The following is a 56,645-nucleotide window of genomic DNA, read 5'->3' as shown; positions in this document are numbered from 1 at the left end:
CCCCGGCCGCCCGAGGCCACCGCGCTTGCCGAGCCGCAGCCGACGCCGGGTGCGGATTCTGGCCAGACCGAGGCATCCCCGGCCCCCGAGGGTGATGCCGCCGAGCCGGACGCAGACCTGCCGGAACAGCAGGCCGCGGTCACCGAACCGCAGGCTGCCGCTCCGAACCCGATTGCCGTCGAGGGCGAAGAAAACACTCAGCCGCGCAAGCGCGCGCGGATCGCGGCCTTGCCTCAGATCGGCGGACAACAGACTGCCTCGGCCTCTCCGACCATCGGGCAGCGTGTGGTCCCCCTGACCGAACGCGACGACCCGGCGGAAGACGTGGTTCAAGTCGCTGAAAAAGCACCCGCCGATCCCATCGACGCCTATGCCGCGCCGTTCGAAAACCCGGAAGGCAAACCGTTGATGTCGATCATCCTGATCGACGACGCGGGCGCATTCGGGGCCGAGGCGCTGCAGGATTTTCCCTATCCGCTGACATTCGCGGTCAGCCCGTCCGACCCCGAGGCCGCCGACAAGATGAAGCGGTATCGCGAGGCGGGGTTCGAGGTTCTGGCCATCGCCGACCTTCCCGCCGCGGCCAGCGCGCAGGATGCCGAGGTTTCGCTGTCGGTCTGGCTGGACATGCTGCCCGAAACGGTCGGGATCCTCGAAGGCGTGCAGACCGGCGTCCAGGGCAACCGCAAACTGGCCGACCAAGTGGCCGCGATTGCAGGCGGGACCGGGCGCGGGCTGGTCTTGCAGGACAACGGGTTGAACACGGCGTTCAAACTGGCTGTGCGCAACGGGATTCCGTCCAGCGTGGTGTTTCGCGACATCGACGGTGCCCGGCAGGACGCCGACGTGATGCGCAGGTTCCTGGACCAGGCCGCGTTCCGCGCCGGTCAGGAAGGCGCGGTGGTGATGCTGGGGCGTCTGCGGCCCGAGACCATCTCGGCACTGTTGTTGTGGGGCCTCGAAGATCGCAGCGGCAGGGTTGCGCTGGCGCCGATCTCGGCGGTCATGAAAAGCCAGATCCAGTAGGCCGGCCCTGTCGGATTGAAGAACGGGTGGCCGTCGCGCCACCGGTTTGCCGTTCAGCCGTTGCCCGAGCCGGTGAACCGGGCCGCATCCGCCGCAGCCCGCCGGATCGCGTTGGATTTGTGAACCGTCTCCATGTACTCGGCCTCGGGGTCGCTGTCATAGACGACACCGCCGCCGGCCTGGATGTACAGTTTCTTGTCCTTCACGATGGCCGTGCGCAGCGCGATGCACATGTCCATGTCGCCGCCGGCGCTGAAATAGCCGACCCCGCCGCCATAGATGCCGCGCTTTTCGGGCTCCAACTCGTCGATGATCTGCATCGCGCGCACCTTTGGCGCGCCTGAAACCGTGCCCGCCGGCATTCCGGCAAAAAAGGCGTCCAGCGCGTCCTTGTCCTCGGCCAGTTCACCGACCACGTTCGACACGATGTGCATCACGTGGCTGTAGCGCTCGATGATGAATTCCTCGGTCGGGCGCACAGTTCCGATTTTGGACACTCGCCCCGCATCGTTGCGGCCCAGATCCAGCAGCATCAGATGTTCGGCCAGTTCCTTCTGGTCGGCCAGCAGGTCCGCCTCGTTGGCCTTGTCCTCCTCGGGGGTGGCGCCGCGGGGGCGGGTGCCGGCGATCGGGCGGATCGTCACCTGGTTGCCGAAGACCCGCACCAGGATTTCCGGGCTGGCGCCCACCACCTGGAACCCGCCGAAATTGAAATAGAACATGAACGGTGACGGATTCGTGCGCCGCAGCGACCGGTACAGCGCAAAAGGCGGCAGCGGGAAATCCTGCGTCCAGCGCTGAGCGGGCACCACCTGAAAGATGTCGCCGGCACGGATGTATTCCTTGGCCTTTTCGACCGCCTCCATATAGCCAGACTTGGTGAAATTCGACACCGGCGGCGCGACCTCTTGCGCCTCGCCCAGGTCGCGGGTCTCGGCGGGCATGGCGCGTTCCAGATCGCGCACCGCGTCCATCACGCGCTCGGCCGCCTGCGCATAGGCCGCCTTGGCCGATTGCCCCTCGGTGACCCAGGCGGGCGAGACGATGGTGACCTCGCCCTTGACACCGTCCAGAACCGCCACGACCGAGGGCCGCAGCAGGATGGCGTCGGGCAGGCCCAGCGGGTCGGGGTTGACGTCGGGCAGGTACTCCACCAGCCGCACCATGTCATAACCCAGATAGCCGAACAGCCCCGCCGCCGCCTGCGGCAGGTCGTCGGGCAGCGCGATGCGGCTTTCCGCCAGCAGCGCGCGCAGATTGTCTATCGGGTTGCCGTCCTGAGCGGAAAAATCATCCTCGTCGAACCGGGCCGAGCGGTTCAGCTCGGATGTCTCGCCCCGGCAGCGCCAGATCAAGTCGGGCTTCATGCCGATGATCGAATAACGCCCGCGCACCTCGCCTCCGGTCACCGATTCCAGCACAAAGGCGTTTTTCTGCGCGCCCGTCAGCTTGAGCATCAGCGACACCGGCGTGTCCAGATCTGCGGCCAGACGGGTATAGACCACCTGGTTTTCACCCGCGTCATAGGCGCGGGTGAAGCTGTCGAAATCGGGGGTCAGAGCCATTTGTCGATCCGGTCAGAAATTGGCCTGGACGGCGTTCAGCGCGCGCTGGTCCAGCGTGGGCCGGGCGCGGGTCTGCGCGTCGCGCACATAGGCGTCAAAGATGTTCTGCGCCAGCGCCTGGTTCAGCTGCGCCGCGACCGCGTCTTTCATCTGGCGCTGCTCGTCGGTTTCCGCCGGGGGCAGCACCTCGTCCAGACGCACGATGAATACCGCGCCCTGACCGGGAATGACACGCAGTTCGCCCGGCTCCATCTCGAACACCTGGGTCATGAAATCGGCGGGCACGTCATCCAGGAACGCCGTGCGGGTCAGCGCGTTTTCCACCCGGAACGGCAAGCCCGTGGCGGTGAAGTCCCCGTCAACGGCCAAGCTTGTCACGACCGTATTGGCCTTTTCCAGCAAAGCCTTGCCGATTTCCTCCTGTTTCCATGCCTGGATCACGCGGTCGCGCGCTTGCGCCAGCGGTTCGGGGCGGGGCGGCAGTTCCTCGTCCAGACGCAGCGCAAAGACCGAGCCGTCCTCGAGAAAGCCAATCTCCGGGAAGTCGCCCTCGCCAACGGCCTGGGCCGCGCTGCGGAAGGCGTCATAGGCGGCAAGGCCCTCGTCGCTCTGGGTCGTCCAGTCGATCTGGCCCAGTTCCATCTCGGTTTCTGCGGCCAGTTCTTCCAGCGTCGCACCGCCGGCCAGCATGTCGTTGTATTCTTCGGCCTGCGACTCGATCACGCGGCGGGCGCGTTCGGCGGCCAGTTCCTCGCGCAGTTCGGGTTCGGCCTCGTCAAAGCTGACATTGTGCTCGGCCAGCGTGCCGTTCACGCGGAACAGCGCCGGGCCGAAGGCCGACGGCAGCGGGCCGACCACATCGCCGACCTCGGCGGCAAAGACGGCATCTGCCGCTTCGCCCAGATCGTCACGGGTCACATCGCCCAGATCGACATCGCTGAGCTCCAGCTCGCGCGCGCGCACCAGCTGTTCGAAATCGACGCCGCCGACCTCAAGCTGCGCCTTGGCTTCGGTCGCCTCGGCCTCGGACGGGTAGACCAGCCGTTCCACCAGGCGCCGCTCGGGCTGCTGGTATTGCTCCTTGCGCTGCTCGTAGAGGCGGCGCAGGGCGTCCTCGTCCACCTCGACCGTGTCCTGCAGCATCGCGGGCGACAGAACCGCATAGGTGATCTTTTTTGTGCGGGGCAGGGTGAAGCGGTCGGTGTTGGCGTCATAAAACGCCTGGATGTCCGCGTCGGTCGGCTCGGGCACCGGTGCGTCCAGCGCGTTCGCCGACAGGGTGGCCACGGTAAAGCTGCGGCGCGCCAGCACATAATCGGCCAGCGTGTCGGTCAGAATCGCGGGCATTTCGATGCCGTTCATTATGGCGCCTTGCACAAGGGTGCGAGCGGTTTCCTTGCGCAGGTCTTCCTCGAACTCGGCTTCGGTCATGCCGATCTGTTCCAACTGGAACCGATAGGCCTCGCGGTCGAACGATCCGTCTGCGCCCTGGAAGGCCTGAATGCGCAGGATCTCCTTTTGCAGGTTCTCGTCGCCGACCGAGATGCCCAGCTGCGCCACCTCGTTGTCCAGCGCGGCCAGGGCGACCAACCGCGACAGGGCGCGCTGATCCAGTCCCAGGTCGCGGGCCTGAGACATCTGCAGCGGCTGGCCCGTCTGCGCCTCGACCGCGCGAATTTCGCGCTGAAGCTCGCGGGCATAGGCATCGACGGTGATGACCTCGTCCCCCACCTGCGCGACCGTGCGCACGGTGCCGCTGAGGTTGACGGCGCCGAACCCGGCAAGCCCCAGCATCAACAGACCCATCAGGATCCAGACAAAGGTTTTGGAAAGGTTCTTCATGCCTGCGGCCATAGTGCCCTCTTGGATCTTGCGGCAGGGTTCTGCCGTCTGTGTTGCGGCCCTGAATACGACGCGGGGTGCCGGGGGGCAAGCTCAGAAGGACAGGGCCTGCAAGCGGTCGAACAATTGCTCGATTCCGGCGCGGTCCAGATTGGCAAAAGCAATGCGCACCTGGCGTTTCCCGGCGGGGTCGTGATCGGGCATGAACATCGTCCCCGGCAGCAGCAGTATACCGGCGTCACCGACCAATCTGCGCGCCAGTTCGTCCGACGGCATCTCGAACGGATGTTCGAGATAGGCGAAATAGGCCCCCAGACCCAGCAGCCGCCAGCCCTTGTCGGTCAGGCGGGGCATGTTCTGCGTGATTGCGGCGCGGCGGTCCAGAATTTCGGCGCGTTCGCCCGCCAGCCATTGTGACAGGTTCTGCATCCCCCACAGCGCCGCGAACTGGCCTATTTGGCCGGGGCAGATGGCGACGGTGTCGAGGAATTTCTCGACCTCGGCCAGCAGCTGCGCACCGGTGGCAATCGCGCCCACGCGGTGTCCGGTCAGGCGGTAGGCCTTCGAGAAGGAATAGAGATGCACCAGCGTCCGGTCCCAGTCGGGCTGCTGGAACAGTGCGTGCGGCGGGCCGTTGCGGCTGTCGAAATCACGATAGGTTTCATCGACCAGCAGGCGCAGGCCATGTTCTTGCGCGAGGTCATAGAAGGCACGGACCAGATCCGCCGGATATTCGACCCCACCCGGATTGTTGGGCGTGACCAACGCGATCGCGCGTGTGCGCTCGGTAATCAGCGCGCGCGCCCGTTCGGGATCGGGCAGCAAGTCCGACCCGGTCGGCAGATCAACCGCCCGAACGCCGGTCATATCCAGCCACATTTTGTGGTTGAAATACCACGGGGTTGGCAGGATGACTTCATCCCCCTGGCCGGTGATCGCCGAGATGACCGAGGCGAAGGCCTGATTGCAGCCCGAGGTGATGGCTGTCTGTTCCGGCCGAATCTCGGCAGCGTAGTGATCGCCGATCTCACGCGCGAGTTTCGCGCGCAGATCGGGGTTGCCCAATACCGGGCCGTAGAGATGTGCGGCATCCTGATTGATCGCGAAATCGGCCATCGCCTGCCGCAGCGCCAGCGGCGGCGGATCGACCGGCGCCGCCTGGCTGACGTTGATCAGCGGGCGATCATCGGTGAACGTGACCCCTTCAAGCCAACGCCGCGCCTCCATCACCGGAGGGGCGAAGGTGGCGGCGGTGCGGGTCAATGTCATCGGGGGTCCGGTCTTGCTGAATTGTGGTGAAACGGGCGATCAGTCGGTGCCGCGATAAGGCTCGACATATTGCAGGGCCATGTCCCAAGGGAAAAAGATCCAGGTGTCCTGACTGACTTCGGTGATGAAGGTATCGACCATCGGTCGGCCCTTGGGCTTGGCATAGACCGTGGCGAAATGGGCCTTGGGGTACATCTTGCGTACCAGTTCCAGCGTCTTGCCGCTGTCGACCAGGTCGTCGATGATCAGCACGCCTTCGCCATCGCCCATCAAATCGGCGTCCGGGGCCTTGAGCACCTCTGCCTCGCCACGCTCCTGATGGTGATAGGATTTGACGCTGATCGTATCGACGGTGCGGATGTCCAGCTCGCGGCTGACGATCATCGCCGGTGCCATGCCGCCGCGCGTGATCGCGACGACGGCGCGCCAGGCGCCCTCATCCGGACCCTGACCGTCCAGCCGCCAGGCCAACGCGCGCGAGTCGCGGTGGATCTGGTCCCAGCTGATGTGAAAGCCTTTTTCGTGGGGCAGGCGGTCCTTTGCGCTCATGGTCTTATCCCTTTTCCACATCCGGCGCATCGACGGCTTTCATGCCGACGATGTGATAGCCCGAATCCACATGCAGGTTCTCGCCGGTCACGCCGCTGCTGAGATCCGACAGCAGATACAGCGCCGATTTGCCCACGTCATCGATGGTCACGTTGCGACGCAGGGGCGAGTTGTATTCGTTCCACTTCATGATGTAGCGGAAATCGCCGATGCCGCTGGCGGCCAGGGTCTTGATCGGCCCGGCCGAGATCGCGTTGATGCGGATGTTGTCCTTGCCCAGGTCCTCGGCCAGATATTTCACCGACGCCTCGAGCGCGGCCTTGGCCACACCCATGACATTGTAATGCGGCATGACCTGCTCGGCGCCGTAATAGGTCAGGGTGATGGCGCTGCCGCCGTCGGTCATCAGCTTCTCGGCGCGTTGCATGACGGCCGTGAAGGAATAGACCGAGATGTCCATGGTCAGCTTGAAATTGGCGCGCGACGTGTCGACGTAGCGGCCGCGCAGCTCGTTCTTGTCCGAGAAGCCGATGGCATGGACGACGAAATCCAGCTTGCCCCATTTTTCCTTCAGCGCGTCGAACAAGGCATCGATCGAGTCCTCGTCGCTGACGTCGCAGGGCAACACGATTTCGCTGCCCAGTTGCGCGGCCAGCGGATCGACCCGTTTCTTCAGAGCGTCGCTCTGGTAGGAAAAGGCCAGTTCGGCGCCGGCGTCCGACAAGGCGCGGGCGATCCCCCATGCGATGGATTTGTCATTGGCCAGTCCCATGATGAGGCCGCGCTTGCCGGCCATCAACTGATTTGACATGTTCGGTTCTCCGCCTGTCGTCGCGTTGCGTTGCGTTGGTTTAGGCCATTGATTGCGCTGCATCAAGGCTATCTGTCCTTGTCCATGGCGGGTTCTCGCCCTAACGTCAGAGCCAATTCATTCCAGGGGATGGGCATGAGCGAGAGAAATGGCATTTTTGCCGGCGACGACCCGTTTGAAATCGCGCGTCGCTGGTTGGCCGAGGCCGAGAAGACGGAACCGAACGACCCGAACGCGATTGCGTTGGCGACCGTGGACCCGGACGGCATGCCCAATGCGCGGATGGTGTTGCTGAAGGAAATCGAGCCGGACGGTTTCGTGTTCTATACGAATTATCACAGCGCCAAGGCCCGCGAACTGGAAAGTGCGGGAAAGGCCGCTTTCGTGATGCACTGGAAATCGTTGCGGCGTCAGGTGCGGGTTCGTGGTACCATCATCAGGGAAGATGGAGCGAAGGCCGACGAATATTTCTCGTCGCGGTCACTGAAAAGCCGTTTGGGCGCATGGGCTTCGCGGCAGTCGGAGCCGCTGAGCAGCCGGACGGCCTTGATGGCCGAGGTGGCCAAGGTCACGGCAAGGCTGGGGTCCAATCCGCCGCGTCCCGAGTTCTGGGGCGGTTATCGGCTGATCCCGGTGGAAATTGAATTCTGGGCCGACGGGGCGTTTCGGCTGCATGACAGGTTTCAGTGGCGTCGCGAGAGTCCCGGTCAGAATTGGATAATCCAGAGGTTGAATCCGTGACATTCGCGCGACGTGAAATGCAACACTCGGAAATGACAGCGGTTTTTAACCTTGAACTTGTTAACGATATGCGGGATCTACGAGCCTCGGACCAGCAGCAATAATTCGTGATGGAAGCACCGTGTCAGACGACCAGAACACAATGTACCGCGTTCGCGGACACGTAAAATGGTTCGACCCCGCCAAGGGGTACGGGTTCGTCGTGTCTGACGAGGGTGGTCCAGATATCTTGCTGCATGTGAACGTGTTGCGAAATTTCGGTCAGAGTTCGGTCGCGGACGGTGCCGGAATTGAAATCATGACCCATCGCACCGACCGTGGCGTTCAGGCGGTCGAGGTGCTTGGCATCGACCCGCCCGAGCGGGCCGATTCGATGATGCTGGCTGATTTCGCCGAGATGGATCCCGCGCAGATCGCCCGGATGCCGCTGGAGCCCGCGCGCGTGAAATGGTTCGACAAGGCCAAGGGATTCGGCTTTGCCAATGTGTTCGGCCGGGACGAGGACGTGTTCCTGCATATCGAGGTTTTGCGCCGGTCGGGGTTTGCGGATCTGCAACCTGGCGAGGCGCTGGCCATGCGGGTCATTGACGGCAAGCGCGGCCGGATGGCCGTGCAGGTTCTGGCCTGGGAATCCGCACTGAAGAATTGAGAGGGAATGATACGGGCTCTGGTTCTTGCAGCTTTGACCTCTGTCTGGGCGCAGGCTGCCATGGCTGGCTGTCGCCCGGATCAGGTTTTTCTGCGCAACGAGGTGGCGCAGGTGCGGTTCGATGTCGAACTGGCCATCACGCCGCAGGACCGCGCGCGTGGGTTGATGTTCCGAGAGTCGCTGCCGCGTCAGGCCGGAATGCTGTTCGTGTTCGATCCGCCGCAGCCGGTGGCGTTCTGGATGAAGAATACCCTGATCCCGCTCGACATGATCTTTGTCGACCGCCGGGGCGTCGTTACCCGCGTGCATCGCGGTGCCATACCGGGTGATCTGACCCCGATCGACGGGGGCGATGCGGTTTTTGCGGTTCTGGAGATCAACGCGGGGCTGGCGGCGCGATACGGGATTGGCCCGGGCACGCAACTGCGTCACGAAATTTTTGCGGAAGGTCCTGCGATCTGGCCCTGTTAGGGGTTTTCAAATCAACAAGTCGCGGTTAGGAAGGCGCACGGTCCGGGGCGTGGCGCAGTCTGGTAGCGCACCTGTTTTGGGTACAGGGGGTCGTAGGTTCGAATCCTGCCGCCCCGACCACTTTCCACTTACAGCGGCATTCCACCGAAATACCGGTAGAGGGTCGTAAGCTCCTGATCCAGGGCCGCGCTTTCGATGGGAACCTTGACCGGTGCGCCCTCTTTCTGGGGGATCAGGAAGAACAGTTCGGCATCCACGCGATAGCCTGCCGTATTGCGTCGGGCGGACAACCGCCGGATGCCTTTGGGCAGGTCTTGCGTTGACCCGTCATAACTCAGAATCAGAAAGGCGGTGGTGTCGGGCGGCAGGGCGGAAAGGCATTCGAATTGCGTCGACTTCGTTTTGCGGAATTGCTCGCCGGGTCCGTCGCAACTGATCTCGAAGGTTTCGAGCAATTGCCGAGGATAGTCAGTGAACTGGGCGCTGCGCGAGGTCGGCTCCGGGGGCGACGATGTACACCCCCAAAGAAGGGGTGGTCCAAGAGCGAGAGCGATGAGTGCGTTTTTCACAACGGTTCCTGTCAACTCGTGGGCGCGAGATCCGCGAGCCCCAATGGCCTCGGATCCGTGATTCCCGATTCAGTATGGGGCAGAAGGGCTTGCTTGACCATTGTGCTGCAACCGCTCTGAAAAAAGGTGAAAAAACCGAATGCGCACCGGGCCTGCGGAAAAAACGGTCGCCCTGTGGATGAATCGGTTCCGGTGCGCGGGCGCCGTCCGGACGAGCGGGGTCAACCGAAAAGTTCTGTGTTTCGAGCAAAAAATCTCGTTGACCAACTATGGGTAGATACGCCAGATTGTATGGGCCGAAGCAATGGCCACTAAATCTGGTATGAAAAGCCAGTCAAAGGGCAACGGGCGAGGCTCGGAAGCAAACTCAAACTGACGTGTACCGTTCAGACGGGTTCACGCCGCTTTTGCGGCGCCGGGCCAATATGTCCAGAGGTTTCTTGCAGGCACGGCGGGCGGCACCCAGCCGATTGTGAATTGGGTGCCGGGGACATGAATTGCACTGTTTGATGATCTGGGGCTGCGGACATGAAGATTGAAAGAAAGTTTACGAAACCTGGGCAGGACGCTTATGCCGATCTGGACTTCGTGTCCGTCACTTCGGAAATCCGCAACCCCGACGGCACCATCGTGTTCCGGCTGGAAGGCATCGAGGTGCCCTCGACCTGGAGCCAGGTCGCCAGCGACGTGATCGCACAGAAATATTTCCGCAAGGCCGGCGTTCCCAGCAAACTGAAGAAAGTGCGCGAGAAGGACGTGCCCGAATTTCTGTGGCGCTCGGTTCCTGCCGAGGATGCCGAGTTCGGAGGGGAGACGTCCTCGAAGCAGGTGTTCGACCGTCTGGCCGGTGCTTGGGCCTACTGGGGCTGGAAGGGCGGCTATTTCTCGACCGAAGAGGACGCGCGCGCCTATTTCGACGAGATGCGCTATATGCTGGCGACCCAGCGCGCCGCGCCGAACAGCCCGCAGTGGTTCAACACCGGTCTGCACTGGGCCTACGGGATCGACGGCCCGGCCCAAGGTCACCACTATGTGGACTACAAGACCGGCAAGCTGACCAAGTCGAAATCGGCCTATGAACATCCGCAGCCGCACGCGTGTTTCATCCAGTCCGTCGACGACGACCTGGTGAACGAAGGCGGCATCATGGATCTGTGGGTGCGCGAGGCGCGCCTGTTCAAATACGGCTCGGGCACCGGGACCAATTTCAGCCATCTGCGTGCAGAAGGCGAGGCGCTGTCGGGTGGCGGCAAGTCCTCGGGGCTGATGGGCTTTCTCAAGATCGGCGACCGCGCCGCTGGCGCGATCAAATCAGGCGGGACAACCCGTCGGGCAGCAAAGATGGTGATCGTCGATGCAGATCACCCTGACATCGAGCAATTCATCGAATGGAAGGTGATCGAAGAGCAGAAGGTGGCCTCGATCGTTGCCGGATCGAAGATGCACGAGAAGATGCTGAACGGCATTTTCGAGGCCATCCGCGCCTGGGACGGTGCGCAGGCGGATGCCTATGATCCCAAGAAGAACGACGCGCTGAAAACGGCGATCCGCGAGGCGAAAAAGGTCGCGATCCCCGAGACTTACATCAAGCGCGTGCTGGATTATGCCAAGCAGGGCCACGACAGCATCGAGTTCCCGACCTATGACACCGACTGGGATTCCGAGGCCTACAACTCGGTCTCGGGCCAGAACTCGAACAACTCGATCCGTGTGACCAACGCCTTCCTGAAGGCGGTCGAAAAGGATGCCGACTGGGAACTGATCAACCGCACCGACGGCAAGGTGGCCAAGGTGGTCAAGGCGCGCGACCTGTGGGAAAAGGTTGGCCATGCGGCCTGGGCCTGCGCCGATCCGGGCATTCAATTCCACGACACGGTCAACGAATGGCACACTTGCCCCGAAGACGGCGAGATTCGCGGCTCGAACCCGTGCTCGGAATACATGTTCCTGGATGACACGGCCTGCAACCTGGCGTCGATGAACCTGCTGACCTTCCTGAAGGATGGCGAGTTCCAGGCGGCCGATTACATGCACGCGGCCCGTCTGTGGACGCTGACGCTGGAAATCTCGGTGATGATGGCGCAGTTCCCGTCGAAAGAGATCGCGCAACTGTCCTATGATTTCCGCACGCTGGGTCTGGGCTATGCCAACATCGGCGGGCTGCTGATGAACATGGGCTATGGCTACGACTCGGACGAGGGTCGCGCGATCTGTGGTGCCCTGACCGCGATCATGACCGGCGTTGCTTACGCCACCTCGGCCGAGATCGCCGGAGAGCTGGGGCCGTTCGCGGGCTATGAGCGCAACGCCGAGCATATGCTGCGGGTTATTCGCAACCACCGTCGCGCCGCGCAGGGCGTGACCGAAGGGTACGAGAAACTCTCGGTCAAGCCGGTGCCGCTGGATCACGCCAACTGCCCCGACAAGCGCCTGGTCGATCTGGCCATGAGCGCCTGGGACGAAGCGCTGAGCCTGGGCGAGAAGAACGGCTATCGCAACGCGCAGGCCACGGTGATCGCGCCGACCGGCACGATCGGTCTGGTGATGGACTGCGACACCACCGGGATCGAGCCCGATTTTGCGCTGGTCAAGTTCAAGAAACTGGCCGGAGGCGGCTATTTCAAGATCATCAACCGCTCGGTTCCGGCCGCGCTGGAAAAGCTGGGCTATTCCTCGGCCCAGATCGAAGAGATCGTGTCCTACGCGGTGGGGCATGGCACCTTGGGCAACGCGCCGGGGATCAACCACACCTCGCTGACCGGTCACGGGTTCGGCCCGAACGAGCTGGCGAAGATCGACGCCGCGCTGGAAAGCGCGTTCGACATCCGGTTCGTCTTCAACCAGTGGACGCTGGGCGAGGATTTCTGCACCGGTGTTCTGGGCATCCCGGCCAGCAAGCTGAACGATCCGACCTTTGACATGCTGCGCCATCTGGGCTTCAGCAAGGCGGATATCGAGGCGGCCAACGACCATGTCTGCGGCACCATGACCCTGGAAGGGGCCCCGCATCTGAAGCCCGAGCACTATGCGATCTTCGACTGCGCCAACCCCTGCGGCAAGAAGGGCAAGCGGTTCCTGGGGGTCGACAGCCACATCAAGATGATGGCGGCGGCGCAAAGCTTCATCTCGGGGGCGATCAGCAAGACGATCAACATGCCCAACGACGCCACCATCGAAGATTGCCAGAAGGCCTACGAGCTGTCCTGGAGCCTGGGCGTCAAGGCCAACGCGCTGTATCGCGACGGATCCAAACTCAGCCAGCCGCTGGCGGCGGCGCTGGTCGAGGATGACGATGAGGCGGCGGAAATCCTGGAAAGCGGATCGGCGCGGGAAAAGGCCGTGACCTTGGCCGAAAAGGTCATTGAGAAGGTCGTGGTCAAGGAGGTCATCCGCAGCCACCGCGAAAAGCTGCCGCATCGCCGCAAGGGGTACACTCAGAAGGCGATCGTGGGCGGCCACAAGGTCTATCTGCGCACCGGCGAGTTCGAGGATGGCAAACTGGGCGAGATCTTCATCGACATGCACAAGGAAGGCGCCGGCTTCCGCGCGATGATGAACAACTTTGCCATCGCGGTCTCGGTCGGCCTGCAATACGGGGTGCCGCTGGAAGAGTTCGTTGACGCCTTCACCTTCACCAAGTTCGAACCGGCCGGGATGGTGCAGGGCAACGACTCGATCAAGAACGCCACGTCGATCCTCGACTACATCTTCCGCGAGCTGGCGGTGTCGTATCTGGATCGCACCGACCTGGCCCATGTGAAGCCGCAAGGCGCAACTTTCGACGATCTGGGCCGTGGCGAGGAAGAAGGCGTGTCGAACGTCGCCGAAGTCAGCGACAGCGCGGCGTCGAAATCGCTGGAGGTGCTGAAACAGATCAGCTCGACCGGCTATCTGCGCAAGCGGCTTCCGCAGGATCTGGTGGTGTTCAACGGCGGGCAGGCGGCCGCGACCGGCATGTCCGAGGCCTCCGTCACCTTCGAGACCAAAAGCGAGACCACCGTCGTTGCCGAGACGGCCTCCGGGATGGATGCCCGGACCAAGGCCAAGATGCAGGGTTACGAGGGCGATCCCTGCGGGGAATGCGGGAACTACACGCTGGTGCGCAACGGCACCTGCATGAAATGCAACACCTGCGGCGCAACCAGCGGGTGTAGCTGAGCCAAACGCCCCGGCAGCCCGGGGCGCAGGGGCCGGACGCTGCCGATACGGTGCCGGTCCCGACGAATACGGAGACAGGCCGCAAGGCTTACCATCTGGCCTTTCTCCGCCCGGCCGACATGCCCGTGTCGGCCAGGAACAGGGTGGGGCGGAATATTTGCTCCTTCCCACTCTTTCACGGGGCGGGTGCGCTCGTCCCATGTGCAGTCCAGGCCGCAGGCAAAAAACACCGGGCGGTCAATGAGAATGAGCCTGGACGGCAAAACTGACAGGGGGCTTCGGCCCCCTTTCTTTTTGGGCGGCGTTCTGCCGGATCGGGCCGCCCGCATGAGGGGAGTCATGCCGCAACGCCCCGGCGGAATTTTGCACGGCAAAAGATCGCGCGGCCGCGTACGCAAAAGGGGCGGGGATCGGCGCGAATCGGGCCGTTCGGCACGGCGGCGATGACAGGGGCCGGGCAAGGGTGTTTGGTGCCGGTGTCCGGACAGACTACCGCACACCCCTTACCTGGAGATCAAACGATGAAACCTCGCAATCTGGCCCTTCTGGCCACCGTGACCTTGAGCGTTCCGGAATTTGCCCTGGCCCAAGGCAGTGCCGATGCCAACGTCGACGGCGTTCTGACCATCGAAGAGGTGCAGGCCGTTCTGCCTGACATGGATGCAGACACGTTTTCGGCGATGGATGCAAATGGTGACGGCGCGCTGGATCAGGCCGAAATCGCCGTCGCGCAGGAGGCAGGGTTGCTTCCCCCAAGCAACGGCTGACACCTGTCGGCGGAGGACGGCCCGGGGAAAACCCGGGCCGTTTTTCAATGTGTTAAGCGGGCAAGTGAATGTTGAACCTGCTGCGGATCCGGGCATCCAGTGCCGGGTCGAACCGGGCGGGCGACGGCTGGCCCAAAATCTCTTCCTTGCGGGCGGTCGCCCTGGCAATCAGGTCCGGTTTGCCCAGTTCGGCCCATTCCTTGGGCGAGGTCCGATCCCCCAGCGTGGGATAGACATAGTCGGCCTGCATCCGGCCGAGCGTGGCATCGGTGCCCAGATAATGGCCCGGCCCGCCCAGACAGACCTCGGCAATCTGGTCGACGGCCAGGGTGTCGTCATTCACCTCGATCCCGCGGACGCAGCGCAGGGCCTGTCCGATCAGGTCGTCGCCCAGAATCAGGCTCTCGAAACAGAAGCCCAGCAACGAGGCGTGCATTCCCGCAGCCTCGTACACCATGTTCAACCCCGACAGCCCGGCCATGATGTTCGAACACATCTGCTCCCACCCGGCCTGCATGTCGGGCAGTTTGGCATCCGAGGCGCCGGCCGCGGCACCGCCCGGCATGTCGTAGAACTTGTGCATCTGGGCGCAGCCCGCGCTCAGCAGCGCCTGCTCGCCCGAGCCGACCGACATCGCGCCCGTGCGCAGGTCCAGGCCAAAGGGCCAGGTGCCAATAACCGCCGGAGCACCGGGACTTACGGCATTGACATAAACCAGCCCGGCCAGGCATTCGGCGGTGGCCTGAACGATCGCGCCCGCGATGGTCGAAGGCGCGGTTGCCCCCGCCATGCCGGCCGACAGCAGCAGCACCGGCATGCCGGCCTTGATGCATTCCTCCATCACCTGGCAGCTTTCGGTGGCGAATTTCATCGGCGGCACGACGAAACAGTTCGAATTCGACACGAAAGGCCGTTCGCGCCACTTGTCCTCGCCGCCGGCGATCATGTGCAGCATCTCCATCGCCGGCGCCACATAGCTGGGGTCGGTGAAGGACGTACCGATATGTTTGTAGGTGCCGGAACAGCAGGCATAGATCGTGTTCAGGTCCATTTCGCGGTTGTCGGCGATGTCTCGGCAGACCATGGGCCGCTGCACGAAATGGATGTTGTCCAACTGCTCGCAGATCCGGGCCGCGTCGTGCAGGTCCTGCACGGTCGAGTCGCGATAGTTGCGGCCCTGGGCATCGACCATGCTGACCGCGGCCCCGGCGGTGCCGTAGTGCACGCGGTTGCCCGAAAGTTCGAGATCGGTCTTGCCGTCGCGGCTGTAGAGCGTCACCGAGCGGTTGGCGCGGGCGATCGTGTCCTCGACCAGCGCGCGGGGAAAGCGGATGCGCCCGTCGTCGCCAAGCGCGCAACCGGCGCTCACAAGATAGTCGATGCCGCTGGGCGGTGCGTCGGCCAGGCCGATGGTTTCCAGCGCGTCCAGCGCGGCGGCGTGAATACGCTCCATGTCCTGCTGGCCGAGCGGTTCGTACGTGCCGCCCTCAAGCCCGGGGCGGACGGGGCGGAGATGTTCGGGCAAGGCTGCGGCACGGGCGGCACGACGGGCGGCGCGGCCGCCGCTGCGGGGCGTTGAGCGTGAGTGATCGTTCATCGTGAGGTTTCCAAGTTGTCTGTCAGGTCAAAGGTGAATACTTCGGCCCGTCACGGCCGCCCTCGGGCCGCGCGTCCCCGATCGGCACCGATGGTGCGGCTGATCAGGCAGATCTTCCAGACATCGTTTGGCATGTAGTCCTCAACTCCTGCGGCGAATGGTGTCAGGGTCCGAACAAGCAATCTGTCCTGTTTGCGACCGATGTCGTTTTTGGCCCTGGAAAATCCGCATTGCGATGAAGTCGCCCATAAATCCTCACGCAGTGGGCGAAATATGTTATGCTTCCATTACTTATTGTTAAGATTTGCGTGACCTGAATTGATCTGAGGGCGCCAAGGCACATGTTTGATTGAGGTACACAGCACCGCACCTGTTGCAATCGCACAGGGTGCCGAACGAAAACCGGAGGCTTGCATGAAACTGATCCGCGCCTTGCTGTCGGTCCTGCTGATTCCAGCGGCGCAGGTGGCGTTGGCCGAGGATTGGACCGGTGCTTACGCCGGGTTCACCTTCGGTTATACCGACGCGGACGGCCCCGGCGGCAGCGGAGACAATTAGGGCAGCATCGGTGCGAATATCGGATACGATCTGGATCTGGGCAGTTTCGTCGTCGGCGGCGAGTTCGAATATGATCGGCTGAATCTCGACCTGGGCGCCTCGGAGGGCAGTTTGGACAGCGTGTCCCGCGTGAAACTGCGCGGCGGGTACGAGTTCGGGCCCGCTTTGGGCTATGTCGTGGTGGGTGCCGCGCGGGCGAATACTTCGGGCGACAGCGACACGGCCGCCGTCTACGGGATCGGCTTCGCCTATCCTCTGGGCGATCGGCTGATCATCAGTGGCGAAGCGATGCGGCAGAATTTCAACGATGTCACGCGGTCGCGCGGAGACCTGGATACCAACACCTTCAATCTGCGCACGACCTTCCGCTTCTGAACGCAACCCGTCTGCGGTCACTCCGCCGCTGTCTGACCCGCCAGCCGGGCGGCGAAATCGCACAGGGTCTGAAGGGCCGCGGCGAACCGGTCATCATCAATGGTCATGGCCACGCGCACATGCCCTGCGGCGGCCTGGCCGAAGCTTTCTCCGGGCATGACCGCGATAGCGTGGGTGTCCAGCAGCGCATTGGCGAAATCTTCGCCGCTTTGCCCCGTCGCGCGGATGTCCAGCATCAGATACATCGCGCCTTGGGCCGGGATCAGGCCAACGGTGTTCTGTCGGGCCAGATCCTGCATCGCCAGAGCGCGGCGGCGGCGGAAGGGGGCCGCGGCCTCTTGCTCCAGTTCGTCCCCCGCAGTCAGCGCAAAGCTGGCGGCGTCCTGAATGAAACCCGGAACCCCGTAGGTGGTGTGCGTGGCGAGGTTGATGAGATGTTCGATGGCCTCTTCGGGGCCAACGATCCAACCACAGCGCGACCCGGTCATGGCGTGGGACTTCGACATCGAGCCCACGACCAGGGTGCGATCGGCCATACCGGGCAGGGCGCGGGGCGACAGGTGTGCGCCGTCCCAGACCTGCGTGTCATAGACCTCGTCCGAGATCAGCCAGAGGTTCCGCTCGCGGCACAGATCGGCGATCTCGGTCAGGGTTTCGCGGGAATAGACGACCCCGGTCGGGTTGTTCGGCGTGTTGATCAGCAATGATGCGGCACCCTCGGCCTGTTCCGCGATCCGAGCCGCGTCGGGCTGAAAGGCGTCCTCGGCCCGGGTCTGAACCGCGCGCGATCGCGCCGGCCCCGCGGATCGTGCCGGGATAGGTCGCGTAGAACGGGTCGAGATAGAGGCCCACATCGCCCGGGTCGCACGCTGCCATATGCGCGGCGAACAGCGCGGCCTGTCCGCCCGGGGTGATCAACACGTTGTGGCGCGTGGTGGGAACGCCCGTCCGGGTCTGCACCCGCGCGGCCACGGTATCGCGCAGCAGATCGGTGCCCGGAACCATGGCGTATCCGGTATGGCCCGCGCGCGCCGACCGGTCCATCTCGGACAGGATCGAGGGGTGGGTGCGGATGTCATGCTCGCCGATGGTCAGCTCGGTCACGGCCTGGCCTTCGGCGATCATGCGGCGCGCGCGATAGAACACATCCCACCCGTCCGAACCGCCTCCGGTCAGATGCGTGATGCGGTGCGAAAGTTTCATGGCGCGCCTCCGTTGCAGCAAGTCCGCCGAATGGGTCAGAGCCGCGGTGATTTGTCAATCAGCTTCCCCGGTAGGCAACAGAAGTCTTGGCGTGCGGGGCCGGGCGTGCTATGGGATGGGCCATGAACCGGAAGACCTGCATCATTATCTGCTGCATTCCCTGCTGAACTTTCACGCGGGCCGGTTTCTTTCGTTTTCTTCCCTGAGACAAGTTGCTAAGCCCGCGTCAACGCGCACGCTATTGCTGTATCCAGGAGCCAGACGCATGACGACGATCAAACTGCACAACACGCGGACCCGGACGAAGGAAGATTTCGTTCCGATCGATCCCGACAACGTGCGGATGTATGTCTGCGGACCCACCGTGTATGACCGGGCGCATCTGGGAAATGCGCGGCCCGTGGTGGTGTTTGACGTGCTTTATCGCCTGCTGCGCCATGTCTACGGGCCCGAGCATGTGACCTATGTGCGCAACTTCACCGACGTCGATGACAAGATCAACGCGACGGCCCTGGCGCGCAAGCAGGCCGGGGCCGAAGGAACGCTCGAGCAGTTGGTGCAGGAGCGGTCGGACGAGACGATCGGCTGGTACCTGCATGACATGGGCGCGCTGGGGGCGCTGGAGCCCGACCAGATGCCGCGGGCCACGCGGTACATTGACCAGATGATCGCCATGATCGAGGACCTGATCGCCAAGGGTCACGCCTATGAGGCCGAGGGGCATGTTCTGTTCGCGGTGGACAGCTGGCGCGACGAGTATGGCAAGCTGTCTGGCCGGTCGGTCGATGACATGATCGCAGGCGCGCGGGTCGAGGTGGCGCCCTACAAGAAGAACCCGATGGATTTCGTGCTGTGGAAGCCCTCGGACGATGAACTGCCCGGGTGGGAGTCGCCCTGGGGTCGGGGGCGTCCGGGCTGGCATATCGAATGCTCGGCTATGAGCTATGAGTTGCTGGGCGAGAGTTTCGACATCCATGGCGGCGGCAATGACCTGATGTTCCCGCACCACGAAAACGAGATCGCCCAGAGCAAATGCGCCCATCCGCACGGCGAATTCGCGCGCTATTGGCTGCATAACGAGATGCTGCAGGTCGAAGGCAAGAAGATGTCCAAATCGCTGGGCAATTTCTTCACCGTGCATGACCTGCTGGATCAGGGCGTACCGGGAGAGGTGATCCGGTTCGTCTTTTTGCAGACCCACTATCGCAAGCCGATGGACTGGACCGAGAAAAAGGCGCGCGAGGCCGAGGCCACGTTGCGCAAGTGGCGGGCGCTGACTGCGGGCATCGAACCCGCAGCCAGCGCGGCGCCCGCGGTGATCGAGGCGCTTGCCGATGACCTCAACACGGCGGGCGCCCTGGCCGAGCTGCATCGTCTGGCCTCGGACGGCGACGCCGCGACCTTGCTGGCCAGTGCGCGGGTCCTTGGCCTGTTGGAGCCTGACATGGGGGCCTGGGCCGAAACCGACGGCGTGGATCTGTCGGCCCATGCCGACCGGCTGTCCCGTGTTCGGGCCGAGGCGATGCAGACCAAGGATTTCTCGGAAGTGGATCGGTTGAAGGCCGCCTATCTGGCGGCCGGTCTGGAAGTTCGGATGAGCAAGGACGGGGTCGAATTGGTGCCCGGCGCGGGTTTTGACGCCAGCAGGCTGGAGGGCGTGGAATGAGCAAGGAGCGCCTGTACCTCTATGACACCACGCTGCGGGACGGGCAGCAGACGCAGGGCGTTCAGTTCTCGACCGCCGAAAAGGTCCAGATCGCGCAGGCGCTGGATGCTTTGGGGGTGGATTATATCGAAGGCGGCTGGCCCGGCGCGAACCCCACCGACAGCGCGTTTTTTGACGCCGCGCCCAAGACGCGCGCCTGCCTGACCGCCTTTGGCATGACCAAGCGGGCCGGACGCTCGGCCGAGAATGACGACGTGCTGGCCGCCGTCATGAACGCCGGCACGCGGGCGGTCTGTCTGGTGGGTAAGTCGCATGACTATCACGTGACCGACGCGCTGGGGATCTCGCTGGAGGAGAATGTCGAGAACGTCCGCGCCTCGGTCGCGCATATCGTGGCGCAGGGGCGCGAGGCGCTGTTCGATGCCGAGCATTTCTTTGACGGCTACAAGGACAACCCCGCCTATGCCATGCAGGTCTGTCAGGCGGCGCTGGAGGCCGGTGCCCGCTGGGTGGTGTTGTGCGACACCAATGGCGGCGCGCTGCCGGCCGAAGTTGGGCGGATCGTGTCCGAGCTGATCGCGGCGGGTTTTCCCGGCGACCGGCTGGGCATTCACACCCACAACGACACCGAAAATGCCGTGGCCTGTTCCTTGGCGGCCGTGGATGCCGGCGCGCGCCAGATTCAAGGCACGCTGAACGGGCTGGGTGAGCGCTGCGGCAACGCAAACCTGACCGCGCTGATCCCGACGCTGCTGTTGAAGGAGCCCTATGCCTCGGCCTTCGAGATCGGGGTCAGCCGCGACGCGCTGACCGGTCTGACCCGCATCAGCCGCATGCTGGACGACATCCTGAACCGGGTGCCCAGCAAACAGGCGGCCTATGTCGGCGCCTCGGCCTTTGCGCACAAGGCGGGGCTGCATGCCAGCGCGATCCTCAAGGACCCTTCGACCTATGAACATGTCGATCCGGCCACCGTGGGCAATGCGCGGATCATTCCGATGTCGAACCAGGCGGGCCAGTCGAACCTGCGCAAACGCCTGACCGAGGCCGGGTTGCAGGTCGAGCCGGGCGACCCGGCGCTGGGGCGCATCCTGGAGCGGATCAAGGCGCGCGAGGCCGAGGGGTATTCCTATGACACAGCGCAGGCCAGTTTCGAGCTGCTGGCCCGCGATGAACTGGGCCAGTTGCCGCAATTCTTCGAGGTCAAGCGCTACAAGGTCACGGTCGAGCGGCGCAAGAACAAGTACAACCAGATGGTCAGTCTGTCCGAGGCGGTCGTCGTGGTGAAGGTGGACGGCGAGAAGAAGCTGTCGGTCAGCGAGTCGCTGGACGAGAGCGGCAGCGACCGTGGCCCGGTGAACGCGCTGGCCAAGGCGCTGGCCAAGGATCTTGGGCAATACTCGCCCATTCTGGACGATATGCACCTGGTGGACTTCAAGGTGCGCATCACCCAGGGCGGGACCGAAGCCGTGACCCGAGTCATCATCGACAGCGAAGACGGGCAGGGGCGGCGCTGGTCCACGGTGGGGGTCAGCGCGAACATCGTCGATGCCTCGTTCGAGGCGCTGCTGGAGGCGATCCAGTGGAAGCTGGTGCGCGACTGCAGCCCGCAATTGGTGGTGGCCGAGTGAGCGTACCCTTCGACGACGACGTCAAGGCCTGCGCGGCGCTGGTCCACCGGGCCGACCCCGATCGGTTCATGGCCGCGATGGCCGCGCCCGTGCAGGCGCGGGCCGTGCTGTTTCCCATCTATGCGATGAATGTCGAGGTCGCCCGCGCGCCGTGGGTCACCCAAGAGCCGATGATCGCGGAAATGCGCCTGCAATGGTGGCGCGACGCGCTGCAGGAGATCGCCGAAGGGCCGACGGTGCGGCGGCACGAGGTGGTCACGCCCCTGTCGCGCGTCCTGTCCCCGCATCTGGCGGCGATGCTGGATGAATTCGTGGCCGTAAGGCGTTGGGATATTTACCGGGATCCGTTCGAGGACGAGGAGCACTTCGAGGCCTATCTGACGCACAGCGCCGGGTCGCTGATGGTCGCCTCGGCGCAAGCCCTGGGTGCCGCCGACGAAATGGTTCTGCGCGACTTTGGCTATGCGGTCGGTGTGGCGAACTGGTTCCGCGCCATCCCCGAGCTTGAAGCCCGCGGGCGCATTCCCCTGTTGGACGGGACGCCGGACGGGGTGCGCCAGCTTGCCAAGCGGGCGCTGGACCGGATGGCCGCGGCGCGAGCACGGCGCGCCGAGGTTTCGGATCGGGCACGCCCGGCGCTTGTGGCTGGGTGGCAGGCCGAATGGGTGTTGCGCCGCGTGGTCGCCGACCCGACAGCGGTCAGCCAGGGCGCCTTGAAACAAAGCGAGTTTCGTCGGCGGGCGTCCCTGATCTGGACCGCGACCACCGGTCGGTGGTGATCAGGCCGCGTCTGCCGCGTCGGGTCTGAGCACCAGCCACAGCAGCGCCCCGCCCGCAAGGGTCAGCAACGGCACCATCGCCAGGTTGACGGCGGTCCATCCCTCGACCGGGGATCCGCCCGAACAGTTCATCAGCCCGCCCGAGGCCAGTGAGGCCAATGTCACGCCTCCGAACACCAGCAGGTCGTTCAGGCCCTGCACGCGGCCGCGTTCATGCACCTCGTGCTGTGCGGCCAGCATGCTGGTGGCGCCGATGAAGCCGAAGTTCCACCCGACGCCAAGCAGCACGAGGGCCAGAAAGAAGTTCTCGATCTCAACGCCCTGCAGCGCAACGACACCCGCGCCGCCCAAAATCGCGAGGCCGATGGCGACCATCTTCTCGGCCCCGAACCGGGCGATCAGGTGACCGGTAAAGAAACTGGGAACATACATCGCCAGAACGTGGCTGGTGACCACATCCGCCGCATCACCTTCGGAGAAGCCACAGCCGACAACCGCCAGCGGCGTCGAGGTCATCACAAGGTTCATCAGCGCGTAGGAGACCATGGCACAGATGATGGCCACGGCGATGCGCGGAGTTTTCAGCAGTTCAAGTCGCGAGCGGCCTTTGGGGGCATCCTGTGACGGACGGTCGGGTGTCGGAATGTCCAGAAACAGGAACAGGACCGAACCGATGACGTTCACCGCGATCACCGCGAAATAGGTGCCCAGGAATGGAATGACATAGGCCTGCGAGGTCAGCTTGACGATCTGCGGCCCGATGATGGCGGCAGCCAGACCGCCGGCCATGACGTAGGAAATCGCCTTGGGCCGGAACGCGTCCGACGCTGTATCGGCGGCGGCAAAGCGATAGAAGCCATGCGCGCTCATGTAGATGCCGGTCAGCAGGCTGCCGACAAGAAAGACGGGGAACGACCCCAGGTACAGGCCATAGGCGCCCACGGCTCCGCCCACCGCACCGGCGGTTGCGCCGACCAGAAACCCGGCGCGGCGGCCCCAGCGCTGCATGATGGCCGAGACCGGCGTGGCCGCCAGCATCGACCCCAGAACGATCAGCGAAATCGGCAGTGTGGCGAGGCAGGCGTTGCTGGCCAGCGACTGGCCCGCCAATCCGCCGACGATGAAGATCATCGGCATCTGTGCGCCCAGAATCGCCTGCGCCGCCACCAGAACGGCAACGTTGCGCTTGGCGCGGGTATCGTCGGGGGCGGTGCTGGTCATCGTCATGCGCAAATGGGTATCGGCGAACCGGCGGACATACAAGCGGGTTGCATATGCGACAAAGCAGCCTAACCTGCGCCCCGAACCGCCACCCGGAGCCGCCATGACCGTTGGTCGAATTATCGAGACACCAGAATGCGTTGCGGAAGGGGCCGCGTGGCTGTCTGACGCCTGTCCGCGCATGGCGCACGCGATCGAACTGACCCGCCCGTTGCCCCTGCGCCGCCGGCCCGACGGCTTTGCGCAACTGCTCAGCGCCATCGTCAGCCAGCAGGTCAGCGTGGCCTCGGCCAACGCGATCTGGGGGCGGATGCAGCAGGCGGGCCTGACCGGGCCGCGTAAGATCAAATGGGCCACCGACGACGATCTGCGCGCAGTGGGGCTGAGCCGCCAGAAGATCCGCTATGCGCGGGCGCTGGCCGATGCGCGGATCGACTACAAGGCCCTGCGCGAGGCACCCGATGACGTGGTCATTGCGACCCTGACACAGGTGCCGGGCATCGGGGTCTGGACGGCCGAGATCTATGCCATGTTCTCGCTGGGGCGGGCGGATGTGATCGCGCCGGGCGATCTGGCCCTGCAGGAGGCCGCGCGGATGCTGTACGGCCTGCCGGATCGGCCGACCGAAAAGGCGCTGCGGCAGATGGCCGGGGCGTGGTCGCCGTGGCGGTCGGTTGCAGCCCGGGTTCTGTGGGCCTATTACCGCGTGGCCAAGGATAGGGAAGGGATCAGATGACACGGGTTTTGAACGCGCTCCGCAAAGAGCCGGTTTCGGGCGACACGCGCTCGGTCGTGGTGTTCGTGCATGGCTATGGCGCCAACGGGGCCGATCTGCTGGGGCTTGCGGATGTTCTGGGCGAACACCTGCCCGACACGCTGTTCGTGGCCCCCGACGCACCCGAGCAGATCCCCGGCATGCCCAACGGGTATCAGTGGTTTCCGATCCCGTGGATCGACGGCTCGTCCGAGGAAGAGGCCCGGCGCGGCATGGAAATGGCGGTCGAGGATTTCAACGCCTTTCTCGATGCTCTGATGGTGGACGAGGACGTGCTGCCCGAGCAGGTGGTGCTGTTCGGCTTTTCCCAGGGCAGCATGATGAGCCTGCACGTGGCCCCGCGCCGCGAAGACCCGGTGGCCGGCGTCATCGCCTTTTCCGGCCGCCTGCTCGAGCCTGACCTGCTGGCCGACGAGGTGGTCAGCCGGATGCCGGTGCTGCTGGTCCATGGCGATGCCGATGACGTGGTGCCCCCGCAATCGCTGCCCGAGGCCGCCGAGGCCCTGCAGCGCGCGGGCTTCAAGGAGGTCTTTGCTCATGTCATGAAGGGCACCGGCCATGGTATCGCGCCCGACGGGCTGGGCGTCGCGCTGGCCTTCATGCGCGACAAGTTGAACCTGTGACGCGGCAGGGTCACCCCCACAGGTGACCCTCGGCAAACTCCACCGAATTTCCGGCCGGGTCGCGCACATAGAGCGATCGTGCCCCGTTGGGCCAGTCGAACTCGGCCTCGACCGGGACGTTCCAGTTCAGCAGATGCTTGCGCATCGACGCGATCTGGTCGCGCGTCAGGATCAGGCACACATGCCCCGGACCGCGTGCGCCATGCGGCGGCACCGGCAGGTCGGGGTTGGTCGGGGGCTGTTCCGTCTGGTCGGGGTTGAACAACAGCAATACCGAGGCGCCGACTCGGAAGAATACATGTCGGCCATCGGCACGCTGAATGCGGTCCAGGCCCAGAACCTCGCCATAGAACCTTTCGGCGGCGTCCAGATCATCGACATACAGCGCGGCCTCGAGAATGCCCGAAGGCGACGGGATTCCGGCAGCCACTTTCATGGCGACATGATAGCCGACATCGCCGAAAAAGTCACCGCCGCGGACGCCGGTCCCGCTTGCGTTGGGGGGCGGTTTCCAGAACGGGCATCGGCAGGCTGTCCCAGCTGCCGGGGGCGAGGTCGTCCAGGGTCCAGTCTCCGATCCGGGCTCGGATCAGGCGCAGGGTGGGGTGGCCCACGGCGGCCGTCATGCGGCGTACCTGCCGGTTGCGCCCCTCGCGCAGGGTCAGTTCCAGCCAGCAATCCGGCACCGTCTTGCGTTCGCGGATCGGCGGCGTGCGCGGCCACAGGCCCTGGGGTTCGTCGATCAGCCGCGCTTTGGCTGGGCGGGTCATGCCGTCATTCAACTCGACCCCGTCACGCAGGGCCCGGATGGCCGCCGCATCCGGGTTGCCCTCGACCTGGACCCAATAGGTTTTGGGCATCTTGTGCTTGGGGTCCGAGATATGGGATTGCAGCCGTCCATTGTCGGTCAGCAGCATCAGCCCCTCGCTGTCACGGTCCAGCCGCCCGGCCGGGTAGACCCCTGGCAGGTCGATGAAATCCGACAGGGTGCGGCGCGGCGAGTCGGCATTTTGCCGGTCGGTGAATTGCGGCAGCACGTCGTATGGCTTGTTGAAGCGGATGAACCAGGACATGGCCCCCCATAGCTGCGGATCATCGCTCGCGCAAGCTGTGGATAACTGTCACGCGCCTGTTACGGCCGCCGGCTATCATGCTCTCGAGATATTGTGGAAACTCAGGGCTTGCCAGAGCTTTGCCACGATATATAGTTGAATCAAGACCGGGGCGGGTGCTCCCCGCTCTGGTGTCCCATACAGGCAGCCGAGAGCGAGGAGCGATTCTGCGATGGACGGAGATTTCAGGACCGAATTTGTCAGGGAGCCGGGTGCGCTGAAGCACCACCCGGCCCTGGTTTTGAATGCCGATTATCGTCCGCTGTCCTACTATCCGCTGTCGCTGTGGCCCTGGCAGGAGGCGATCAAGGCCGCCTGGCTGGACCGGGTCGATATCGTCGCCGAGTATGACGAGGTGGTCCGCAGCCCCAGCACCGAGATCCGAATACCGTCGGTGGTTGTCCTGAAAGATTATGTGAAACCCAGAAAGCGCGTGGCCTTCACGCGCTTTAATTTGTTTCTGAGGGACGAATTCCGCTGTCAGTACTGCGGCAGCCGCGGAGATCTGACCTTTGACCATGTGGTGCCGCGCGCGGCCGGTGGCGTCACCAGTTGGCAGAACGTGGTCGCCGCCTGCAGCCCATGCAATTTGCGAAAAGGGTCGAAATCGCTGCGTCAGGCCGGGATGAGCCTGCGCAAGCCGCCGCGTCAACCCGACGCCGAGATGCTGCAGAACATCGGGCGGAAATTTCCGCCCAACCACCTGCACGAAAGCTGGATCGACTTTCTGTACTGGGATGCGGAACTGGACGCCCAGTAGGGTCAGCGCGCGCGCCAGGCGGCCAGCCAGACCAGGACCAGACCGGCGGACAGCAATGCGTTCCATCCGGCCATGGACAGGCCGAACATCTCCCACGGGATTTCGTCGCAGCGCACCAGCGGGGCGGCCATGATCTGTTCCATCAGTTCTTCCGCCGACAGGCCGCTGATGCTGCCCGAGGTGCAGCTGGACGGGCCTTCCCACAGCCCGCGCTCGGCTCCGGCGTGATAGATGCCGATGCCCGAGGTGGTCGCGGCGGCCGCCGCGCCGAGAAGCGGAAGAAGGCGCACGCCCGGCAGGGCGAAGGCCAGGGCACCGATCACAATTGCCGCGCCATGAGGGTAGCGTTGCCAGATGCACATTTTGCAGGGCGCCATGCCGCCGATGTATTGAAAGGCCCAGGCCCCCAGCAGCAATCCCAGGGATCCGGCCGCGGCCAGAAGGATGAGTCTACGTTTCCGTGTCATATGTATTTCACCACCACGAATCCGCCGATCAGCAGAAGGATGAACAGTGTAAACATCAAGCCCAGTCGTTTTTCGATGAAATCGCGGATCGGTTCGCCAAAGCCCCACAGCAGCCCCGCGACCGCGAAGAACCGCAGCGCGCGCGCCAGGATCGATGTCGCGATGAAGGTGCCCAGCGGCATGCCGGTCCAGCCGGACATGATCGTTATGACCTTGTAGGGAAAGGGCGTGACGCCGGCGGTCAGAACCGCCCAGAACCCGAAATCGTTGAACCTCTGGTTGAATTCCTCCATGGCATGCGCCTTGCCCATCGCCTCGAGGATGGGCTGGCCCAGGCTTTCGTAGAAGAAAGCCCCGATGGCATAGCCGAGCATCCCGCCCAGCACCGAGGCAACCAGGGCCACGCTGGCGATCAGCCAAGCACGCGACGGGCGCGCCAGAATCATCGGGATCATCAGAACATCCGGCGGGATCGGAAAGAACGAGCTTTCGATGAAAGCCACGATGGCCAGCGCCCACAGGGCATGGGGGTGATCGGCCAGACGGATGGTCCAGTCATACAGCGATCGCAGCATTCGCACCAGGTTCCACTGTTCAAGTCCGACGAGGCAAATCACGCGCACGCCGCAGCGTCAACCTCTTGCGTCACCGAGCGGCGGGATGTTTGGTGATTTTTGCCTCTGGACCTTCGTGCACATGGGCGGTAATTCAATGCGCGTGGCCCAAGTGGCGGAATGGTAGACGCAGGGGATTCAAAATCCCCCGGTAGCAATACCGTGTGAGTTCGAGTCTCACCTTGGGCACCACCTTGTTTTTCCACGAACAATGCCTTGATGCGCCGGGGCGGCCGGGTCAACCGGCGGTTGCCGCGTTTGCTTGCCGCGAAGGGTTCGCGTGCCGCATCGTATGGCCGAAGGGGGAATTATTCCGACCGGTCGTCACATCTGCGGCGGGCAGGGTGCCCCTAGGGCAGAAGGCTTGACAAAGCGTCTGGGTGACACAAACCTCGGAGCTGTTGGGAGAATTTGGGAAAACAGACGGTTGCATCCGTTGCATGACGCGCCGGATTGTCCTATCCGCTCGATCCCCGGACCGGGTTCTTGGCCCGTCTTCCGTCAGAAAACAAAAATCTTGGGAGTCCTCAAATGATCAAGAAAAGCAAGCTGAGCCTGGGCGCGATCGTCACCGCCGCGCTGATGGCCCCTGCGGCCTATGCCGAAGAATTCATCACGATCGGCACCGGCGGCGTGACCGGCGTGTATTACCCGACCGGCGGCGCGATCTGCCGTCTGGTGAACAAGGGCCGCAAGGAACATGGCGTGCGCTGCTCGGTCGAATCGACGGGTGGGTCGGTCTACAACATCAACACCATCCGCGAAGGCGAGCTGGAGTTCGGTGTGGCCCAGTCGGACTGGCAGTACCACGCCTATAACGGCACTTCGAAATTCGCCGATGCAGGCCCGTTCGAAAAGCTGCGCGCCGTGTTCTCGGTCCACCCCGAGCCGTTCACCGTGGTGGCCCGCGCCGATTCCGGCATCAAGAACTTCGAAGACCTGAAGGGCAAGCGTGTCAACATCGGCAACCCCGGTTCCGGTCAGCGCGGCACCATGGAAGTGCTGATGGAAGCGATGGGCTGGACCACGGATGATTTCGAACTGGCCACCGAGCTGAAGGCCGCCGAACAGTCGGCCGCCCTGTGCGACAACCAGATCGACGCGATGGTCTACACCGTCGGCCACCCCTCGGGGTCGATCCAGGAAGCGACCACCGCGTGTGATTCCGTTCTGGTCAACGTGACCGGCCCGGCGGTTGACAAGCTGGTCGAAGAGAACTCGTTCTACCGCAAGGCCACCATCCCCGGCGGCATGTATCGCGGCACCGACGAGGACGTTCAGACCTTTGGTGTGGGCGCGACCTTCGTGACCTCGGCCGATGTGTCGGAAGATGCGGTCTATGCCGTCGTCAGCTCGGTCTTCGAGAACTTCGACGACTTCAAAAAGCTGCACCCGGCCTTCGCCAACCTCAAGCCCGAGGAAATGATCAAGGACGGCCTGTCCGCTCCGCTGCATCCGGGCGCCGAGAAATACTATCGCGAAAAGGGCTGGATCCAGTAACCCGGCTTTGACCCAAGACCGCGAGGCGCCCGACGGCGCCTCGTTTTCCACCGGCGGGAGGCCGGACAAAAAACCAAGCAGGCCACGAACCGGCCGCGGGACGGGAGATTTTTGATGAGCGCTGACCCTCAGGGCAATCGTCCGCTATCCGAAGAAGAGCTGCAGGAACTGGTCGCATCCTCGGATGCGGGTGCGCGGGATCCGGCGGGCAATGTCGGGCTGTTCCTGGCCATCGTCGCGGCGATCTGGTCGATCTTCCAGGTCGTTCTGGCGTCGCCCCTGTCGAATGTCATCCTGCCCGGCAGCATCGTCAACAACGCGCGTCAGTTCCACCTGGCCTTCGCGTTGTTTCTGGCCTTTGCGGCCTATCCCGCACTGAAATCCAGCCCGCGCAACTACATCCCGATCCAGGACTGGATCATGGGCGTTCTGGGCGCCGGCGTGGCGCTGTATGGATATTTCTTCTACGACAAGATCGTGAATGCCGGCGGCCTGGCCGACGACGTGGACAAATGGGTCGCCCTGGGTGGTCTGCTGTTGCTGTTCGAGGCCGCGCGCCGTGCGCTTGGCCCGGCCATGGCGATCATCGCGACGATTTTCCTGGCCTATGTGTTCTTCGGCTCGTCCGAATGGGTGCCCGAAGTGATCCGCTGGAAGGGTGCCAGCCTGAAAAAGGCCATGAGCCACATGTGGATCACGTCCGAGGGCGTGTTCGGCATCGCCTTGGGCGTTTCGACCAAGTTCGTGTTCCTCTTCGTTCTGTTCGGCGCGATGCTGGACAAGGCCGGGGCGGGGAACTATTTCATCAAGATGGCGTTTGGCGCGTTGGGTCACCTGCGCGGGGGGCCGGCCAAGGCCGCCGTCGTCGGCTCGGCCGCGACCGGCCTGATTTCGGGCTCGTCCATCGCCAACGTCGTGACGACCGGCACCTTCACCATCCCGCTGATGAAACGCGTGGGCTTTTCCAGCGAACAGGCCGGCTCGGTCGAGGTTGCCAGCTCGGTCAACGGCCAGATCATGCCGCCCGTGATGGGCGCGGCCGCCTTCCTGATGGTGGAATATGTGGGCATCTCGTATGTCGAGGTCATCACCCACGCCTTCCTGCCGGCGGCGATTTCCTACATTGCGCTGGTCTATATCGTGCATCTCGAGGCCGTGAAGCGGAACATGCCCACCCTGGGCGACCGCGACGTGCATCTGGCCCGTACGGTCGTGGGGATGCTGATGTTCTTCCTGGTGTTCGCAGGGCTGTGTTATGGCTCGCAATACCCGGTCGAGGCCGTTTCGGCCTGGGCGCCGTCCAGCGCGGGGCTGATCCTCAGCCTGATCGTCTGCGCGATCTATGTGGCCTTGGTCTATCTGGCCGCGCAGGTGCCTGACCTTGAGCCCGACGATCCGAACGCAACCGAAGTGAAGCTGCCGGTGATCTCAGAGATCTACAAGGCCGGCCTGCATTACCTGCTGCCGATCGTCGTTCTGGTCTACTTCCTGATGATCGAGCAGAAATCGCCGGGTCTGTCGGCCTTCTGGGCGACGGCGCTGCTGTTCGTGATCCTGCTGACGCAGAAACCGCTCAAGGCGATTTTCCGGGGGCAAAGCGATCTGGCGAATGCCTTTGTCGATGGGGTTGCCGATCTGTGGCAGGGCCTGATCGACGGCGCGCGCAACATGATCGGCATCGCGCTGGCCACGGCCACCGCCGGCGTCATCGTCGGCACCGTGACCCTGACCGGCGTGGGGCAGGTGATGGCCGATCTGGTCGAGTTCCTGTCCGGCGGCAACCTGATCCTGATGCTGGTGATGGTCGGGCTGCTCAGCCTGATCCTGGGCATGGGGCTGCCGACCACGGCAAACTATATCGTCGTCAGCTCGTTGATGGCGGGGGTCGTGGTGGAACTGGGCGCGCAAAGCGGCCTGATCGTGCCGCTGATCGCGGTGCACCTGTTCGTGTTCTACTTCGGCATCATGGCCGACGTGACGCCGCCCGTGGGCCTGGCCAGTTTCGCTGCGGCCGCCGTATCGGGCGGTGATGCGATCAAGACAGGCTTCACCGCCTTCTTCTACAGCCTGCGCACCGTGGCGCTGCCTTTCGTGTTCATCTTCAACACCGATCTGTTGCTGATCGATGTCACCTGGGTCGAGGGGATCATAGTGGCCATATTCGCCACCATCGCCATCCTCGTGTTCACGGCTGGCACGATGGGGTATTTCCTGACCCACAGCCGCATCTATGAAAGCGTTGCGCTGATCGCGATTGCCTTTGCGCTGTTCCGACCGGATTTCTTCATGGACCGGATCTCGCCCTCGCATCTCGAGGTCGAGCCGGCCGGGTTCGTGCAGGCGGTGGGCGAGGTCGAGCCCGGCACCGAGCTGCGGGTGGTGGTCAGCGGGCCGGATTTCGACACCGGCAACATGACCGAGACCACCGTCGTCGTCACCGTCGGCACCGAACCTGACGGTGCGGCGCGGGTCGAGGCCATGGGCTTTCTGCTGATCGAAGAGGACGGTCTGGTCAAGATGGACGAACCGATGTTCGGCGCGCCCATCGCCGATGACCTGGCCAATTTCGACTACTACGGCGACGAGCCGGTGCGTATCGCATCCGCCGATCTGCCGGTCAGCCAGCCGCCAAAACAGCTGATCTACATCCCGGCCATGCTGCTGCTGGGGTTGATTGCCTTCCTGCAACGCGGCCGTGCCGCCAGACAAGAGGTGCCCGCATGAGCAAATCGGTTCTGTGCGCCGTTGACATCAGCAACGGCAAGATCGACGCCCCGGTCCTGAAACAGGCGGCCAAACTGGCCGATATGGACGGGGCGCAACTGGACGTGGTGACCGTGCTGCCGGATTTCGGCGAAAGCTGGGTGTCGGGTTTCTTCAAACCCGATTTCCACGAAAAAGCCACGCAAGAGGCCCATGACCAGCTGGTCGCCCTGTGCGAGGACGTGCTGGGCGCCGAGCGCAATGCCACGATCCGGCATGTGGTGGCCACCGGCACGGCCTATCAAGAGATCCTGAAAACCGCCGAAAGCGCCGGCAGCGATCTGATCGTGATCGGTGCGCACAAGCCGGATTTCAAGGACTACCTGCTGGGTCCGAACGCCGCGCGGGTCGTGCGCCATTCGGATGTTTCGGTCTACGTCGTCCGCTAGGGCGGCGCGCCATACCCCGTCATTTCCAGGTAGCCGCGCCCGGCATGGCTGCCTGACACGGTCACCGGCCCCTCCCAATAGGCAAATCGGGTCCCCATCCAGGCGCCGGGGTTCAGCGCGCTGACGCGAATTTCGACCCCCTTGGCCGGCAGCGATATCGCCCATTCGGTCGGGATGTCACGCCCGGCCACCGAACTGGTCTGCACTGGTGTGAACCGGATCTGACCATCGGGCAGGGACTGGCTGGTGCCTTCGGCATTGATCCAGGTCGCGGCCGTGAAGTCCCCGCGTCCGCCGCGCAGGCGAAAGGCCATCAGCTTGTCGCCCGTGTCGAATGTCAGCGAGAACCAGTCCCACCCGGACTGGTCCGCGGCCAGCGGTTGCGAGGACCACTCGCGATCCAGCCAGCCTTCGCCGGTAACCTGCACATCGCGGTCGGGCAGGTGCAGAACTCCTGAAACCGCGTATCTGGGTTGCGAATAGTAATAGCTGGCTTGTCCCTCGGCGGATTTGACCGAATACCCATTGTCGCCGTGGAATACCAAGGGGCCGTCCGCTGTCAGGCTCAGGTCATACCCGAAGTCGGCCCCGTTGGCGCGCAGGCTCAGCGCGTCGATGATGTCGCCGCGCATGTGCCACTCGTCGATCCAGGCCTGGAACGGCACGGCTGTGACCCCGGCCTGCCCGATGCCGCCACGCGCCAGGCGTTCGGCAAAAAAGTGGGTGTCCGGGGTCGTCAGGCCGGCATGACCCATCCACAGCTGCGGGCTCTGCCAGCCGCTCTGCTCGAACGGCCGCAGCGCTGATCGGAACAGGGTCCATTGGATGCCATACTCCTGCCCGTCCGCGCCTGTCAGGTTGGCGGTCAGGTACCACCATTCGATGCGGAAAGACGGGTGCGGGCCGTGATCGGCCGGGAAGTCGAACCGATGGCCCGGCTGCGGAATGTCAAAGCCTTCGGCGCTGCTGCCCAGACCGGCAAAGCCTTGGGCCGATGCCGCGAAAGGGGTCAGCAGCAGAAAGACGAGCGCCTTAACGTTCATTGGCAAAAACCCTCAGCAGATCGGCGGGTGGAACGCGGCGCAATCGCCACGCGGGCAGGGCGGCGGCCAGCAGGGCGGCGATGGCCGTCAGAACGAAAAGCTGCACCCAGGCCCAGGGAAACAGGAACATGGGCAGGCGCCAGCCAAAGGCCTGAACGTTGATGACCGACAGCAGGACCCAGGCCAGCACCAGCCCCAAAGGCAAGGCAAGGAAGGCGGTCAGGGCGGCCAGCACCACGCTGCGCAACAGCTCCAGCGCGGCCAGCCGAGACCGGGTCAGCCCCAGCGCCCAGATCGGCGCGATCTGTGGCAGACGCTGTGTCCACAGCGTCAGCAGGCTGGTGAACATGGCAAAGCCCGCGACGCCCAGGGTCAGCACGTTCAACGCCGAGGTCACGACGAACGTCTTTTCGAAGATCGCGCGCGACTGCGCCTTGACGGCGGCTTGCGGCACGACGGCACCGGGGCCCAGATCGAACCGCGTGCGCAGTGCATCGGCCAGAGGGCTTGCCTGAGACGGGTCGATCCGTATGCCGAACCGGCGGTTTTCGGCCTCGGGCGCGATCTGATCGAACAGGTCCATGGCCACGATGGCCTGCCCGGTCGGATTGCCATAGTCGGAATAGACCCCCGCGATCGTCAAGGCCATGCCGGGCGCAAGGGGCAACCGGTCGCCGGGCCACAGATCGGCGCGGCGGGCCAGTTGTTCGTTGATCAGAATGCCCTCGCCGCGAAACAGCGTGTCCCAGGCATCGGGGGCGCCGGAGATCAGCGGCCAGTGTTCGCGATAGGTCGGGTGATCGACGATGCCATACAGGAACAACGGCCCGGTTTCATGGGGCAGCTCGACGTTGCGGATCGGCAGAACCGCCTCGGCGCGCGGTTCAAGCCAGGCCTGGATCTGCCGGCCCTGATCCGAGTCCTCGGCCGTCACGTACAGTTCCGACACCAAGCGCTGATCGAGCCAGCCAAGGAAGGTCAGCCGAAAGCTGGATACCATCGTGCCCACGCCGATATTCGCCGCCAGCGCCAGCAGCAACGCCATCAATGCCAGAGACAGCCCCGGCAGTTGCGCCTGCATGTCGGCCCAGACCCATTGCGTCACGGGCTTTCTTGCACGTCGGCCAAAGACGCGCAGGGCAGTCGACACAAGCATTGGCAGCAGCAGCGCGCTGCCGGTCAGGATGCCGCCCAGCAGGACAAAGCCCGCCACCAGCCCGTCGAACAGGGAATACGCGGCAATGCCCGCCGCGCAGACGAACAGCCCGGTAAGGGCGCTGGTGCGGTGGTCGGTTCCGCGCCGCCAGGCCTGCACGCCGGGTGCGGCCAGCAGAGGCAGCCTGGCCAGTCGCCACAACGCCTGTCCGCTGGCCAGGATCGTGCCGCCCACGGCCATCGCCAGCCCGGCGGCGGCCCACCCGGGCCGCAGGTGCAACTGTCCCTGGACCGGTGCGCCATACAGACCACGCAGGGTGGCGGCCACGTCGGGCAGCAGCGCGCCCGCCAACAGATGCCCCAGCACCAGACCCAGAGTGCCGCCGATCAGGGCAAAGACGACCAGTTCGGCCAGCATCAGCCGCGAAAGGGTGGCCAGCGGCACCCCAAGCGCGCGCAGGGTCCGAACCATGCCGCGCCGCTGCGCAAAGGCCAGCCCAACGGTGCCATGAACAATGAACAGCCCCACCGCAAAGGACAACAGCCCGAAGGCCGAGAGGTTCAGGTGAAAACTGTCGGTCAGGCGGGCCGTGTCGATGCGGCTGTCCGGGCCGCGGCGACGCAGGTCGGGCGCAACCTGATCCAGCGGCGGTCGCGCACGGGGCTGGTCGGGCAGCAGCACCAGGCGCGTCAGACTGCCCGACTGACCCAAAAGGGTTTCGGCTGTGCCGATATCCGTCAGGACCAGATCCGGCGGCAGCGCCGTGCTGGTCAGGATCGGAGGCAAATCCCGCCGCTCAGAAAGCCGCGCGGCCAGATCAGGCGTGGCAAACAGCCGGCCGGGCGGCGTCAGCACGGATTCGGGGGCGGGTGGGTTCCCCTGCGGATCAGCCAGCGCCGGCAAGGCCGGGTAGGAGACCATGTCGACCCCCATCAGGCGCACCGATCGTCCGCCCGCGTCGATCCGGCCGTCCAGAACCGCGGCGACCTGCCAGCCCGAACGGCGCAGCGCGACGTAGGTTGCCAACGGGATGCGCCCCGAGGGATGGATCAACTCGTCCAACTGGCCCAACCCCAGTTGCGCATTGGCCCGGTCATAGCTGGCGCGCGCCTCGGCGTTGATGGCCTGCACGGCCGACCACAACCCGGTCGCCAGAGCGATTCCGGCCAGCAGGGTGGCCAGTTGCACCCGGTGCCAGCGCCAATGCGACCACAGCGCCTGCAGGACGGGGCCGATCATGCGATCCGGCCGTTGGTCAGGTGGGCCTGCCGGTCGAGGCGCGCCGCGATGGCCTGGGAATGCGTCACCAGCAGCAGCGCGGCGCCGGTTTCCGCAACCAGCGCCAGCATCAGATCGAGCACCGCGGCGCTGGCGGTTTCGTCCAGGTTGCCCGTCGGTTCATCGGCCAGCAGCAGCCGGGGCCGAACCGCCAGGGCGCGCCCGATGGCCACCCGTTGCTGCTGCCCGCCCGAGAGGCCTTCGGGATAACGCCCGGTCAGATCGGACAGCCCCAGCCGCCGGGTCAGATGCGCCTCCCACTCGGGGTCGTGCCGGCCGGCCAACCGCGCATGGAACGACAGGTTCTGACCGACGGTCAGCGACGGGATCAGGTTGAACTGCTGGAACACCAGCGCCACATGCGTCCGGCGCAGCGCCGCGCGGTCGGCATCTCCGAGCCGCGACAGGGCGGTGCCGTCCAGAAGGATTTCTCCGCTGTCAAAGCGGTCGAGGGTGGCCGTCAGGTTCAGCAGGGTGCTCTTGCCGCTGCCGCTTTCACCGGTCAGGGCGAGGGTCTGCCCCTGATCCAGCGACAGCGAAACACCGTTCAGAACCGGGCGCCCGCCGGGATAGGTTTTGTGGATATCGTGAAATTCCAGCAACATGTCAGGGCCTGTCATAGTCCACCCCAGAATGTGCGGCACGCGGCGCCGGTGTCCAGTACCCGAACCCAGCGCGATCATTTCGCCGCACCCGGACGTCCCTTGTACCGGGCGCGCGAAACCGTCATTCTTCGGGTTCGGGGTTGGCCGAATGCCGGGGAGAGACATGACATTGCTGCATCAGATCCTTTGGGGCAGCTTCTATCTGGGGCTGTGTTTCCTGATCGAGATCGGGTTGCTGACCTGGTGCGTTCAAGTGCTGCGCCGGCTGGACGAAAGCTGGCAGAACCGCAGCCGCATCCTGCGCACCGCCGGACCGATCGCCTTTTCCCTGGGCGTGATCGTCGCGGCGCACACGGTTCAGGTCTGGATCTGGGCGGTGGTCTGGGTGCTGGGCGACGTGTTGCCCGGCTGGAACTCGGCGCTGTATTTCTCGTTGGTAACCTTCACCACGCTGGGCTACGGCGACATCGTCCTGGGGGAAGGGCTGCGCATCTTCGGCGCTTTTGCCTCGGTGACCGGGCTGCTGGCCTTTGGCCTTTCCACGGCCTTTCTGGTCGCGTTGATGACCCGGATGTTCGAGGAACACCTGAATCCCTAGAGGATGGGGGCGAACAGGCGCGCCAGCGGTGCCCCGTGGCGGATATGCGGCGGCTGCTGGATCAGCCTGCGCGTCAGCTCATAGCTGTTTTCGAAATCGGTACGCAGCATGTCGGCCACGGCCTCGGCCGCGCGTTTGTCGAAGAACAGGGCCATCGCCTCGAAGTTCAGCCGGAACGAGCGGTTGTCGAGGTTGGTGGTTCCGACGGCGGCCAGCGTGTCATCGACAACGAAGGCCTTTTGATGCATGAACCCGTCGGTATAGCGCAGGACACGCACGCCGCAGTCGCGGATCTCGTCGAAATAGGCGAAGGCCGCCAGCCAGGGCAGGCGATGGTCGATCGCGTCGGGCACCAGGATGCGCACGTCCACGCCCCGCAGAGCGGCATTTTGCAGCGCGGCCATGATGTCGATGTCGGGCACGAAATAGGGCGAGGCGATCCACACGCGGTCGGTCGCCGCGGCAATCGCGGCAAAGAACATCATCGCCCCGGTTTCCGTGTCGTCGCCGGGGCCGGTCGCCACCAGCAGCGCGTTCATGTTCCGGTCGGATTCGCTGCCGGCCCAGTCCAGCAGATCGATCAGGTCTTCGCCGCGGGCCCAGTGCCAGTCCTCGGTGAAGATCAACTGCAACTGGCGCACGATATGGCCCGTCATCCGGATGTGGGTGTCGCGCCAGCGGCCAAATTCGGGGTCCTGGCCCAGATACTCGATGCCGACATTGTGGCCGCCGATGAAGCCGATCTCGCCATCGACGATCACGGTCTTGCGGTGGTTGCGATAATTCAGCTGGAAGCGGAAATTGGGGCCGCGCTGGTCGCGGGGGTCGGCCACGTCCACACCGGCCTGACGCAGCTCCTCCAGATAGGCCCGCGGCAGGCCATAGCTGCCGACCGCGTCGGTCATGAAGCGGACATGCACGCCGCGGCTGGCCGCGTCGATCAGTTTTTCCTGAAGTTCCAGCCCAAGCGCATCGTCGCGCACGATGTAGAACTGGATCAGAACGTATTTCCGGGCCTGATCGATCGCGGCGAAGATCGCCTCGAAGGTCGCCTCGCCATCGATCAGCAGGTCCATGCTGTTGCCACGACAGACGGGCAGGTGGGACAGGGCCTCGAACGGTTTGGGGTTGACCGAAAGGTCGGTGGGGTCGGGTTTTGCGGCGTCGGAAAAGGCGCGAATGCCTTCGACGACGCGTTCACTTTCCTTGCGGGCGATGCGATAGCCCTGAAACCGGTGATGGCCAAGAAACAAGTACAACGGAACCGCCAGAAAGGGCGCCGAAAGCAGAAACACCGCCCACCCGACGGCCCCTTGCGGCGTGCGCGCCGTCTGCGCCGCCCGCACCGAGAAAAACACCGCGACGCAATAGACGGCAAAGACCGACAGCGAGGCGATGAATGTCCACATGGGGCAACCCTTCCGCGCTTCAGTTCGATCCGGTGAAAACCCGGGACCAGTCCTTGGCCATGTCCACGATAACCCAGCCCATTTCCGGGCCTTTGTCCAGACCGTCGACAAGGCGCCCGATGTGGCTGTCGCGATCATAGGCCCATTCCCGTTCGGCGTCGGTGTGATGGATCAAAACCCCCATCCGCGGCCCGTCGCCGGCCGTGGTCCATTCGAGCATGGCGAAATCACCATCCGAGTTTCCGACTGCCAGAATCGGGCGTTTCCCGATCGAGCGTTCGATGTTGATGGGCTTGCCCTCCTTGTCGTCGATGAACGCCAGCGCGGGTGCCTTCATGATCGTGGGCGTGCCATCCACCAATTCATAGGTGCTTTCGGCATAGGTGCCCAGAACCTGGTTGGGCGGAATCCCATAGGCGTCTTCGGTAAAAACGCGCATGAAATGCAGCCCGCCCCCCGAAACGATGTAGGTGGAGAACCCTTCGTCGCGCAGGTATCTGAGCAGCTCGACCATGGGCTGATAGGTCATCTGGTCATAGGCCAGCCCTGTTTGGGGATGGCGCTCGGTCTGGAACCATTCGGCGACGGACGCCTGGAACGCCTCGACGCTGAGGCCCGAATGCGTGGCGCTGACGACCTCGATCAGGGCGTCCTCTCCGCCCTTCAATACGGTCTCGGCGTCGCCCCTGGCCGCGGCTTCCAACGTCGGCGTGGTCAGGATCGACGGGTCGTCCTGTGCCATCTCGGCCAATTCATCCATGGCATAGATGAACTGGAAATAGACGGGCTGTTCCGCCCACAACGTGCCGTCATTGTCGAAAACGGCCACCCGGTCGGCGGGGATGACATATTCAGGCGTGCCCGGCGTCGTGACCGTTTCCACGAAGTCGATGATCCGCTCTTTGGTGGGCCTGTCGGTCCAGCTGGGCAAGGGATCGGCCGCAAGCCCTGCCGGCAGCGCAAGAAGGGTGGCTGAAACAAGCTGTCGAAACATGAACTATCCTTTCAATGCAATAAAATTAGGGCCGCCGTTCAAGCCGGCGACCCCCGATCGCAAGTCCGGCCAGGATCAGTTGTTGGTCGGCGTCAGCATTGTCTCGATCACCTGGTCCAGGCTGAAGCTGGCTGCTTTCTGGCGCGGCGGGAACTCCTGGAAGGTTGCCAGGAAATTCGCCACATATTGTTGGGCCGGCACCAGCAGATACACGCGGTCGATCATCCAGTCATAGTAGGTGTTGGACGTGCGATATCCGCGCTCATAGGGATCGCGGCGCAGGTTCACGATGATCGGCACCCGCAGTTCGGTCCACGGCTCCATCCAGGCGCGCAGGGTGGCCCAGGCCTTCTGCTCCAGGAAGATCAGTTTCCAGTCGTCGTAGCGCAGGGCGGTCAGGTCGCCGTCATCCGAGAAATAGAAGATCTCCTTGCGCGGGCTTTCGGTGGTTTCACCGGTCAACAGCGGCAGGATGTTGTAGCCGTCAAGATGCACCTTGTAGTCGCGACCCATGGCGGGCGAACTGTAGCCCTGCTTCAGTTTTTCCTTGATCTCCGGGTCTCCGGCCGCCGCCAGGTAGGTGGGCAGCCAGTCCATGTGGTGCACGATCTCGTTGGTGGCCGAACCGGGTTCGATGTGACCCGGCCAGCGCACCATCGAAGGCACGCGCCAGCCGCCTTCCCAGTTGGTGTTCTTTTCGCCCCAGAACGGCGTGGACGCGGCATCGGGCCAGGTGTTGTAATGCGGTCCGTTGTCTGTCGAATAATGGACGATCGTGTTGTCCGCGATGCCCAGCTCGTCCAGCAGATCGAGCAGCTGGCCCACATGCATGTCATGTTCGATCATGCCGGCCGAGTATTCGTCCATCACACGCCCGGTCATGTCATTGGCCTGCTGGCGCATCTCGTCTTTGACATGAGTGCGGAAGTGCATCCGCGTTCCGTTCCACCAGACATAGAAGGGCTTGCCCTGTTCGTGCGCTCGCTTGATGAAGTCGATCGCCGCGGCCACGGTTTCGTCATCCACGGTTTCCATCCGCTTCTTGGTCAGCGGTCCGGTATCTTCGATGGTTCCGTCGGCCTTGGACTTGATGACGCCACGCGGGCCAAAGGCTTCGCGGAAGGTCCGGCCATCAGGCAGAACCGCATCGCCCGGATAGTCCTCGTTTTCGGGTTCTTCTTCCGCATTCAGGTGATACAGATTGCCGAAAAATTCGTCAAAACCGTGGTTTGTCGGAAGATGTTCATCCTTGTCGCCCAAGTGGTTCTTGCCGAATTGACCGGTGACATACCCATGATCCTTCAGCAGCCCGGCAATGGTGGGGTCTTCGACCTGCATGCCGAGATCCGCGCCCGGCAGGCCGACCTTCGACAACCCGGTGCGGAACACCGACTGACCCATGATGTAGGATGACCGGCCCGCAGTACAGGACTGCTCGCCATAGTAATCAGTGAAGATCATGCCTTCATTCGCAACGCGGTCGATATTCGGCGTGCGATATCCCATCATGCCCATGGTATAGGCCGAGATGTTCGACTGACCGATATCATCGCCCCAGATCACCAGAATGTTCGGCTTCTGTTCCTGCGCCCAGGCCGGCACGACCAGCGCGAGGGACACCGTGGCCACGGCCAAGCGCCGCAACCCTCTGCGCCAAAGTTCTTTGGGATTGTCCTTTGATGACATTTTTTTCTCCTTTGTAATTCAGGCTGGAAATGGCCTTGCTGCAAAATCAAATGGGGAAAGATCCGCCCCCAAACCCAGTCAGTCAACCAACGCGACCGCCACAAGTAGGACGGGTCGCGACACATGCGGAATCGCTGCAAACCCTGTTGGCAAATTCTGGATACCACAAAGCGCAAACTAAATATACTAATGTATGAAATCAGGGGGCTGGGCTGCCGCAGCGCGGGGATCGAACGCGGAACGCGACGCCAGTTTCGCAATCACGGGTTGAGTTTCGGCAAGCCCGAGCTCACGTGACGCCGCGGTCGGGCGATACGTTTCAGGCAGGCCTGAACGTCGGACCAGTTTTCCGGTTGCGGACGGCCTCCGTACCGAACGGCGCCAATCCGTGCCAGAGACGCCTCGAACTCGCTTGTGTCCACCGGATCCGGCAGACGCCGTTTCCACGCCTCCAAGTCCTGATAGGCTTTGGCGATGTCTTTTTGACGAACAGCGCGCCGCAGTTCGGCGAACGCATACCCGGCCGAGGACAGCCTGCGGTGCCGGGCCGCCCGCCATCGTTCTTCAAGAATCGGCCGCAACCTTCTGGCCAGCAACCAAAAGCCGACCGACAATATGGTGAAGACAGCACTGATGCGCAGGATCGTTTCCCGGTCGGGCGGCTGCCAGGGCGGCGGCGCCAGAATCAGATCGACCGGACCGACCCGCGCGGTTTCGACCGCCCCGCTTTCAAGGTTGAACCAGTCGACTTCGAGCCCCGGCAGTCGGGCTTGACCGCCGTCCTGCGCCACATAGGTCACTCGGTCGGTCCTCTGGCCGGACAGCACGCCTCGATTCTCGGTTTCCGACAGGCGGGGCTCGCCGGGATAGGCTCTCAGCAGAGGGTCCTGAAACGGGGGCAGCAGGGCCGGGATCATGATCGCTGTGGTACCCGAGATGGTGGCCGTCAGCGTGCGGGTCAGAGCGTCTCCGGTTTGCAGGTTGGTGTCGCCTTCGATCTTTTGCCTCAGGGCGAAATCCTTCGCGATGATCAGCGGATCCAATCCACGCGCCGCGTCGGGAACCTGGGCCGTCAGCCGCGCTGCCGGAAGCGGAACCGAGACTTGAACGGGATCGTTGGTTTCGGGATCGGCATAGGTCACCTGCACCTCGGCCGCGGCAAATTCATACGTGCCGGGGGCAAGCGGATACAGACGATAGCTGCGCTGAACCCCAGACCACGTTTGGCCTTCGATGCTCTCGCTGACCGGCCCCGAAGCGCGTTCAGGCAGGCGTACCAGAAGGTTTTCCTGTTCAAGCGATGGAAAGACCGGCGGGTTTGGCATGTAGGTCGGTACCAGCACTTTCAGGCGAACGATGGCGGGCTGGCCGACGATTGTCGGATCCGGCGGCACTTCGATCGTGACGCGGGGCTGGATGTCTGTTGCTTGCGCCAGAACCTGGGCGGGGCAAAGATATAGCATCAAGAGCGCGAGGTACCTCATTGGGATCGCTCCTGATTTTCCAGAACAAACCGGCTGCGCAGGAAGTCCTGCATGTCGGTGTCGATGGCGCTGATCCACTGGTCGGCCGACAGGGGCGCGGCGTCCCCGGTCTCGGCCTGTTGCGTGGTCTCCGCGCCCAAACCGGCTTCGTTGTCGAACACCACGTCATCAGCGCCGATGCCCGCTTCCTCGCCGGTATCGGATTGCGCGCGTGTGGATTCGACCTCGGCCAGAATGGCCTGGGCGACGGCCAGGTTGTACGCGGCCTCCGGCCAGTCCGGGCGACGCTCCAGCGCGGTTTCAAAGGCGGCGATGGCCGGACGATACTGTCGATTTCGGATGCGGGCCATGCCTTCGGCAAACGCCGCTTCGGGCGTGGAAAGCTGGGCAAAGGTCTCGGAGGCTTCGGCATATTGCCCGGCTTTCAACTGGGCGTAGCCCCGGTGATACCGATCCTGAAACAGCGTGCTGGCGGCGGCGTAGTTCTTGCGATTCATGGCGATCTGGCCCTGCTGGTCCGGGGTCAGGAACCAGTCCCGCCAACCGTCTGCGCGCGCGCCGGACGGTGGCAGAAACAGCAATGCCACGAACCCCCAGCGGAATACCCAGCCGCGTCGGAACCACAGCAGCGCGATCAAGGCGACGGGCCAGGCCAGGATCCAGGCGCGGTCCTGCCAGTCGACGCGGTCATCCTCGCCCAATGCCGCGGAAGAACTGCGGGTGATCGCGCGGTTCAGACGGGTGATGTCTCGGTCGTCGCCCGAGAAGGGAACGATCGTGGCGCTGCGCAGGCCGTCCAGTTGTGGGATCTGACGGCCATTCGGAAGCATTGTCAGAAAAAACAATGGTGTATCGGATTGTCCCAATGCGGAAACCTGTTGCGGATCGATATCGTCCAGCACGAAGAGAACCGCGCCTGTGCCTTTCTGATCGCCCAGAATGTCCTGCGCCAGCGTCAGCGCGTCACCGGCGGCATCGCCCGCCACCGGCATGACCGCCGGGGTCAAGCCTTCCAGCAAGGGGCGCAGGATGTTGGCATCTTCGGTCAGCGGCGCGACCCGGTGTGCGGATCCGGCATAGGCGATCAGCGCGGTGGGCGCGCCTGCGCGGGTGTTGATCAGATCGGTGATCTTCAACTTGGCGCGGTCCAGCCGTGACGGCGCCAGGTCTGCCTCCTCCATGCTGTCGGTGACCTTGAGCGCGATCACCAGCGGCGCGGTGTCCGCAATCAGAGGGTTCGGCGCCCGCGACCATGTCGGCCCTGCCACGGCAAGGGTCAGAAGACCGGCGGCGAGCGCGGCGAGGTCTACCGGACCGATCCGCCGTTGATCTTCGGCCCCTAGACGCAGTGCCTGCGCCAGGTGGGGCGCAACGCCCGCAGGCAGGTCCGAGCTGCCCGATCTGCGCGGCCGAGACAGCCACCAGACAGCGGCAATAGGCAGCAACAGCAACAGCCAGTAGGGGCGCAGGAAATGGAACTGGGCCAGAGCGTCGATCATGCCACGCGCCTCCGACCCTGTGAAAGGCGCAAGCCCAAGGTGCTGGCGAGGATGAGGAGCAGTGCCGCCGCCAGCGGATAATGCGCAAGGCTGACCCGTGGGCGGTAGCTTTGGGTTTCCACTACGCGGGGGTTCCGGGCGTCGATCTGCTGGTAGACCTCGGTCAGGGCGGCCTCGTCGTCGGCAAAGAAATACTGGCCTTGGGTTTTGTTGGCGATGTCCTTCAGCGCGTCCAGATCGACCCGGTCTTCTCCCGTGGCATCCGGGTCGCCGACGCCGATCGTGTAAATCACGACACGCTTGTCCGCCGCAATCGACGCGGCATTGACCGGCGTCATGCGGCTTGAGGTGTCGGCGCCATCCGACAGCACGATCATCAGGCGTTGGTCCACCTCGCTCGACTCGAAAGTGCGGATGCCCAGCCCGATCGCATCGCCCAGCGCCGTGTTCGGACCCGCCATGCCGACGGCGGTCTGGTCCAGAAAACCGTTGAGGCTTTGCAAGTCCTCGGTGAACGGGGCCTGAACGAAAGCGCGGGTGCCGAAGATGATCAACGCCATCCGGTCGCCGTCGCGCGCGGCGATGAAGGCGCGCAGAACGTCCTTGACGGCCTCCAGCCGCTGCTTGGGCGTGCCATCTGCGGCCTTGAAGTCGCGCTGGTCCATCGAACCCGAGATGTCCACCGCCAGCACCACGTCGCGGGCGGATTTTTCGATGACGATCGGGTCGCCCAGCCGTTCGGGCCGGGCCATTGCCAGAACCAGCAGCACCCAGATCAGGATCGCCAGACCGGTTTGCATGCGCGTCCGTCTCAGGGTGACCGAGCCGGATCGCGGCTCGGCCCCGGCCGCTTGGGCGACGTGGCGAAAGAACGGGATGCGAATGGCATCGACCCGTTGCCGGTGCAGCGGAGCAAGGAAATAGACCAGTGCCGGCAGCGGCAGCAGAAGAAACACCCAAGGCGCGGCGAAACTGAACATCACGCCGCCCCCTTGGCCCGATGCGACTTGATCCAGTGCCGCGCCAGTTCGGCGGCATCCGGGTCGGTGACCCCCTTGCGGTAGGGGGCGGCCGCCAGATTGCCGAGGGCAGAGGCGGAAAACCCGGACAGGTCAGCGGTTTGGCCCAGAAACTTCGTCCAGTCGTCACCGGTCAAACCGGCCACCTGAGACCGGGGAAAGGCGACAAGGGCCGCGCGGCGCACGATCTCGGCGGCTTTGGCCGGGTCATTCTGACACCGGTCCAATTCCCTCAGCGCAAGCCGCCGATAGGCATTTGCCCGCCGGTGCCGCCGGATCGCCACGAAGATCAGACCAACCACGACCAACAGCGCCACCGCCAGAACAATCCAGCCCCAGGTCTGCGGCACCATGGAAATCGGTGCCGGCTCGGGCGCCGGTTTCAGCATGTCCAGCAGCTCGACCAGCGATTTGCCTTCGGTGTCCGGGGTCATGACCGCCCCCGTTGGTGGCCGAACAGCCTCAGGATCTGGGCCAACGCGGGCTCGGCCGTTGTCAGCGGGACGACGGGAAACCCGTATCGGCGCGACCAGGATTGCAGCTGCGCCAGCCTCTGCTCCATCGCCTGTGTCACGCGGTCCGACATTTGCCTGTCTGACGCGTCCAGTTCGATCTGCTGGTCGCCGTCCGAGACCGTCAGCCGCAGCTCGGGCGGCATGTGGCGCGCGATCGGGTCGTAAATGTCGAACAGGATCAGGTCATTGGAATGGGCCAGGCGGCGCAGCAGCCGTTCTGACCCGTCGGTCAGACCGTCAAAGTCCGAGAAGACGCAGACCAAGGCATTGGTATGTGCGATGCGCGCAGCCTGTTGCAGCACCTGGTTCAGCGAGACCGTGGTCTGTGGGCGCAACCCGGCATTCAGGCTGCAATTGAGTGCGCCAAGCGAGGACAAAAACCGCCGCAAGGCCGCAGGGCGGCGCTGTGGCCGATGTTCGGCCAGGTCGGTATCGCCGAACACGATCCCGCCGACGCGGTCGCCTTGCGCCAGAACCCGATGGGCGGCGATGGCCGCGGCTTCGGCCGCCACCACCGATTTCATGTAGACTTGTGTGCCGAAGAACATCGAGACCCGCTGATCCACCAGCAGCAGCGCCGGGCGGTCACGCTCTTCGGTATAGACGCGCACATGCGGCTCGCCCGTGCGGGCCGTCACTTTCCAGTCGATCGTGCGGATGTCGTCGCCGGGCAGATAGGTGCGCAGTTCCTCGAAATTCAGGCCGCGCCCGCGCAGGCGCGAGGCATGGCGGCCGTTCAGCACCGAACGGGCCGGCTGTCGGGGCAGAAGGCTGAGCGCGCCGCTGCGCCCGCCCAGGCTCAGCAGGTGGCGGGCATCGACGTGGATGCGTGTGTCGCGGGATGTCGCTGCGGTCGGGGACACGCGGCTCTCCTTTGTTGCGGTCAGGGCAGGGCGACGAGCTTCAGGATCTCGTCGATCACGTCATCGGCGGTCTTGGCGTCGCCCTGTGCTTCGAAACTCAGCGTGATGCGGTGGCGGAACACGTCATGGGCAATGGCACGGATGTCGGCTGGGTCGACATAGTCGCGCCCGTTCATCCAGGCGTGGGCCCGGCCGCATTTGTCCAGCGCCAGCGATGCCCGCGGGCTGGCGCCGATCTCGATCCACGCCGCGAGGTCATCGCTGAGCGCGGACGGCGTCCGGGTGGCCTGAACCAGATCGGCCATGTACCGATCCATCGCATCCGAGACATGGATCTGCCCGATCTGCTGCCGTGCGGCAAAAACGGCATCTTGGGGGATCGGTGAGGGTTTCTCGGCGGCGGTCCCGGAATTGGCGGCGGTGTCCTCGCCGCGGACCAGACGGATCACCAGCACCTCGTCCTCGACCGGGGGGTAGGTGATCTGAACATGCATCAGGAACCGGTCCATCTGCGCTTCGGGCAACGGATAGGTTCCTTCCTGTTCGATCGGGTTCTGGGTGGCCATCACGATGAACAGCGGCTCCATCTTGTGGGTGGTGCCGGACACGGTGACCTGCCGTTCCTCCATCGCCTCGAGCAGCGCGGCCTGAACCTTGGCCGGCGCGCGGTTGATCTCGTCCGCCAGGACGATGTTGGCAAAGATCGGGCCGGGCTCGAACCGAAAGGTGCCGCCCGCGTCGGTCTGGGTATAGACCTCGGTCCCGGTCACGTCGGACGGCAGCAGGTCGGGCGTGAACTGGATGCGGCTGAATTTTGCATCAAGATTGCGCGCCATCGCCTTGACGGCACGGGTTTTTGCCAGGCCGGGCAAACCTTCGATCAGCAGGTTCCCGTTGGCCAGCAGCCCGATCAGAAGGCGGTCGATGACCTGTGTCTGTCCAATGATCGATTGGGCCATCCGGGCCTTCAGAACGTTGATTTGGTCAAGCGGTGTCATGGCGGTCCAATCATCAAAAAAACGGTTATCCAAATTATTTGCGTCGGACCCGGTGGATCCTGCGGCCAAGCCATTGCAATATTTGAAGGCTAGCAGCGCACCCGTGACCGATCCACCCCCGATTTCAGGGCGTTCAGCCCTGATTAGGGCCGTGTTGACTTGACGTCCTCGGCCAGGCGCCCGTCCAGCGACATTAAAATGGCGATGGGGCGCAGGGCCGGAATGTGGCTGAAGATGATCAGGATGCACACGGTCAACGGAACGCTGAGAAACGCGCCGATCAGGCCCCAGACCGTGGTCCAGAAGGTCAGCGCCAAAATCACCAGAAAAGTCGACATGTTCAGCGAGCGCCCCAGCAGCGCCGGATCAAGGAAGTTGCCGATCAGGAACTGGATCGTGCCGCACCCGAACACGACCACTAGGAAGGGGCCGAGCGTTTCGAACTGAACCAGAGCGATCATCGCCGGAAAGACGACCGCGATGATCGAGCCGATCGACGGGATGAAGTTCAGCGCAAAGGTCAGAACGGCCCAGGTTTCCGCGTATTCCAGCCCCAGAGCCCGAAAGATGGCATAGCTGATTCCGGCGGTGACCAGGCTTATGAAGGTCTTGACCCCGACATAGCGCCGCAGGCTGAAGGTTATCGCATCCAGAACCGAAAAAAGCTCGGCCCCGGTGACGGGGTTTCCGGCCGCGATCCTCAGCTTTTTGCGGAAGGCCAGCCGCTCGGCCATCAGGAAGGCGACATACAGGCTGATCAGGAAAAACTGGTTCAGCATCGAGGTGGCGCTGCCCAGCAACACCCGTGCGACCGAGGCCATGTCCATGCTGATCAGATTGTCGCGGACAAAGGAGGTCACATCGTTTCCGACCAAGCCGGTCACGCGGTTGATCACGCCGTCGAACTGGCTTTCATAGTCGCCCGCGGTCCGTGCGAACTGCGTGGCCTGGCTGCCCAGGATATAGGTGATCATGAACAGGCCGGCCAGAACCACCGTGACGGCAGCCAGATTGGCCAGCCAGACCGGCGCGCGGGTCAGGGCGATCACCCGGTCGCTGAGCGCGATGATCAGCACATTGATCAGCAGCGCCATGGTCAGCGGAACCAGAAAGCTTGCACCCGCATAAAGCCCCAGTACCACAAGGGTCAGTACGATGGTGACGTCGCGAACGACGCTCAACCGCAGCGGTGTTCGGGTCGGCGGAGCGGATTTCGTCATGCGGGCCTCGGCTGTTCCAGCGCGCGCTGGGTGCAACGGGATTGTCCGTTGGCGATCCTGCACGGACGGCAGGCTTTGTGCAATCGGGCCAGACGGTTATTCGGAAAAATCTCGGGGATTTGCTTCATTGGCCGGTTCTTTCGCCGCGGTTTGCGGGCTAGGGTTTCCAAATGACACAAGTCCTGATTCCCGTTTTGGGCCGGTTTGGCCGGGCGCTTTGGCTGGCCGTCCGGCGCTTTGACGACAAGAACGGGTTCGTCATGAGCAGCCATGTCGCCATGTCACTGATGCTGGCGCTGTTTCCCTTTGCCCTGTTCACCGTGTCCCTGGCCGGCCTGCTGTCGCAGGACTATGTCACCGACGAGATGATCGGCCTGATTTTCGGCGTCTGGCCCAAGGACGTGGCCGAGCCGATCGTGACCGAACTGCGCGCGGTTCTGAACGGGGCAGGGTCGGGAACGATCACCCTGGGCGCGGTGCTTGCCGTCTATTTCGCGTCGAACGGAGTCGTGGCCGTTCGGGCGGCCATCAATCAGGCCTATCACGACACCGACGGCTGGCCGTTCTGGAAAACGCGCCTGTTCTGCCTGGGGCTGGTCATTCTGGGCGGCGCCGCGATTCTGATCGTTGCGGCGGTGGAACTGCTGTTGCCGATCTATTCCCAACTGATGTCCGAGAAGACGTCGGTGAATGTCGCCGACTGGTTGTCCGTCGAACGCCTGCGGTGGACCTTCGCCGTGGCCGTCCCGGCACTGACGGTGCTGCTGGCCCACCTGGTTCTGCCGGTCGGCCGGCATTCGCTGCGCCAGATCCTTCCCGGCGTGCTGTTGACGCTGGGTTTGTGGCTGGCCGGCGGGCTGGCGTTTTCGCTCTATATCGGTCAGTTCGCGCGCTACAGCGCCACCTATGCGGGGCTGGCCGGCGCCATGGCTGCATTGATCTTTCTGTATCTGAGCGCGGCCATCATGATCTTTGGTGCTGAATTCAACGGCGCGCTGATGGATATCGACGCTCAGGACGAGGGTGGACCCACATGACGATTTGGCCGCACGCCGCATGGGTAATCGCCGTCTCTTTCGCCTGCATCCTGCTTGCCGGGCCGACGGCGGCGCAGGACTATGTAGGTTCGGAAGCCTGCCGGGATTGCCATGACGAACAGGTGCAGGCCTGGGCCGGGTCTCATCACGCCAAGGCCTGGACCGCGCCCACCCCCGAAAACGTGGTGGCCGATTTCGGCGGCGCGACATTTGCGGGGAACGGCATGGCGGTCGAGTTCCGACGGGAGAATGGCGCCTACCTCGCGGACGTAACCGAACAGGACGGTCAGATGCGGACATACAGGGTCCATTCCGTCGTCGGCATCGAACCGTTGCAGCAATATCTGTTCGAGACCGAACCCGGCCGATTGCAGAGCTTCGACGTGGTCTGGGACACGGAAGAAAAACGCTGGTTCCACCTCTACCCGGATCAGGACCTGCCCCCGGATGACGGGTTGCACTGGACGGGCCCCTACAAGACCTGGAACGGCCGCTGCGCCGAATGTCATGCGACGGGGTTCAAAAAGAACTACGACGTGCGGACGCAAAGCTATGCCTCGACCCAGTCCGAGATCGGCGTGGGGTGCGAATCCTGCCACGGTCCGGGCTCGGCCCATCTGGATTGGACCCGTGGACAGGCCGTGCCTGCCGGGTTGGGCGCGTTCGGGTTTTCGATGCAATGGGGCAGGGGCGATACCGAGTCCGAAATTCAGCAATGCGCTGGCTGCCATTCCCGCCGCGAGGCGTTCGCGGATGGAAATCCACTGCCGGGAACCCCGTTTCACGATGCCTACAATCTGGCCATTCTTCGGCCCGGACTGTACCAGCCCGATGGCCAGATCATGGACGAGGTCTATGTCTACGGCTCGTTTCTGCAATCCAAAATGTACGCGAAGGGCGTCGGTTGTCTGAATTGCCACGAGGCGCATGGCGCAACCTTGAAGGCCGAGGGCAACGCCGTCTGCACGCAGTGCCATTCGCCGGCCGGCAATCCCGATTTTCCGACCCTGCGCAAGGCGCTGTACGACGGTCCCGCGCACCATCGCCACACGCCTGGGGGCGAGGGGGCGCAATGCAAAAGCTGCCACATGATCGAACGGGTCTACATGGGCGTCGATGGCCGGCGTGACCACAGTTTCCGTGTGCCGCGCCCTGATCTGGGCCTGGGCGCGGATGCCTGTACCGATTGCCACAGCGATCGGGATCAGCCCTGGGCCGCGGCCGCGATCGACGCGTGGCACCCGGACCCGGCCCACCGCCGGCCGCATTTCGGCACGGTCTTTGCGCCGGTCTTTTCCGGTCAGGGCGCGGACCCTGGCGCCCTGACGGCGATCGCGCTGGACGCGGATCAGCCCGGCATCGTGCGGGCCACCGCGGCCTATCTGCTGCAACCGCACGGGTCGGCGGAACTGGCGGCGGCCACCGCCGGTCTGCTGGCGGATGCCGACCCGCTGGTGCGGGCCAATGTTGTTCCGCTGCAACGGTCCGCCGACCTGCCGGACCGGATCGACCGGCTGGCCCCGTTGCTGTCGGACCCCGCTCGGTCCGTCCGGCTGTCGGCCGCCAAGGAATTCCTGACCGTTCCCGGCCAGACGCTGACCCCGTTGCAACGCAGCAACGCGCGCGAGGCCATGGCCGATTGGCAGCGCACATTGTCGAACCGGCTGGATTTCCCAGAAACCCATCTGGTCCTGGGGGGCATGGCGCTGACGCTGCGCAACGCGCCGGCGGCCGAACGGGCCTTTCGCCGGGTGGTGACCCTGGACCCCCAGCGCGAAGAGGCCTGGCCGATGCTGGTCCAACTGGCGCAGATCAATCGCGGCGTCGAGGCCGCGCGCGCCGTCCTGCGTGAGGGGCTGAAGGTTCTGCCCGACAGCGCGGCGCTTGGGGCGCTGGCCGATCAACTGGGCCGCTGAACCGGCACCGAACTTCCCCGATTCTGCCATCTTGACGGCGGATTTCCGACCTATCCCTTTTCCGAGGGCAGAAGGCCCGTTTGGTGATGGGTGTAGCATGCTGCATTCGACATTCCCGCCCACGCGGTCCGAAAAAGCCGCGATGCCACGCGACCCTGCGCTGGTTCAACGGATCGAGTCCCTGCGCAGCCGCCCCGTCGTCTATCTCGGGCGTGGCGACGCACTGATGCTGCTGGGATTGGCCAACGCATCCCTGCGGGAACAGAAGTTCGCAGGCGGAAACCCCGAGGAAGACGCGTAGGTTCAGCCCCGGAACCCGGTGGCAACCACGAATTTCTCGGAGCTGTCCGACCGGGACGCCGGCGGTTTGACGTTCGCAACCTTTTCGAATTTCTGTTTCAGCAGTTTCTGCAGGTCGCCCTCGGCCCCGCCTGCCAGAACCTTGGCGACGAAGGTGCCGCCCTGTTCCAGAACATCAAAAGCGAAATAGGCGGCGGTTTCACACAGGGCGATGATGCGCAGATGGTCGGTCTGCTTGTGCCCCGACGACGCGGCGGCCATGTCCGACATGACCACATCGGCCTTGCCGCCCAGCCAGGCTTTGACCTTTTCGTCGGCGTCGTCTTCCATGAAGTCCAGCTGATGGATTTCGGCGCCGGCGATGGGTTCGACCTCTTGCAGGTCGATGCCCAGAACGGTGCCGATCCGCTTGCCGGATTTCTCTCCCAGCGCGTTCACGCGTTTGACCGCGACCTGGCACCAGCCCCCCGGCGCACAGCCCAGATCGACGACCCGCGCACCTGGCACCAGGAAGCGGTACTTGTCGTCCAGTTCCATGATCTTGTAGGCCGCGCGCCCGCGATACCCCTCGGCCTGCGCCCGTTTCACGTAGGGGTCGTTCAGCTGCCGCTGCAACCAGCGGGTCGAGCTGAGCTTGCGCCCGCGCGCGGTCTTGACCTTGACCTTCAGGTCACGCTGTCCGCGCCCCGAGGTGTTTTTGCCGGTTGGTGTCTTCGCCATCAGAACGGTCCGTCTTCCAATACCCCGTCCGCGCTCATCTGGGCATAGAGCAGACCCTCGCGCAGCCCCCGATCCGCAACCGAAAGGCGGTCGGTGGGCCAGCAGCGCAGCAGCGCCTGCAGAATGGCCGAGCCGGACATGATCAGGGCCTGCCGGTCCTCGCCGATGCGCGGATCACGGCGCCGACCCTGAGGGCCGAGTTCTAGATAGCCGCGTATGACCTTGTCAATCTGATCGCTGGTCATGCGCAGCCCGTCCACCTTGGTGCGGTCGTACCGCTTCAACCCCAGATGCGAGGCCGCGACCGTCGTGACCGTGCCGCTGGTGCCGACGATCTGGAACCCCTCGCGGGCCTGTTCATCCTTGTAGGGGGCGAAATCGGCCAGATTTTCTTCGAAGAACCAGCTCATCAGCGCGAACCGGGCGGCGTCGTCCTCGACATCGTGGAACTGGTCGCGCAGCGTGGCCACGCCCAGCGGCACGCTGATCCAGTCCACCACCTTGGCCGCCGGAAAGGGGCTGTCGGCGGTGTGGAACCCGTTGTGCAGCCGCATGATCGCCGATGGCCGGTCGCGCCGCGGCACCGAGGACAGGTCGATCCAGACCAGCTCGGTCGAGCCGCCGCCGATATCGACCACCAGCAGCTGTTCGGTCTTGGTGCTGACCAGCGGCGCGCAGGAAATCACGGCCAGGCGCGCCTCTTCCTCGGGTTGGATGATCTCCAGGGTCAGGCCGGTTTCGCGTTTCACCTGCCGGATGAAGTCGCGCGCGTTCCGGGCGCGGCGGCAGGCTTCGGTCGCCACCAGCCGCATGCGCTTCACCTTGTTGCGCTTCAGCTTCTGCTGGCAGATGCGCAAGGCTTGAATGGTGCGCGCCATCGAGGACCGCGACAGACGTCCGGTCCGTTCAAGCCCCGAGCCCAGTTGCACGGACTTCGAGAAGCTGTCCACCACATGGAACCCGCTGCCCTTGGGCTGGGCGATCAACATGCGGCAGCTATTTGTTCCCAGATCCAGCGCCGCATACAGCGCATCTGGATCGGGTCTTGCCGGCGCGGGGCTTTCGACCACTTTCGGGAACGCGCCCGCACCTTTGGGACGCTTGGGCGCCATCGTCACGCCCTCCGATTTTCGAGTTACCCCGACATTAGGTTGCGGGCGTCCGACGTGCAAGACGCTCATTAAGGTCATGAGGATTTTGATGGCCCGCGGCACTGGAGAGACGACCCGAGGCGCTGTATCCCAAGAGGGCGAAAAGGTCGCTGGAAATGCCCCGGGTGTCGAAATCCGACCGACCCGGCCCCACATTGCCGTTTAGAACCGGACCATCTGGTTAGGAGGAATCACGATCAATGCCTGACGTCACCATCGTATACTGGCGCGACATTCCCGCTCAGGTCATCGTCGGCAAGGGCCGGCGCGGGGCCAAGCGGCAATTGTCGGAACGGTTCGAACAGGCCATCGACCGCGCCGCCATGAAGGTGAACGCCAGGGACAGCGATGCCTACCTGGCCGAATGGCGCAAGGCCGAGCCGTTCGAGGTTGAGGGCGACCCGGCCGAGATCGCCGAGGCCCAGGCGCTGCGCCTGGAGGAGGACTACGATCAGGATCGCCTCAAGGCGCTGATCGCAAATGACGGTTGGGCATGAGCCCCAGATCTTTATGGGAGGCCGCAATGGCTTTGCTGAACTTCAAGAAACGTGATGCGGCCGAAAAGGCCCCGGTGAACCCTGCCGTCGAAGCCTTTCTGAAAGGGTATTCGATCGAGGTGATGCCGCGCACCGCCGAGAAGGTCGAGGATTTCCGCGACCTGCTGCCCGAGGGCACGCGCGTCTACATCGCCCATATCGAGGGCACCCCGATCGAAGACATGGTGCGCACGGCCAAACGGATCGCGGCCGAGGGCTATCCGGTCATGCCGCATTTCCCGGCCCGCATCATCAAGGACGCGGCGACGCTGGAAAACTGGATCGCCATGTATCAAGGCGAGGCCGGCGTCGACCAGGCGCTGCTGCTGGCCGGAGGCGTGGCCAAGCCGCATGGCGAATTCGACAGCTCGATGCAGTTGCTGGAAACGGGTCTGTTCGACAAGGCGGGCTTCAAGCGTCTGCACGTCGCAGGCCACCCCGAGGGCAACAAGGACATCGACCCGGACGGTTCGACCAAAAACGTGGACGAGGCATTGCGCTGGAAGCAGAAATTCAGCGAAACCACCGACGCCGAAATGGCGCTGGCCACCCAGTTCGCCTTTGACGCCAAGCCGATCATCGCATGGGCCGACGGCCTCAAGGCGGCCGGGATCGACCTGCCGATCCACATCGGCATCGCCGGTCCGGCCAAGCTGCAGACCCTGATCAAGTTCGCGATCGCCTGCGGTGTGGGCCCGTCGCTGAAGGTGCTGCAGAAGCGTGCCATGGACGTGTCCAAGCTGCTGCTGCCCTACGAGCCGACCGACGTGATCACCGCGCTGGCCGAACACAAGGCGGCCAACCCCGACTTCAATATCACCAACGTACACTTCTTTCCGCTTGGCGGCATCAAGACCAATGCCAACTGGGCCATCGAAAACGGCGGCGCCTCGGCGAAGCCTGCAAACGCTTAAGGACCGGACATGACCCGTACAGTCGTAGAATCAAAGACCAAAACCGCGATCATCGGCTTCGATCAGCCGTTCTGCGTGATCGGCGAGCGGATCAACCCCACCGGCCGCAAGAAGCTGGCGGCCGAGCTGGAAGCGGGCGATTTCTCGACCGTCGAGAAGGACGCGCTGGCGCAGGTCGCGGCCGGGGCGACCGTGCTCGATATCAACGCGGGTGTGGTCTACAACTCGAACCCCAACCCGAACGAGACCGAGCCGCCGCTGATGACCAAAATCGTCGAGCTGGTGCAGGGCCTGGTCGATGTGCCGCTGTGCATCGACAGCTCGGTTCCGGGCGCGTTGGAGGCCGGGCTGGAGGCCGCCGAAGGCCGCCCGCTGCTGAACTCGGTCACCGGCGAGGAGGACCGCCTGGAACTGGTGCTGCCGCTGGTCAAGAAATACAACGTGCCGGTCGTTGCGATCTCGAACGACGACACGGGCATTTCCGAAGATCCCGACGTGCGGTTCGAGGTGGCCAAAAAAATCGTCCAGCGCGCGGCCGACTTTGGCATTCCGGCGCATGATATCGTGGTGGACCCGCTGGTGATGCCGATCGGCGCGATGGCGACTGCGGGGCTTCAGGTCTTTGCCCTGGTGCGCCGTCTGCGCGAAGAGCTGGGCGTGAACACCACCTGCGGCGCGTCCAACATCTCGTTCGGTCTGCCGAACCGCCACGGCATCAACAACGCCTTCCTGCCGATGGCGATGGGCGCGGGCATGACCTCGGCCATCATGAACCCGGTGGCCTTGCCGGTGACGCAGAAGAAGATCGCCGAGAAAAAGGCCGAGGTTGCGGCGGCGGGTATCATCCTGCCCGAGGGCATGGACGACGAAACCTTCGTTCAGATGTTCGGGCTGGGCTCGACCAAGCCGCGCGCCGGCAAGGAGATGGAGGCCATCCGCGCCGCCAACCTGCTGACCAACAACGACCCGCATGGCGGCGAGTGGATCAAGTTCAACAAGCCGGCCGATGCCGCAGGCACCGAAAACGAGGGCGCGCGCGGCCGTCGGGGCGGTGGCCGCCGCCGCCGGGCCTGATGGGGGTTTGACGCTGTTCCGGGGCCGGGCATTCAGCCCGGCCTTTTTCTGTGGCAACAAAGCGTCTTTCCTGTAGATCGCCGCTTGATCCCGGCCCCCATCCGGTGCTATCTCAGCCTCTGCGGCGGGTATGATGTAATGGTAGCCTGTCAGCTTCCCAAGCTGAACGCGCGGGTTCGA

51 protein-coding genes, 3 tRNA genes and 1 pseudogene (2 of these 55 only partly in view) are annotated in these 56,645 nt (G+C 64.1%); 27 read left to right on the top strand and 28 right to left on the bottom strand.

Annotated features, from left to right (window positions below; all coding sequences use genetic code 11):
* Positions 1–1,026 carry the 3' portion of a polysaccharide deacteylase family 2 protein gene (locus F3H26_RS02185; RefSeq protein ID WP_149774422.1) on the top strand. Its footprint begins 450 nt before the window's first position, so the window shows 1,026 of its 1,476 coding nt (coding positions 451–1,476); its start codon lies beyond the left edge, outside the window; it ends in the stop codon at positions 1,024–1,026.
* A 53-nt stretch (positions 1,027–1,079) separates the two neighbouring features.
* Here the strand turns inward: F3H26_RS02185 and trpE are convergent, their stop codons facing one another.
* The 5 genes from trpE to fabI form a co-directional block, all read right to left on the bottom strand.
* Positions 1,080–2,591: an anthranilate synthase component I gene (trpE, locus tag F3H26_RS02180; protein ID WP_149774421.1), complete on the bottom strand. Its 1,512-nt coding sequence runs from the start codon at positions 2,589–2,591 to the stop codon at positions 1,080–1,082.
* 12 nt (positions 2,592–2,603) lie between these two features.
* Positions 2,604–4,445, bottom strand: coding sequence for a peptidyl-prolyl cis-trans isomerase (locus F3H26_RS02175; protein WP_149774420.1), 1,842 nt, complete (start codon positions 4,443–4,445; stop codon positions 2,604–2,606).
* 81 nt (positions 4,446–4,526) lie between these two features.
* Positions 4,527–5,702: an aminotransferase gene (locus F3H26_RS02170; RefSeq protein ID WP_149774419.1), complete on the bottom strand. Its 1,176-nt coding sequence runs from the start codon at positions 5,700–5,702 to the stop codon at positions 4,527–4,529.
* Between the two features lie 39 nt (positions 5,703–5,741).
* Positions 5,742–6,251 (bottom strand): xanthine phosphoribosyltransferase, encoded by a 510-nt coding sequence (gene gpt / locus F3H26_RS02165; protein WP_149774418.1) that lies wholly within the window; start codon positions 6,249–6,251, stop codon positions 5,742–5,744.
* Between the two features lie 4 nt (positions 6,252–6,255).
* Complete coding sequence (gene fabI / locus F3H26_RS02160; protein ID WP_149774417.1) at positions 6,256–7,062, bottom strand: enoyl-ACP reductase FabI; 807 nt, start codon at positions 7,060–7,062, stop codon at positions 6,256–6,258.
* 135 nt (positions 7,063–7,197) lie between these two features.
* Between fabI and pdxH the strand changes: the two genes are divergently transcribed.
* The 4 genes from pdxH to F3H26_RS02140 all read left to right on the top strand — a co-directional run bounded on the left by pdxH (position 7,198) and on the right by F3H26_RS02140 (position 9,043).
* A complete protein-coding gene (gene pdxH / locus F3H26_RS02155) occupies positions 7,198–7,803 on the top strand; it encodes a pyridoxamine 5'-phosphate oxidase (protein ID WP_149774573.1) in 606 nt (201 codons plus the stop codon).
* 142 nt (positions 7,804–7,945) lie between these two features.
* Entirely contained in the window at positions 7,946–8,452 is a 507-nt protein-coding gene (locus F3H26_RS02150; protein ID WP_394349758.1) for a cold-shock protein, read from the top strand.
* Between the two features lie 6 nt (positions 8,453–8,458).
* Positions 8,459–8,923 (top strand): DUF192 domain-containing protein, encoded by a 465-nt coding sequence (locus tag F3H26_RS02145; protein ID WP_149774415.1) that lies wholly within the window; start codon positions 8,459–8,461, stop codon positions 8,921–8,923.
* Between the two features lie 43 nt (positions 8,924–8,966).
* Positions 8,967–9,043 (top strand) — tRNA-Pro (locus F3H26_RS02140).
* An 8-nt stretch (positions 9,044–9,051) separates the two neighbouring features.
* On the opposite strand, the gene F3H26_RS02135 is transcribed toward F3H26_RS02140, so the two are convergent.
* On the bottom strand, positions 9,052–9,378 hold the full coding sequence (locus F3H26_RS02135; RefSeq protein WP_188127669.1) for a hypothetical protein: 327 nt from the start codon (positions 9,376–9,378) through the stop codon (positions 9,052–9,054).
* A gap of 642 nt (positions 9,379–10,020) precedes the next feature.
* Between F3H26_RS02135 and F3H26_RS02130 the strand changes: the two genes are divergently transcribed.
* Positions 10,021–13,650, top strand: a complete 3,630-nt coding sequence (locus F3H26_RS02130) for a vitamin B12-dependent ribonucleotide reductase (protein ID WP_149774413.1) — start codon at positions 10,021–10,023, stop codon at positions 13,648–13,650.
* A 521-nt stretch (positions 13,651–14,171) separates the two neighbouring features.
* Entirely contained in the window at positions 14,172–14,417 is a 246-nt protein-coding gene (locus F3H26_RS02125; protein ID WP_149774412.1) for an EF-hand domain-containing protein, read from the top strand.
* Positions 14,418–14,469: 52 nt separating this feature from the next.
* Here the strand turns inward: F3H26_RS02125 and F3H26_RS02120 are convergent, their stop codons facing one another.
* A complete protein-coding gene (locus F3H26_RS02120) occupies positions 14,470–16,014 on the bottom strand; it encodes a trimethylamine methyltransferase family protein (RefSeq protein ID WP_149774411.1) in 1,545 nt (514 codons plus the stop codon).
* 414 nt (positions 16,015–16,428) lie between these two features.
* Between F3H26_RS02120 and F3H26_RS19565 the strand changes: the two genes are divergently transcribed.
* Both F3H26_RS19565 and F3H26_RS02115 read left to right on the top strand, forming a co-directional pair.
* A complete protein-coding gene (locus tag F3H26_RS19565; protein ID WP_223162408.1) occupies positions 16,429–16,572 on the top strand; it encodes a hypothetical protein in 144 nt (47 codons plus the stop codon).
* A 6-nt stretch (positions 16,573–16,578) separates the two neighbouring features.
* Positions 16,579–16,947: an outer membrane protein gene (locus F3H26_RS02115; protein WP_223162411.1), complete on the top strand. Its 369-nt coding sequence runs from the start codon at positions 16,579–16,581 to the stop codon at positions 16,945–16,947.
* A gap of 17 nt (positions 16,948–16,964) precedes the next feature.
* Here the strand turns inward: F3H26_RS02115 and F3H26_RS02110 are convergent.
* Positions 16,965–18,150 (bottom strand): annotated as a pseudogene (locus tag F3H26_RS02110) (pyridoxal phosphate-dependent aminotransferase).
* Positions 18,151–18,415: 265 nt separating this feature from the next.
* Here F3H26_RS02110 and cysS point away from each other — a divergent pair.
* Genes cysS through F3H26_RS02095 form a run of 3 tightly spaced genes read left to right on the top strand, consistent with a single transcriptional unit; the run spans position 18,416 to position 22,226 of the window.
* Positions 18,416–19,816 carry a cysteine--tRNA ligase gene (cysS, locus tag F3H26_RS02105; protein ID WP_149774410.1) on the top strand — a complete coding sequence of 467 codons (1,401 nt, stop codon included), beginning with the start codon at positions 18,416–18,418 and terminating at the stop codon, positions 19,814–19,816.
* Positions 19,813–21,447, top strand: coding sequence for a citramalate synthase (cimA, locus tag F3H26_RS02100; protein ID WP_149774409.1), 1,635 nt, complete (start codon positions 19,813–19,815; stop codon positions 21,445–21,447). Before cysS ends, cimA begins: the two co-directional genes overlap by 4 nt.
* Positions 21,444–22,226, top strand: a complete 783-nt coding sequence (locus F3H26_RS02095; RefSeq protein ID WP_149774408.1) for a squalene/phytoene synthase family protein — start codon at positions 21,444–21,446, stop codon at positions 22,224–22,226. Before cimA ends, F3H26_RS02095 begins: the two co-directional genes overlap by 4 nt.
* On the opposite strand, the gene F3H26_RS02090 is transcribed toward F3H26_RS02095, so the two are convergent.
* Positions 22,227–23,453 carry an MFS transporter gene (locus F3H26_RS02090; RefSeq protein ID WP_149774407.1) on the bottom strand — a complete coding sequence of 409 codons (1,227 nt, stop codon included), beginning with the start codon at positions 23,451–23,453 and terminating at the stop codon, positions 22,227–22,229.
* A 97-nt stretch (positions 23,454–23,550) separates the two neighbouring features.
* Here F3H26_RS02090 and F3H26_RS02085 point away from each other — a divergent pair, with 97 nt between their 5' ends.
* Positions 23,551–24,183, top strand: coding sequence for a DNA-3-methyladenine glycosylase family protein (locus tag F3H26_RS02085; protein WP_149774406.1), 633 nt, complete (start codon positions 23,551–23,553; stop codon positions 24,181–24,183).
* A complete protein-coding gene (locus F3H26_RS02080; RefSeq protein WP_149774405.1) occupies positions 24,180–24,845 on the top strand; it encodes an alpha/beta hydrolase in 666 nt (221 codons plus the stop codon). The genes F3H26_RS02085 and F3H26_RS02080 overlap by 4 nt, the downstream gene beginning before the upstream one ends.
* Positions 24,846–24,855: 10 nt before the next feature.
* On the opposite strand, the gene F3H26_RS02075 is transcribed toward F3H26_RS02080, so the two are convergent.
* Both F3H26_RS02075 and F3H26_RS02070 read right to left on the bottom strand, forming a co-directional pair.
* On the bottom strand, positions 24,856–25,281 hold the full coding sequence (locus tag F3H26_RS02075; protein ID WP_149774404.1) for a VOC family protein: 426 nt from the start codon (positions 25,279–25,281) through the stop codon (positions 24,856–24,858).
* A gap of 31 nt (positions 25,282–25,312) precedes the next feature.
* The gene (locus F3H26_RS02070; RefSeq protein ID WP_149774403.1) at positions 25,313–25,918 is read right to left on the bottom strand and encodes an rRNA large subunit pseudouridine synthase E; all 606 of its coding nucleotides are present in this window, start codon (positions 25,916–25,918) and stop codon (positions 25,313–25,315) included.
* 211 nt (positions 25,919–26,129) lie between these two features.
* Here F3H26_RS02070 and F3H26_RS02065 point away from each other — a divergent pair, with 211 nt between their 5' ends.
* On the top strand, positions 26,130–26,717 hold the full coding sequence (locus tag F3H26_RS02065; RefSeq protein ID WP_149774402.1) for an HNH endonuclease: 588 nt from the start codon (positions 26,130–26,132) through the stop codon (positions 26,715–26,717).
* A gap of 2 nt (positions 26,718–26,719) precedes the next feature.
* Here F3H26_RS02065 and F3H26_RS02060 read toward each other — a convergent pair whose 3' ends face one another.
* Both F3H26_RS02060 and F3H26_RS02055 read right to left on the bottom strand, forming a co-directional pair.
* Positions 26,720–27,184 (bottom strand): disulfide bond formation protein B, encoded by a 465-nt coding sequence (locus tag F3H26_RS02060; protein ID WP_149774401.1) that lies wholly within the window; start codon positions 27,182–27,184, stop codon positions 26,720–26,722.
* Positions 27,181–27,759, bottom strand: coding sequence for a YqaA family protein (locus F3H26_RS02055; protein ID WP_149774400.1), 579 nt, complete (start codon positions 27,757–27,759; stop codon positions 27,181–27,183). Before F3H26_RS02055 ends, F3H26_RS02060 begins: the two co-directional genes overlap by 4 nt.
* A 145-nt stretch (positions 27,760–27,904) precedes the next feature.
* Between F3H26_RS02055 and F3H26_RS02050 the strand changes: the two genes are divergently transcribed.
* From F3H26_RS02050 to F3H26_RS02035, 4 genes are all read left to right on the top strand, one after another.
* Positions 27,905–27,990 (top strand) — tRNA-Leu (locus tag F3H26_RS02050).
* A 339-nt stretch (positions 27,991–28,329) separates the two neighbouring features.
* A complete protein-coding gene (locus tag F3H26_RS02045) occupies positions 28,330–29,298 on the top strand; it encodes a TAXI family TRAP transporter solute-binding subunit (protein WP_188127668.1) in 969 nt (322 codons plus the stop codon).
* A 114-nt stretch (positions 29,299–29,412) separates the two neighbouring features.
* Positions 29,413–32,022, top strand: coding sequence for a TRAP transporter permease (locus tag F3H26_RS02040; protein WP_149774399.1), 2,610 nt, complete (start codon positions 29,413–29,415; stop codon positions 32,020–32,022).
* Positions 32,019–32,450 carry a universal stress protein gene (locus tag F3H26_RS02035; protein ID WP_149774398.1) on the top strand — a complete coding sequence of 144 codons (432 nt, stop codon included), beginning with the start codon at positions 32,019–32,021 and terminating at the stop codon, positions 32,448–32,450. Before F3H26_RS02040 ends, F3H26_RS02035 begins: the two co-directional genes overlap by 4 nt.
* On the opposite strand, the gene F3H26_RS02030 is transcribed toward F3H26_RS02035, so the two are convergent.
* Genes F3H26_RS02030 through F3H26_RS02020 form a run of 3 tightly spaced genes read right to left on the bottom strand, consistent with a single transcriptional unit; the run spans position 32,447 to position 36,532 of the window.
* Positions 32,447–33,493 (bottom strand): lipocalin-like domain-containing protein, encoded by a 1,047-nt coding sequence (locus F3H26_RS02030; protein WP_149774397.1) that lies wholly within the window; start codon positions 33,491–33,493, stop codon positions 32,447–32,449. The genes F3H26_RS02035 and F3H26_RS02030 overlap by 4 nt on opposite strands.
* Entirely contained in the window at positions 33,483–35,888 is a 2,406-nt protein-coding gene (locus tag F3H26_RS02025; RefSeq protein WP_149774396.1) for an FtsX-like permease family protein, read from the bottom strand. Before F3H26_RS02025 ends, F3H26_RS02030 begins: the two co-directional genes overlap by 11 nt.
* The gene (locus F3H26_RS02020; RefSeq protein ID WP_188127667.1) at positions 35,885–36,532 is read right to left on the bottom strand and encodes an ABC transporter ATP-binding protein; all 648 of its coding nucleotides are present in this window, start codon (positions 36,530–36,532) and stop codon (positions 35,885–35,887) included. The genes F3H26_RS02025 and F3H26_RS02020 overlap by 4 nt, the downstream gene beginning before the upstream one ends.
* A 163-nt stretch (positions 36,533–36,695) precedes the next feature.
* Between F3H26_RS02020 and F3H26_RS02015 the strand changes: the two genes are divergently transcribed.
* On the top strand, positions 36,696–37,130 hold the full coding sequence (locus tag F3H26_RS02015; RefSeq protein WP_149774395.1) for a potassium channel family protein: 435 nt from the start codon (positions 36,696–36,698) through the stop codon (positions 37,128–37,130).
* On the opposite strand, the gene cls is transcribed toward F3H26_RS02015, so the two are convergent.
* From cls to F3H26_RS01965, 10 genes are all read right to left on the bottom strand, one after another.
* Positions 37,127–38,539 (bottom strand): cardiolipin synthase, encoded by a 1,413-nt coding sequence (gene cls, locus F3H26_RS02010; RefSeq protein WP_149774394.1) that lies wholly within the window; start codon positions 38,537–38,539, stop codon positions 37,127–37,129. The two genes, F3H26_RS02015 and cls, sit on opposite strands and share 4 nt — an antisense overlap.
* Positions 38,540–38,558: 19 nt before the next feature.
* Positions 38,559–39,533 carry an HAD family hydrolase gene (locus tag F3H26_RS02005; protein WP_149774393.1) on the bottom strand — a complete coding sequence of 325 codons (975 nt, stop codon included), beginning with the start codon at positions 39,531–39,533 and terminating at the stop codon, positions 38,559–38,561.
* 75 nt (positions 39,534–39,608) lie between these two features.
* Positions 39,609–41,219, bottom strand: coding sequence for an arylsulfatase (locus F3H26_RS02000; protein ID WP_149774392.1), 1,611 nt, complete (start codon positions 41,217–41,219; stop codon positions 39,609–39,611).
* Positions 41,220–41,479: 260 nt separating this feature from the next.
* Positions 41,480–42,703: a BatD family protein gene (locus F3H26_RS01995; RefSeq protein WP_149774391.1), complete on the bottom strand. Its 1,224-nt coding sequence runs from the start codon at positions 42,701–42,703 to the stop codon at positions 41,480–41,482.
* Positions 42,700–44,202, bottom strand: a complete 1,503-nt coding sequence (locus F3H26_RS01990) for a VWA domain-containing protein (RefSeq protein WP_149774390.1) — start codon at positions 44,200–44,202, stop codon at positions 42,700–42,702. The genes F3H26_RS01995 and F3H26_RS01990 overlap by 4 nt, the downstream gene beginning before the upstream one ends.
* On the bottom strand, positions 44,199–45,182 hold the full coding sequence (locus F3H26_RS01985; protein WP_149774389.1) for a vWA domain-containing protein: 984 nt from the start codon (positions 45,180–45,182) through the stop codon (positions 44,199–44,201). The genes F3H26_RS01990 and F3H26_RS01985 overlap by 4 nt, the downstream gene beginning before the upstream one ends.
* A complete protein-coding gene (locus F3H26_RS01980; protein ID WP_149774388.1) occupies positions 45,182–45,655 on the bottom strand; it encodes a DUF4381 domain-containing protein in 474 nt (157 codons plus the stop codon). The genes F3H26_RS01985 and F3H26_RS01980 overlap by 1 nt, the downstream gene beginning before the upstream one ends.
* Entirely contained in the window at positions 45,652–46,599 is a 948-nt protein-coding gene (locus F3H26_RS01975; protein WP_149774387.1) for a DUF58 domain-containing protein, read from the bottom strand. Before F3H26_RS01975 ends, F3H26_RS01980 begins: the two co-directional genes overlap by 4 nt.
* A gap of 20 nt (positions 46,600–46,619) precedes the next feature.
* Complete coding sequence (locus F3H26_RS01970; protein WP_149774386.1) at positions 46,620–47,597, bottom strand: AAA family ATPase; 978 nt, start codon at positions 47,595–47,597, stop codon at positions 46,620–46,622.
* A gap of 143 nt (positions 47,598–47,740) precedes the next feature.
* Positions 47,741–48,817, bottom strand: coding sequence for an AI-2E family transporter (locus tag F3H26_RS01965; protein WP_149774385.1), 1,077 nt, complete (start codon positions 48,815–48,817; stop codon positions 47,741–47,743).
* A gap of 170 nt (positions 48,818–48,987) precedes the next feature.
* Between F3H26_RS01965 and F3H26_RS01960 the strand changes: the two genes are divergently transcribed.
* The 3 genes from F3H26_RS01960 to F3H26_RS01950 all read left to right on the top strand — a co-directional run bounded on the left by F3H26_RS01960 (position 48,988) and on the right by F3H26_RS01950 (position 52,071).
* Positions 48,988–49,854, top strand: a complete 867-nt coding sequence (locus tag F3H26_RS01960; RefSeq protein WP_149774384.1) for a YihY/virulence factor BrkB family protein — start codon at positions 48,988–48,990, stop codon at positions 49,852–49,854.
* Complete coding sequence (locus tag F3H26_RS01955) at positions 49,851–51,770, top strand: multiheme c-type cytochrome (RefSeq protein ID WP_149774383.1); 1,920 nt, start codon at positions 49,851–49,853, stop codon at positions 51,768–51,770. The genes F3H26_RS01960 and F3H26_RS01955 overlap by 4 nt, the downstream gene beginning before the upstream one ends.
* A gap of 97 nt (positions 51,771–51,867) precedes the next feature.
* On the top strand, positions 51,868–52,071 hold the full coding sequence (locus F3H26_RS01950) for a hypothetical protein (RefSeq protein WP_149774382.1): 204 nt from the start codon (positions 51,868–51,870) through the stop codon (positions 52,069–52,071).
* Between the two features lie 2 nt (positions 52,072–52,073).
* Here the strand turns inward: F3H26_RS01950 and F3H26_RS01945 are convergent, their stop codons facing one another.
* Positions 52,074–52,790, bottom strand: coding sequence for an RlmE family RNA methyltransferase (locus F3H26_RS01945; RefSeq protein WP_149774381.1), 717 nt, complete (start codon positions 52,788–52,790; stop codon positions 52,074–52,076).
* Positions 52,790–53,902 carry a Ppx/GppA phosphatase family protein gene (locus tag F3H26_RS01940; protein ID WP_149774380.1) on the bottom strand — a complete coding sequence of 371 codons (1,113 nt, stop codon included), beginning with the start codon at positions 53,900–53,902 and terminating at the stop codon, positions 52,790–52,792. The genes F3H26_RS01945 and F3H26_RS01940 overlap by 1 nt, the downstream gene beginning before the upstream one ends.
* A 239-nt stretch (positions 53,903–54,141) precedes the next feature.
* Here F3H26_RS01940 and F3H26_RS01935 point away from each other — a divergent pair, with 239 nt between their 5' ends.
* The 4 genes from F3H26_RS01935 to F3H26_RS01920 all read left to right on the top strand — a co-directional run.
* Complete coding sequence (locus tag F3H26_RS01935) at positions 54,142–54,438, top strand: virulence factor (protein WP_149774379.1); 297 nt, start codon at positions 54,142–54,144, stop codon at positions 54,436–54,438.
* Positions 54,439–54,464: 26 nt separating this feature from the next.
* Positions 54,465–55,391 carry a methylenetetrahydrofolate reductase gene (locus tag F3H26_RS01930; RefSeq protein ID WP_005983219.1) on the top strand — a complete coding sequence of 309 codons (927 nt, stop codon included), beginning with the start codon at positions 54,465–54,467 and terminating at the stop codon, positions 55,389–55,391.
* 9 nt (positions 55,392–55,400) lie between these two features.
* Positions 55,401–56,465: a methyltetrahydrofolate cobalamin methyltransferase gene (locus F3H26_RS01925; protein ID WP_149774378.1), complete on the top strand. Its 1,065-nt coding sequence runs from the start codon at positions 55,401–55,403 to the stop codon at positions 56,463–56,465.
* A gap of 124 nt (positions 56,466–56,589) precedes the next feature.
* A tRNA-Gly gene (locus F3H26_RS01920) sits at positions 56,590–56,645 on the top strand; it runs 18 nt beyond the window's last position.

Origin of the sequence: Ruegeria intermedia (assembly GCF_900129345.1) — a bacterium.
GTDB classification, from domain to species: Bacteria; Pseudomonadota; Alphaproteobacteria; order Rhodobacterales; family Rhodobacteraceae; genus Ruegeria; species Ruegeria intermedia.
This window is presented reverse-complemented; position numbering and strand designations above follow the sequence as displayed.

Coding starts and splice junctions, on each gene's coding strand:
- F3H26_RS02045 (WP_188127668.1), top strand. CDS start 28,330: ATGATCAAGAAAAGCAAGCTGAGCCTGGGCGCGATCGTCACCGCCGCG.
- F3H26_RS01965 (WP_149774385.1), bottom strand. CDS start 48,817: ATGACGAAATCCGCTCCGCCGACCCGAACACCGCTGCGGTTGAGCGTC.
- F3H26_RS02000 (WP_149774392.1), bottom strand. CDS start 41,219: ATGTCATCAAAGGACAATCCCAAAGAACTTTGGCGCAGAGGGTTGCGG.
- F3H26_RS02085 (WP_149774406.1), top strand. CDS start 23,551: ATGACCGTTGGTCGAATTATCGAGACACCAGAATGCGTTGCGGAAGGG.
- F3H26_RS01955 (WP_149774383.1), top strand. CDS start 49,851: ATGACGATTTGGCCGCACGCCGCATGGGTAATCGCCGTCTCTTTCGCC.
- F3H26_RS02035 (WP_149774398.1), top strand. CDS start 32,019: ATGAGCAAATCGGTTCTGTGCGCCGTTGACATCAGCAACGGCAAGATC.
- F3H26_RS02150 (WP_394349758.1), top strand. CDS start 7,946: ATGTACCGCGTTCGCGGACACGTAAAATGGTTCGACCCCGCCAAGGGG.
- F3H26_RS02040 (WP_149774399.1), top strand. CDS start 29,413: ATGAGCGCTGACCCTCAGGGCAATCGTCCGCTATCCGAAGAAGAGCTG.
- F3H26_RS02025 (WP_149774396.1), bottom strand. CDS start 35,888: ATGATCGGCCCCGTCCTGCAGGCGCTGTGGTCGCATTGGCGCTGGCAC.
- F3H26_RS01945 (WP_149774381.1), bottom strand. CDS start 52,790: ATGGCGAAGACACCAACCGGCAAAAACACCTCGGGGCGCGGACAGCGT.
- fabI (WP_149774417.1), bottom strand. CDS start 7,062: ATGTCAAATCAGTTGATGGCCGGCAAGCGCGGCCTCATCATGGGACTG.
- F3H26_RS02125 (WP_149774412.1), top strand. CDS start 14,172: ATGAAACCTCGCAATCTGGCCCTTCTGGCCACCGTGACCTTGAGCGTT.
- F3H26_RS01990 (WP_149774390.1), bottom strand. CDS start 44,202: ATGATCGACGCTCTGGCCCAGTTCCATTTCCTGCGCCCCTACTGGCTG.
- F3H26_RS01985 (WP_149774389.1), bottom strand. CDS start 45,182: ATGTTCAGTTTCGCCGCGCCTTGGGTGTTTCTTCTGCTGCCGCTGCCG.
- F3H26_RS02090 (WP_149774407.1), bottom strand. CDS start 23,453: ATGACGATGACCAGCACCGCCCCCGACGATACCCGCGCCAAGCGCAAC.
- F3H26_RS02120 (WP_149774411.1), bottom strand. CDS start 16,014: ATGAACGATCACTCACGCTCAACGCCCCGCAGCGGCGGCCGCGCCGCC.
- F3H26_RS01930 (WP_005983219.1), top strand. CDS start 54,465: ATGGCTTTGCTGAACTTCAAGAAACGTGATGCGGCCGAAAAGGCCCCG.
- F3H26_RS01970 (WP_149774386.1), bottom strand. CDS start 47,597: ATGACACCGCTTGACCAAATCAACGTTCTGAAGGCCCGGATGGCCCAA.
- F3H26_RS01950 (WP_149774382.1), top strand. CDS start 51,868: ATGCTGCATTCGACATTCCCGCCCACGCGGTCCGAAAAAGCCGCGATG.
- F3H26_RS01940 (WP_149774380.1), bottom strand. CDS start 53,902: ATGGCGCCCAAGCGTCCCAAAGGTGCGGGCGCGTTCCCGAAAGTGGTC.
- F3H26_RS01935 (WP_149774379.1), top strand. CDS start 54,142: ATGCCTGACGTCACCATCGTATACTGGCGCGACATTCCCGCTCAGGTC.
- F3H26_RS01980 (WP_149774388.1), bottom strand. CDS start 45,655: ATGACCCCGGACACCGAAGGCAAATCGCTGGTCGAGCTGCTGGACATG.
- F3H26_RS01960 (WP_149774384.1), top strand. CDS start 48,988: ATGACACAAGTCCTGATTCCCGTTTTGGGCCGGTTTGGCCGGGCGCTT.
- pdxH (WP_149774573.1), top strand. CDS start 7,198: ATGAGCGAGAGAAATGGCATTTTTGCCGGCGACGACCCGTTTGAAATC.
- F3H26_RS02145 (WP_149774415.1), top strand. CDS start 8,459: ATGATACGGGCTCTGGTTCTTGCAGCTTTGACCTCTGTCTGGGCGCAG.
- F3H26_RS02130 (WP_149774413.1), top strand. CDS start 10,021: ATGAAGATTGAAAGAAAGTTTACGAAACCTGGGCAGGACGCTTATGCC.
- F3H26_RS19565 (WP_223162408.1), top strand. CDS start 16,429: ATGAAACTGATCCGCGCCTTGCTGTCGGTCCTGCTGATTCCAGCGGCG.
- F3H26_RS01925 (WP_149774378.1), top strand. CDS start 55,401: ATGACCCGTACAGTCGTAGAATCAAAGACCAAAACCGCGATCATCGGC.
- cimA (WP_149774409.1), top strand. CDS start 19,813: ATGAGCAAGGAGCGCCTGTACCTCTATGACACCACGCTGCGGGACGGG.
- F3H26_RS02055 (WP_149774400.1), bottom strand. CDS start 27,759: ATGCTGCGATCGCTGTATGACTGGACCATCCGTCTGGCCGATCACCCC.
- F3H26_RS02020 (WP_188127667.1), bottom strand. CDS start 36,532: ATGTTGCTGGAATTTCACGATATCCACAAAACCTATCCCGGCGGGCGC.
- cysS (WP_149774410.1), top strand. CDS start 18,416: ATGACGACGATCAAACTGCACAACACGCGGACCCGGACGAAGGAAGAT.
- F3H26_RS02070 (WP_149774403.1), bottom strand. CDS start 25,918: ATGTCCTGGTTCATCCGCTTCAACAAGCCATACGACGTGCTGCCGCAA.
- F3H26_RS02015 (WP_149774395.1), top strand. CDS start 36,696: ATGACATTGCTGCATCAGATCCTTTGGGGCAGCTTCTATCTGGGGCTG.
- F3H26_RS02170 (WP_149774419.1), bottom strand. CDS start 5,702: ATGACATTGACCCGCACCGCCGCCACCTTCGCCCCTCCGGTGATGGAG.
- F3H26_RS02060 (WP_149774401.1), bottom strand. CDS start 27,184: ATGACACGGAAACGTAGACTCATCCTTCTGGCCGCGGCCGGATCCCTG.
- cls (WP_149774394.1), bottom strand. CDS start 38,539: ATGTGGACATTCATCGCCTCGCTGTCGGTCTTTGCCGTCTATTGCGTC.
- F3H26_RS02080 (WP_149774405.1), top strand. CDS start 24,180: ATGACACGGGTTTTGAACGCGCTCCGCAAAGAGCCGGTTTCGGGCGAC.
- F3H26_RS02030 (WP_149774397.1), bottom strand. CDS start 33,493: ATGAACGTTAAGGCGCTCGTCTTTCTGCTGCTGACCCCTTTCGCGGCA.
- F3H26_RS02075 (WP_149774404.1), bottom strand. CDS start 25,281: ATGAAAGTGGCTGCCGGAATCCCGTCGCCTTCGGGCATTCTCGAGGCC.
- F3H26_RS02065 (WP_149774402.1), top strand. CDS start 26,130: ATGGACGGAGATTTCAGGACCGAATTTGTCAGGGAGCCGGGTGCGCTG.
- F3H26_RS01995 (WP_149774391.1), bottom strand. CDS start 42,703: ATGAGGTACCTCGCGCTCTTGATGCTATATCTTTGCCCCGCCCAGGTT.
- F3H26_RS02005 (WP_149774393.1), bottom strand. CDS start 39,533: ATGTTTCGACAGCTTGTTTCAGCCACCCTTCTTGCGCTGCCGGCAGGG.
- gpt (WP_149774418.1), bottom strand. CDS start 6,251: ATGAGCGCAAAGGACCGCCTGCCCCACGAAAAAGGCTTTCACATCAGC.
- trpE (WP_149774421.1), bottom strand. CDS start 2,591: ATGGCTCTGACCCCCGATTTCGACAGCTTCACCCGCGCCTATGACGCG.
- F3H26_RS02175 (WP_149774420.1), bottom strand. CDS start 4,445: ATGGCCGCAGGCATGAAGAACCTTTCCAAAACCTTTGTCTGGATCCTG.